Source organism: Pseudomonas sp. FA117, assembly GCF_057370475.1.
Genome location: NZ_CM170675.1, coordinates 5,551,663 through 5,606,844, shown reverse-complemented (window position 1 = coordinate 5,606,844; position 55,182 = coordinate 5,551,663). Strand labels below are relative to the sequence as shown.

Here is a 55,182-nt window from a genome sequence, read left to right as displayed (position 1 = left end):
GCGAGGCGATCTACACCTTCCCGCATGCCCTGATGATCCTGCTGTCGGCGCTGTCGTTGGCCGATGCGCGGTTGTTCGATGCGGCCTCGAGCATGGGGGCCGGACCGTGGCGAGCCTTCTGCAGCATCACCTGGCCGTCCACGCGCCAGGCCGTGTTTGCCGCGTTCTGCCTGGTGTTCACCCTGACCATCACCGATTTCGGCGTACCGGTAGTCGTCGGTGGCGACTATCAGGTACTGGCGCTGGAAGCCTACAAGGCCGTGGTCGGCCAGCAACAGTTCGGACGCGGCGCGCTGATCGGCATGGTCCTGCTGGTGCCGGCGCTGCTCAGTTTCAGTGTCGATGCCTGGCTGCGCCGCCGACAGGGCGAGACGATGAGCGGGCGCGCCCAGGTGTTCGAGCCAAAGCCGTCGCGCCGTCGCGATGCCTGCTTTCTTGCCGTCGTAGTGCTGGTGTGTTCGGCGCTGTTGGCGGTGATCGGCATGGCGGTGTATTCGTCGCTGGTGACCTTCTGGCCCTACAACCTGACGCTGTCGTTCAAGCACTATCTGTTCGACGACACCGCCGGTGGCGGCTGGCTGGCCTACCGCAACAGCGTGACCATGGCCCTGTGCAGCGCGGTGATCGGCAGCGCAGTGATCTTCACCGGCGCCTACCTGATGGAAAAGACTCAAGGCCTGCGGTTGCTCAACCAGGCCCTGCGTCTGCTCAGTTTCGTGCCGATGGCCGTGCCCGGGCTCGTGCTGGGCCTGGGCTACGTGTTCTTCTTCAACCTCAGCGGCAACCCCTTGCATGTGCTCTACGGCAGCATGGCGCTGCTGGTGGTGTGCACCATCGCCCACTACCTGACCACGGCGCAGATGACCGCCAGCACCGCACTGCGCCAACTCGACGCAGAGTTCGAGGCGGCTGCACTGTCGCTCAAGGCGCCGCTGTACCGCCATTACCTGCGCGTCACCGTACCGATCTGCCTGCCGGCGCTGCTGGATATCCTGCGCTACCTGTTCGTCTCCGGGATGACCACGGTGTCGGCGGCGATCTTCCTCTACAGCCCCGACACCATCCTGGCCGCCGTCGCGGTGCTGAACATGGACGATGCCGGCAACGTCGGCGGTGCCGCCGCCATGTCCACCTTGATCCTGCTCACCAGCGCCGCCGCCTCCCTGTTGCTGGCGGGGGCCTCGCGCGGGCTGCTGCGCCGCTCCCAGGCCTGGCGCCAGCGCGCCGGCAAACCCTGACCCGACTGCCCACTCCAAAGGAACCGCATCATGTTCAAGCCACTTGCCCTTGCCGCTGCTGTATCCGCCGTGTTCAGCCTGCAGGCCTCGGCGGCCAGCACCCAGCTTACCGTCTACACAGCCCTTGAGGCCGAGCAGCTCAAGAGCTACAAGCAGGCCTTCGAGAAAGCCAACCCGGATATCGAGATCAAGTGGGTACGCGATTCCACCGGCATCATCACCGCCAAGCTGCTGGCCGAGAAAGACCGCCCACAGGCGGATGCCGTATGGGGCCTGGCCGCTTCGAGCCTGGCCATCCTCGACCAGAACGGCATGCTCGAGGCTTATGCGCCGAAGGACCTGGGCAAGATTTCGCCGAACTACCGTGACGCCGCCAACCCGCCAGCCTGGGTCGGCATGGACGTGTGGGCCGCCACCATCTGCTTCAACACCATCGAGGCCGAAAAGCAGGGGCTGAGCAAGCCGGTGAGCTGGCAGGACCTGACCAAGCCCGAGTACAAAGGCAAGATCGTCATGCCCAACCCGGCTTCGTCCGGCACCGGTTTCCTGGATGTCAGCGCCTGGCTGCAGACCTTCGGCGAACCCCAGGGCTGGGCCTACATGGATGCCCTGCACCAGAACATCGGCCAGTACGTGCATTCCGGCTCCAAGCCATGCAAGTTGGCGGCAGCGGGTGAGTTCCCGATTGGCATCTCCTTCGAGTACCCGGCCGTGCAGCTCAAGCGCCAGGGCGCACCGCTGGACATCGTGCTGCCCAAGGAAGGGCTAGGCTGGGAAATCGAAGCCACTGCAGTGATCAAGGGTACGCCCAAGGCCGATGCGGCACGTCGCCTGGCCGACTTTTCCGCGAGCCCGGCGGCGATGGCGTTGTACAAGGACAACTTCGCCGTGCTCGCCGCTCCGGGCATTGCCAAGCCGCAGACCGAGCTGCCGGCCGACTACGAGCAACGCCTGATCAAGAACGATTTCGCCTGGGCGTCGAAGCACCGCGACGAGATCCTGGCCGAATGGCGCAAGCGCTATGACGGCAAGTCGGAGAAGGTCGCGCAGTAAGTGAAACCGCGTGGCACAGGCCTTTCCTCACCTCACCAGGACGCTACCGTGACGCCCACTCCAGCCCAGATCATCGACAACACCTTCGCCTTGTACGAGCGCCACGGCGCCGACGACTACATTGGCGAAGCCATCACCCAGATCGAGCACATGTCCCAGGCTGCGGAGCTGGCCATGGCCGAAGGCTTCGACGACGAGGTAGTGCTCGCTGCGTTCTTCCACGACATCGGCCACCTGTGTGGCGGCGACGCCAGCATGGGCGGCTATGGCGTGGTCAGCCATGAGCGCATCGGCGCCGAGTACTTGCGCCGTTGCGGTTTCGGCGAGCGCATGGCGCGACTGGTGGAGTTCCACGTGGAAGCCAAGCGCTACCTGACCTTGCGCAAGCCCGGCTATTACGAGCGGCTGAGTGAAGCGAGCCGGCGCACCCTGGGTTACCAGGGCGGTGTGATGAGCGATGCCGAGGCCGACGCCTTCGAGCGCGACCCGCTGTTTGCGGTGAGCCTGCGCATGCGCGAGTGGGACGAGATGGCCAAGGAGGTCGGGGTGCCGGTGCTGGACATGGCGATGCTGAAGGCGAAGGCGCTGGCGCTGATCTGAGGTTTGCGGCATCACATCTGTGATACCAACGTCTCGAGCTGTTCCTGGCGCTGCGCCTGGTTTACCCGCGCACCCGGATTGAGCGTCGACCACTGCGGATGCGCGCGGGCCTTGCCCAGCGCTTCCGGCAGCTTTCCCTCGCGCCAGGCCTTCTCATCCAGCTCACCCAGGCGCACCCGGTCCTGCGCCGCATGGCCGCGGCTGTCCAGCGCCAGTATCAGTTGCTGTTGCCGCAGCGCCAGCAGGCGCAGCACGTTGTCGTCCACGGTCAGCTCGCGCTGGCCCTTGAGCTTGCCGAGCAAGCGGGAGCCGTAGTTGCGCGCAGTCTGCAGCGCACCGCCGGCAATCGCTCCTGCCAGCGCGGCAGCGCCAAGGGTCAGGCCGCCGACCAGCAGGTCCACGCCTGCACCCGCCGCCGCGCCGGCCGCGACCCCGCTGCCCAGGCGCACCCCCAGCAGCTTCAGGGTTTCGGGGTTGAACAGATCATCGCCCCAACGGCCGTCGAGCAATGGCAGGTCACCGGCATTGGCGTCCTCACGGCGGAAGGCATAGAGCTTGAGCAGTGCTTCGACACAGCGTTGTTCACGCTGGCGAATGTCCTGGCGCAGCGCCTCGACGGCCTTGGCTTCGGCGGCAGGCTCGGCCTCGACGCTGCGTCGACAGGCCGCGCAGTCGAGCAGCAGTTCGGCGATCAGGCGCTTGCCGCTGTGCTGACGGGCCAGGCGCTGGGCTTGCTGGTCGTCGATCAAGCGCTGCAGGGCGGGACGCGACTGCTCCAGCAGCAGGGCAAGGCTTTCGTAAAGGCGGCGCTCGCCGTCCTCGGGTGGGGCGACGCTGTCGAAGCGTACCAGCGCGTGCAGGCCCAGGCGGGCCAGGGCGTCGCGCCACTCGGGCTCGCGGTGCTGGCTGCTGGCGACGAAGTTGAGCACCGGCAGCAACGGCCTGCCGCACCCGGCGAGTACTTCCAGCTCGTCGCGGTACTTGGCCAGCACCGGCTCGCGGGCATCGATCACATAGAGTCCGGCATTGCTCGCCTGCAACTGGCGCAGCACCTTGGCCTCCTGCTCGAAACGCTGGCGCGCCTCGCTGCCCTGGAGAAAACGCTCCAGACGGGCCGGGCCGTCGAGGCGTTCGCCGGGGCGCTCCAGGCGCTCCAGATAGTCGAGCAGGGCGATGGCGTCTTCCAGGCCGGGAGTGTCGTACAGCTCCAGCAGCGGTTCGCCGTCCACCGACAGTCGCGCCCCTTCGACATGACGGGTCGTGCTCGGGCGGTGGGACACTTCACCGAAGCCGACATCACGGGTCAGCGTGCGCAGCAGCGAGGTCTTGCCGACGTTGGTGTGGCCGACCACGGCCAGTTTCAGTGGCTCAGTCATGGCCATGCTCCAGCCAGGTCAGGGGCGAGGTGTCGGCATGGGGCAGGCCGAGGCGATCGAGGGCCTCGTGCCAGTCACCCAGGCGATTGGCGTCCAGCGCATGGCCGGGCAGGGCCTGCAGCAGCCAGATGCGGGTGGCGCCGGCGTTACGCGCCAGCTCGGCGAGCAGCGCCAGGCTGCCGCGGTCGGGGGAGCGATGGGGGTCGCAGGCGATCGCCAGGCGTGCCGGCGGGAAGCGGCTGAGCTGTTCGAGCAACCTGTTGCGCGATTCGCGGCTGTCGAGCATGCCGGCGTCGGTTACCGAGCGCGGCAGTGCCGGCGGCCAGGCGCGCTGGTCATCCAGCTCCAGGCCCACCAGCAGGGCGCCGCTGCTGCCGGACTCCAGTTGACCGGCCTCGAATTGTGGCAACTGCTCGGGCGCGGCGTCCTGTACGCCAATACGCTCGCTGCGGGGCATCAGTGCTTCGCGCAAGTGCGCGTAGCCCGGCAGGCTGAGGTCCAGGGCGAGTTGTCCGCGACCCTGGCGCCAGCGCCACAGGCACAGGGCGGCCAGCAGCAGGCGCGGCAGCAGGCCGTACACCAGCACCACGCCGAGCAGCCAACTGGCCCAGGCCTGGCGGGCGATGTCCAGGCTCGGCAGGGTGGCGCCGCTGGCGCGGATCATGTTTTCGTCGGGAACGCTGAAACCGAGCAGCGAGGGCAGGGCGCCGAGGGCGTTGGTCAGGGCGATGAAGGGTTCGGCTGCGAGCAGGGTGGTTTCCCAGACGAAGCCGTAGCGCCGGGTTGCCAGCAGTGCCAGCAGCATGCCCAGTGCCGCGCTCATCGCCAGCAGCCACAGGCCATGCACCAGCAGGCCTAGCAGCCAACGGTTGAGGCGCTGGCGCTGCAGCAGCACCAGCAAGGCCGGCGCCAGGTGCACGGCCTTGGCGTCACGCGCGAAGCGTTCGCTGAGCCACAGCCAGAGCCGGCCCAAGGCCGCGCCCTGCTCGCCCGCGAAGAAGAAGCCCAGGGCCCAGCCGGCCAGCAACACCAGGTTCAGGCCCAGCAGGCTACCCAGCGCCCAGAACACATTCACCGGGCGCTGGCCGTCGCCCAGCGCTGCCAGGCCAAGCCCGGCACCGCTGAGCGCGGCGATGATCATCAGCGCCAGCAGCGCCAGGCGGGCGCCCTGTTTCCAGTGGCGCAGGGCCTGGGCCATGCCGTCACGTTCGGCCAGCCACAACGCGCGGTGCTCGATGCGTGCCGCCAGGTCGCCGCCCTGCTGACGGGCGCGGCGGTTGGCCTCCTGGTCCTCCAGGGGCCCGGCGTGTTCCTCGCGCAGGCGTACCGCTTCGGCGAGCCAGCGTTTGTCCAGTTCGGTCGGTGCAGTCACAAGGTCTTCCATTGCACGGGTCGAGGCCCAAGCATAACCCACGTGCCGGGTGCTATCCTCGCCGGCATGAATACATCACTCCCTCTCAGCCTGATCGCGGCGCTCGCCGAGAACCGTGTGATCGGCATCGACAACTCCATGCCCTGGCACCTGCCGGGGGACTTCAAGTATTTCAAGGCCACCACCCTGGGCAAGCCGATCATCATGGGGCGCAAGACCTGGGACTCGCTCGGGCGGCCGCTGCCCGGGCGCCTGAACATCGTCGTCAGCCGAAAGCCTGGATTGACGCTGGCGGGCGCCGAGGTGTTTGCCTCGCTGGAGGCGGCGCTGGTGCGGGCCGAACAGTGGGCACGGGAGCAGGGTGTCGATGAACTGATGCTGATCGGCGGCGCGCAGCTCTACGGGCAGGCGCTGGAGAAGGGGCTGGTGAGCCGGATGTACCTGACGCGTGTCGAGCTGGCGCCTGAAGGGGATGCCTGGTTTCCGGCGTTCGACGCGGCGCAGTGGACGCTGGCATCGACCGAGCGGCAGGTCGAGGAAGGCAAGCCGGTCTATCACTTCGAGGTGTGGAACAAGCGCTAGGGCTTTTCCTGTGGAAGCGGGTTCGTCCGCTCCCACAGGGCAGGTGTTGCTCAGGAGTGGCTCAGCTCGGCATGTTCATCCCCGGCCAGCACCTGCTGGTCGGTCTGCTTGAGCAGTTGGCTGGTGACCACACCTGCGGTCATCGAACCGTTCACGTTCAACGCGGTACGGCCCATGTCGATCAGCGGCTCGACCGAAATCAGCAGCGCCACCAGCTCGACCGGCAGGCCCATGGCCGGCAGCACGATCAGCGCGGCGAAGGTCGCGCCGCCACCGACCCCGGCAACCCCGGCCGAGCTCAGGGTGACGATGGCCACCAGGGTGGCGATCCACAGCGGGTCGAAAGTATCGATGCCCACGGCCGGGGCTACCATCACTGCCAGCATCGCCGGGTACAGGCCGGCGCAGCCGTTCTGGCCGATGGTCGCGCCGAACGAGGCGCTGAAGCTGGCGATCGACTGCGGCACGCCCAGACGGCGGGTCTGCGCCTCGATGTTCAGCGGGATGCTGGCAGCGCTGGAGCGGCTGGTGAAGGCAAAGGTCAGCACTGGCCAGACCTTGCGGAAGAAGCGCAGCGGGCTGACGCCAGTGATTGCCAGGATCACTCCGTGCACCACGAACATCAGCCCCAGGCCGATGTACGACACCACCACGAAGCTGCCCAGCTTGAGGATGTCGTCGAGGTTCGAGCTGGCCACCACCTTGGTCATCAGCGCGAGCACGCCATAGGGCGTGAGCTTCATCACCAGGCGCACCAGGCGCATCACCCAGGCCTGCAGCACGTCGATGGCCGACAGGGCACGTTCGCCCTTGTCCTTGTCGTCCTTGATCAACTGCAGCGCAGCCAGGCCGACGAACACGGCGAAGATCACCACGCTGATGATCGAGGTCGGCTTGGCACGCGCCAGGTCGCCCACCGGGTTGCTGGGGATGAACGACAGCAGCAGTTGCGGGATGTTGAGGTCGGCGACCTTGCCCGCATAGTCGCTGTGGATGGTCTGCAGGCGCGCGGTTTCCTGCACGCCGGCCACCAGGCCCTCGGCGCTGAGACCGAACAGGTTGGTCAGGGCGACGCCGATGAGCGCGGCGATGGCGGTGGTCAGCAGCAGGGTGCCAATGCTCAGCACGCTGATCCGGCCCAGCGCCGAGGCATTGTGCAGGCGTGCCACCGCGCTGAGGATCGAGGCGAAGATCAGCGGCATGACGATCATCTGCAACAGCCCGACATAGCCGTTGCCGACCAGATCGAGCCAGCCGATGGTGGCCTTGAGCACCGGATGACCGGCGCCGTACAGCGTGTGCAGCACCAGGCCGAACAGCACGCCCAGTACCAGGCCGAGCAGGACCTTCTTGGCCAGGCTCCAGTCGGTACGGCGGGTTTGCGCCAGGCCCAGCAGCAGGGCCAGGAACGCCAGCAGGTTGAGGGAAAGCGGCAGGTTCATTGAAGCTCCGTGAAGCATGAATAGGGATCGCTTCTGTGAGCGATTGCGAACTGAAATGCTAACAGTCTGAAAACAAACGAATTTATACCTAAGAGTAATTTAGATAGTCGTTAATGGAATAACGCCCTGTCGCGATTGGCAATGAACATGCCGTTTCGGACTGTTTCGGCGTCGGTCGCAGACGCTTGTCTGTCATCGATGCGGTCTAGGCTTCAGCGGCCACGTCTCTGGAGAACGCACATGATGTCTGCTCCGAAACTCCTCGCCGGCGGTCTCGCCCTGTTGCTCAGCGCCAGCACCTGGGCCGCCACCGAGCTCAAGCACTGGCCCGCCGAGGCTGCCAGACAGCTCGACACGATGATCGCTGCCAACGCCAACAAAGGTAACTACGCGGTGTTCGACATGGACAACACCAGCTACCGCTACGACCTCGAGGAAGCGCTGCTGCCGTTCATGGAGAACAAGGGGCTGCTGACCCGCGACAAGCTCGATCCTTCGCTGAAGCTGATCCCGTTCAAGGATACCGCCGAGCACAAGGAGAGCCTGTTCAGTTACTACTATCGCTTGTGCGAGATCGACGACATGGTCTGCTACCCCTGGGTGGCGCAGGTGTTTTCCGGTTTCACGCTCAAGGAGCTGAAGGTCCAGGTCGATGAGCTGATGGCCTCGAACAAGCCGGTCCCCAGCACCTACTTCGAAGGCGATCAGGTCAAGACTATCGAGGTGCAGCCGCCGAAGGTCTTCACCGGCCAGGCCGAGCTGTACAACAAGCTGATGGAGAACGGCATCGAGGTGTATGTGATCTCGGCCGCTTCCGAGGAGCTGGTACGCATGGTCGCGTCCGATCCCAGGTATGGCTACAACGTCAAGCCGCAGAACGTGATCGGCGTCAGCCTGCTGCTCAAGGACCGCGCCAGCGGCGCGCTGACCACGGCACGCAAGCAGATCAGCGAAGGCCACTATGATGCCAAGGCCAACGAGGGCCTGGAGTTGACGCCCTATCTGTGGACACCCGCCACCTGGATGGCCGGCAAGCAGGCGGCCATCCTGACCTATATCGATGAGTGGAAGCGGCCGGTGCTGGTCGGTGGCGATACGCCAACCAGCGATGGCTACATGCAGTTTCATGGCGTCGATGTGGGCAAGGGCGGCATCCACCTGTGGATAAACCGCAAGGCCAAGTACATGGATCAGTTGAACGGCATGATCGCCAAGCATGCGGCGGCGCAGGCGAAGGAAGGGCTGCCGGTGACGGCGGACAAGAACTGGGTGATCGTGACGCCGGAGCAGATCCAGTAAGCGTTGTAGCGCCTATGCCGGCCTCTTCGCGGGTAAACCCGCTCCCACAGATACTGCGCAGGCCTTGAAGGCTATGAGACCGCTGTGGGAGCGGGTTCACCCGCGAAAGGGCCGGCACAGGCATAAAAAAACCGGCGCCCAAGGCGCCGGTTCTGCTTGCATCCTCTCAGAGCCTCACAGCCCTTCGAGCATCTCCTTGTTGCGCACGGCACCCTTGTCGGCGCTGGTCGCCAGCAGGGCGTAGGCCTTCAGTGCGGTGGTCACCTTGCGTGGACGCACTTCGGCAGGCTTCCAGCCTTTCTTGTCCTGCTCGATACGGCGTGCGGCCAGCTCTTCGTCGCTCACCAGCAGGTTGATCGAACGGTTCGGAATGTCGATCAGCACTTTGTCACCATCCTTGACCAGGCCGATGGCGCCGCCCGAGGCCGCTTCCGGCGAGGCGTGACCGATCGACAGGCCCGAGGTGCCGCCGGAGAAGCGACCGTCGGTAAGCAGGGCGCAGGCCTTGCCCAGGCCCTTGGACTTCAGGTACGAGGTCGGGTAGAGCATCTCTTGCATGCCCGGGCCGCCTTTCGGGCCTTCGTAGCGGATGATCACGATGTCACCGGCCTTCACTTCGTCGGCGAGGATGCCGCGCACGGCGCTGTCCTGGCTTTCGAAGATCTTCGCGGTGCCTTCGAACACGTGGATCGACTCGTCGACGCCGGCGGTCTTGACCACGCAGCCGTCCAGGGCGATGTTGCCGTACAGCACGGCCAGGCCGCCCTCCTGCGAGTAGGCATGTTCGAAGCTGCGGATGCAGCCGTTTTCGCGGTCGTCGTCGAGGGTTTCCCAGCGGGTCGACTGGCTGAAGGCGGTCTGCGTGGGAATGCCGGCCGGGCCTGCCTTGAAGAAGGTGTGCACGGCTTCGTCATCGGTCTGGGTGATATCCCACTTGGCGATGGCTTCTTCCATGCTGCGGCTGTGCACGGTCGGCAGATCCGTGTGCAGCAGGCCGCCACGGGCCAGCGAGCCGAGGATGCTGAAGATGCCGCCAGCGCGGTGGACGTCTTCCATGTGGTACTTCTGGATGTTCGGCGCCACCTTGCACAGCTGCGGCACCTTGCGCGACAGGCGATCGATGTCGCGCAGGTCGAACGCCACCTCGCCTTCCTGGGCGGCAGCCAGCAGGTGCAGGATGGTGTTGGTCGAGCCGCCCATGGCGATGTCGAGCATCATGGCGTTCTCGAACGCCTTGAAGTTGGCGATGCTGCGCGGCAGCACCGACTCGTCGTTGTCGCCGTAGTAGCGCTTGCACAGCTCGACGATGGTGCGCCCGGCGGTGAGGAACAGCTGCTCACGGTCGGCGTGGGTGGCCAGGGTGGAACCGTTGCCCGGCAGGGCCAGGCCCAGGGCCTCGGTCAGGCAGTTCATCGAGTTGGCGGTGAACATGCCGGAGCACGAACCGCAGGTCGGGCAGGCGCTGCGCTCATATTCGGCGACCTTTTCGTCGGAGGCCGTGGAGTCGGCAGCGATGACCATGGCATCGACCAGGTCCAGGCCGTGGCTGGCCAGCTTGGTCTTGCCGGCTTCCATCGGGCCGCCGGAAACGAAGATCACCGGGATGTTCAGGCGCAGGGCGGCCATCAGCATGCCGGGGGTGATCTTGTCGCAGTTGGAGATGCAGACGATGGCGTCGGCGCAGTGGGCGTTGACCATGTACTCGACGGCGTCGGCGATGATCTCGCGACTCGGCAGCGAATACAGCATGCCGTCGTGGCCCATGGCGATGCCGTCGTCGACGGCGATGGTGTTGAATTCCTTGGCCACGCCACCGGCGCGTTCGATTTCGCGGGCGACCAGTTGGCCCAGGTCCTTCAGGTGCACGTGACCCGGGACGAACTGGGTGAACGAGTTGGCGATGGCGATGATCGGTTTCTTGAAGTCTTCGTCCTTCATCCCGGTGGCGCGCCACAGGGCCCGGGCGCCGGCCATGTTGCGGCCCTGGGTGGAAGTCTTGGAACGATAATCAGGCATGAAGCACTCCTGGCGGCTAAATCAGGTCTCTGGAAAGGGGAGTGAGCTTCTCTTGTCCTTTGCGCCGAAGGCCGGTTGCCGCTGGCACGGATGGGGCCGAAGACAGCGCGGGATCGCCGCGTGCTTGGCCAGAGCTCATAAACCCGCCTGGGGATGTCTGGCGATGAATAGGCCGATTCTACACCGCTGGCGCGGCGAGGGAATGACGATGTGTCTGGACGGTGCTTTTCGTCGTTTTGGCAAGATGGCGTAGGGCATTTCCCAAACACCAGTCCAACGGTGTTTTCCTGCCTTGCCTGCCCCTATCATCCCCGCGCCGCATGTGCGGCTTCACGAGCCAAGCCCTCAATGGACCTTCCCAGTTTCAGTTCATCACGAACCTGCAATCTGGCACTGAGCGCACCGTCGCCAGGGCATCCGGAGGCTTGAGCCCGCGTGGCCGAGGTCTGTGGGCGCCTGCTTCGGCGCCTGGAGAACTTTCATGCAGCACCCGACCGACACCCTCGCCACACCTCTCGATCTGCGCCAGGCGGCCCAGGCCCGGCGTGACCGCTTCCTGCAGCCTGGCCTGTACGATGACGGCAGCGCCGGCGCGCTGATGATCGGCGAATACTCCAGCCTGGACAGCGGCCTGAGCGCGCGCCAGGCCATCGACATGCTGCGGCGCGAAGCCGCCGATGCCGAAACCATCTATCAATCCTACGTACTCGATGGCCAGCGCAACCTGCTGGGCACCCTGTCGCTGCGCGAGCTGATCCTGGCGCCGCCCGACCAGCCGATCGAAGCCATCATGGTGCGCAAGGTGATCTGCGTGACCACCTCGACGCGCCAGGAGGAGGTGGCCCGACTCATTCGCGACCACGACCTGCTCGCCGTACCGGTGCTCGACGAGCTTGGGCGCCTGGTGGGCATCGTCACCTGCGACGAGGCGCTGGACGTGATGGAGGAGGAAGCCACCGAGGACTTTCACAAGGGTGCGTCGATCACCAACCACATCGGCAACCTCAAGGATGCCACCGTTGGCCTGATGTACCGCAAGCGCGTGCTGTGGCTGGTGCTGCTGGTGTTCGGCAACCTGTTTTCCGGCGCAGGCATCGCGGCCTTCGAAGACACCATCGCTGCCCACATCGCCCTGGTGTTCTTCCTCCCGCTGCTGGTCGACAGCGGCGGCAATGCTGGCGCCCAGTCGGCAACCCTGATGGTCCGTGGCCTGGCCACGGGCGAGGTGGTCCTGCGCGATTGGCTGCGCATGCTCACGCGTGAATGCGGGGTGGCGCTGGCACTGGGGGGCACCATGGCGGTGGCGGTGGCATCGCTGGGTGTGCTGCGTGGCGGCCCGGAAATCGCCCTGATCGTGGCCAGCAGCATGCTGGTGATCGTGCTCATCGGCAGCCTGATCGGCATGAGCCTGCCGTTCATGCTCAGTCGGCTCAAGCTCGACCCGGCAACCGCCAGTGGCCCGTTGGTCACCTCGATCGCCGATGTGGTGGGGGTGTTGATCTACTTCGGTATCGCTTCGATGGTGCTGGATATCTGAGACGTCATTGCAGGAGCGCCCGTGCGGGGTGGGCCGTTACCCGGTGCCCATCCATCCGCCTGGTCACTAGTGTGACGGCCTCATACGTTTGCAAAGGAATTGACCCATGCGCCTTTTCCACACCAGGGCGGCTCTCGCCTGGTTGCTGTGCTGCGTTGTCGGCAGCGCTGTTGCCCATGAGGATGGAGCCTACGCTCACGATCACAATGACCCGTTCACCGACAGGAGCCGCTGGATGCAAGCCATCCGCGACGATGTGCGCCTGAGCGAGCTGGCGCTGCCGGGCACCCATGACTCGGCGACCTTCGATGTCAGCGTATTTCCAGTGGTCGATGACATCGTCAGCACCCAGGTACTGAGCTTCGACGAGCAGTTGAAATACGGCATCCGTGTGTTCGACCTGCGTATCCGGCGCACGGGCGGCGCATTTGCGCTGCACCATGGCCCGGTCTACCTGGACAAGATGTTTGGGTCGGCACTGCAGTCGATCCGCGTGTTCCTGCAGGCCAACCCCAGTGAAACCGTGCTGTTCAGAATCAAGGAAGAACACACGCCCGACAGCAATGTCACCCAACGGCTTCCCAAGGTGTTCGACCAGTACATGCAACGGTTCTCTGACGTCTATCTGCGTGAACCGCGAAAAAGCCTGACGCTGGGCGAGGCTCGAGGCAAGTTCGTGGTGTTGTCCAATATCGCCAATCTCAACCCCTATGGGCTGAGCTACAGCAGCTTCGATATCCAGGACGACTCTACCCTGTCGACCAACTGGGACCTGCATGAGAAATACCTCAAGATCAGGCGCCAGATGCACCGGGCTTCGGCTGGCAGCGTGGAGACGTTCTACGTCAACTATCTTTCGGGTAGCGTCGGGTCATTCCCTTACTTCGTCGCCAGTGGCCACTCCAGCCCGGGTACTGCCGCGCCCAGGCTATCCACGGGGCTGCTCGCGCTGGGCGAGTCCGACTGGTATCCGCATTTCCCCCGCACCACGTGCTTGGGGAAGCTGTGCACCATTTCCTTTGAAGGTATGAACACCCTGGCGCGGGACGATATCGAGGATCTCAACGGGCCTCAGCCCACGGTCAGGACCGTGGGCATCATCATGGCCGACTTCCCGGGGGATTCGCTGATCGCCAATATCATCGCCAACAACCATCACAAACCGCACGATCTGGGGCTGTAGGCCAGCCCCGGTCGGCGGGTTCAGCTGTTGGGCAACAACCGGCAGGTGATGCTCTTGATGTAGCGGGTTTCGGCGATCGCCGGGTGCACCGGGTGGTCCGGGCCCTGGCCGCCGCGCTCGAGCAGTTGCAGGTTGCGGTCAAGGTGGCGGGCGCTGGTCAGCAGGATGTTGTGCAGGTCGTCTTCGGGTAGATGCATCGAGCACGAGGCACTGACCAGGATGCCGTCCTTGTTCAGCATGCGCATGGCCTGTTCGTTGAGGCGGCGGTAGGCGGCCTCGCCGTTCTTCAGGTCTTTCTTGCGCTTGATGAAGGCGGGTGGGTCGGCAATGATCACGTCGAAGCGTTCTTCGGCGGCCTTGAGCTCGCGCAGCGCTTCGAACACGTCGCCTTCGATGCAGGTCAGCTTCTCGGCGATGCCGTTGAGCGCGGCATTGCGTTCCACGCCATCGAGGGCAAAGCCCGAGGCATCGACGCAGAACACTTCGCTGGCACCGAAGGCACCGGCCTGTACACCCCAGCCACCGATGTAGCTGAACAGGTCGAGCACGCGCTTGCCCTTGACGTAGGGCGCCAGGCGCGCACGGTTCATGCGGTGGTCGTAGAACCAGCCGGTCTTCTGGCCTTCGCGCACGGGCGCTTCGAATTTCACGCCGTTTTCTTCCAGGGCGACCCAGTCCGGCACTTCGCCGTAGACGGTCTCGACATAACGGTCCAGGCCTTCGGCATCGCGTGCGGCCGAATCATTCTTGAACAGGATGCCACTGGGCTTGAGGACCTGCACCAGCGCCGCGATCACTTCGTCCTTGTGGGCTTCCATGGTGGCCGAGGCCAGTTGCACCACGAGGATGTCGAAGAAACGGTCGACCACCAGGCCTGGCAACAGGTCGGAGTCGCCGTAGACCAGGCGGTAGCAGGGCTTGTCGAACAGGCGTTCGCGCAGCGACAGGGCGACGTTCAGGCGGTGCACCAGCAGCGACTTGTCCAGGGGCAGTTTGGCGTCGCGCGACAGCATTCGGGCGCAGATCAGGTTGTTCGGGCTCACCGCCACCACGCCCAGCGGCTTGCCGTTGGCCGCCTCGAGGATCGCCTGCTGCCCGGCCTTGAGGCCTTGCAGCGGTGTCGCGGCAACATCGACTTCGTTGCTGTAGACCCACAGGTGGCCGGCGCGCAGGCGGCGGTCGGCATTGGCTTTGAGGCGAAGGCTGGGCAGGGACATGACGTCGCTCCGGAAAAAAGAGCGGGAGTATACCGCGTTGGCCTGGGGTTCGCTGGCGAGGTGGATGAAGTGTCGGCCTCATCGCGGCAGGATTGCGCCGTACCTGTGGGAGCGGGCTTGCCCCGCGATATGACCACGCGCCTAAAGTAAAACGTCCAGGGAACGATCCAGTGATTGGTGCCCTGCAGGAGTACAGGGTTAGAATCTCCCGTCATTTCCGAGTGTGTACCCATGTCCCAGGAACTTTCCGCCGAACAGATCCAGCAAGCCTTGCAAGGCATCACCATTCCGCCGCAGCCGCAGATCATGGTGGACCTGCAGTTCGAGCAGTACATGCCCGACCCGGACCTGGAAACCATCGCCAAGCTGATAGCGCAGGACCCGGGCCTGGCCGGTGCGCTGCTCAAGCTGGTGAACTCCCCGCATTTCGGCCTGGCCAACAAGATCGGCTCGATCCAGCGCGCCGTGAACCTGCTGGGCAGCCGCTCGATCATCAACCTGATCAATGCCCAGTCGATCAAGGGCGAGATGAGCGACGAGACCATCGTCACCCTCAACCGCTTCTGGGACACCGCCCAGGACGTGGCGATGACCTGCCTGACCCTGGCCAAGCGCACCGGCATCCAGGCGGCGGACGAGGCGTACACCCTCGGGCTGTTCCATGACTGTGGCGTGCCGCTGATGCTCAAGCGCTTCCCCACCTACATGGAGGTGCTCGAAGACGCCTACGCCAAGGCCGGTGAAGAGGTGCGGGTGGTGGATACCGAGAACCGCGCGTTCAATACCAACCATTCGGTGGTCGGTTACTTCACCGCCAAGTCGTGGCGCCTGCCGGAGCACATCAGTGCGGCCATCGCCAATCACCATAACGCCCTGGCGGTGTTCCGCGACGAGTCTTCGCGCAACACCCAGACCCAGCTGAAGAACCTGCTGGCGGTGCTGAAGATGGCCGAGCACATCTGTGCCTCCTACCGTGTGCTCGGAAACCAGAGTATCGACCACGAGTGGAACGTGGTCGGGCCGCTGGTGCTGGACTACATCGGCTTGTCGGAGTACGACTTCGAGAGCCTCAAGCAGAACATCCGCGAAATGAGTGGCCATTGATCCATGCCTGAGTTGCCCGAAGTCGAGACTACGCGGCGCGGTATTGCGCCTTATCTGGAAGGCCAGCGGGTCAGCCGCGTGGTGGTGCGTGACCGGCGCCTGCGCTGGCCGATCCCCGAGGATCTGGACGTACGCCTGTCGGGGCAGCGCATCGTCAGCGTCGAGCGACGGGCCAAGTACCTGTTGATCAACGCCGAGGTAGGCACCTTGATCAGCCACCTGGGCATGTCCGGCAACTTGCGCCTGGTCGAGCTCGGGCTGCCGGCGGCCAAGCACGAGCATGTGGACATCGAGCTGGAGTCGGGGCTGATGCTGCGCTACACCGATCCACGCCGATTCGGCGCCATGCTCTGGAGCCAGGACCCGCTCGGTCACGAGCTGCTGGTGCGGCTGGGGCCGGAGCCCCTGACCGACCTGTTCGACGGCGAGCGGCTGTTCCAGCTATCCCGCGGCCGGTCCATGGCGGTGAAGCCGTTCATCATGGATAACGCCGTGGTGGTCGGGGTCGGCAACATCTACGCCACCGAGGCCCTGTTCGCTGCAGGTATCGATCCGCGCCGCGAAGCGGGTGGGATCAGCCGGGCGCGCTATCTGAAGCTGGCGATCGAGATCAAGCGGGTGCTGGCCGCGGCCATCGAGCGTGGTGGTACCACGTTGCGCGATTTCATCGGTGGCGATGGGCAGCCGGGGTACTTCCAGCAGGAACTGTTCGTGTATGGGCGTGGCGGTGAAGCCTGCAAGGTGTGCGGGACCGAACTGCGGGACGTGAAACTGGGGCAGCGCGCGAGCGTGTTCTGCCCGCGCTGCCAGCGCTGAGTGTCTGCGGCCAGTCAGTCCTGCACCGACGCCGCGCCCACGCCGCGTGGATCGCTGGCCGCCTCGAGCGTCCCGTTGCGCTTGTCCCAGTACAGCACCTGCTGGTTCCCATAGTTGCGCTGTACATCCTTGAGCTCATAGCCCCGTGCACGCAGTTCGGCCTTCTGCTGCTCGTCGAAGGTATCGGGCTCGTGCTCGATCACATCCGGCAGGTACTGGTGGTGATAGCGGGGGATCGCCGGCCACTCGCTCACCGGCCGCCCTTCGAGAAAGCCCAGCATCGACAGCAGCACCATGCTCGGAATCCGGCTGCCGCCGGGCGTGCCGAAGCTGGCGAACTGTGACGGGCTTTCGATGAAGCTCGGGCTCATGCTCGAAAGCGGGCGCTTGCCTGCGGCCACCGCGTTGGCCTGGCTGCCGGCCAGGCCGTAGCTGTTGCTGCCCGTGGGGTCGGCGGCAAAGTCGTCCATCTCGTTGTTCAGTACTACGCCGCTGCCCGGTACGGTAAAGGCGGCGCCGAACGGCAGGTTGACCGACAAGGTGGCCGACACCGCATTGCCGGCGGCATCGATCACCGTGAAATGGGTGGTGTGATCACCCTCACGCCAGGCGGGAGCGGGTGGCAGGGCGCTGCTGGGGGTGGCGGCGTGGACATCGATGCTGTCGGCAAGGCTCGTCAGGTAGTGGCGCGCCAGCAGGCGATTGATCGGGTTGGCGACGTAGTCGGGGTCGCCCAGCAGGCCGCGGTCGCGGTAGGCGCGACGCAGGACTTCCACCACATAATGGCTGCGCTGCACCGGTTCGGCGCTCTGCCAGGGCAGGCGCTGGAGCATCGCCAGGCTCTGCGCCAGGGCTACGCCGCCGGCGGATGGCGGCGGGCTGCTGATCAGTTCGCGCTGGTCCGCCAGCGCATAGCGCAACGGCTCGCGCCAGGCGGTGCGGTAGCCTGCCAGGTCATCGAGGGTCCAGATACCACCAGAGCGGCGCACGCCCTCGACCAGCCTGCGGCCCACTGCGCCACGGTAGAAGCCGTCCCGTCCCTGGTCTGCCAGCGCTTGCAGCGTGGCGGCCAGTTCTGGCTGACGGATCACGGTGCCGAGCGCGGGCACCTGATCGTTGCGCAGGAACAAGCGCGCGCTTTCGGGGTCGTCACGCAGTGCGCCCAGGCGCATGGTTGCGCGGTCGCGGTAGATGCGGTCGACGGCAAAGCCCTGGTTGGCGAGACGGATGGCTGGCGCGAGGCTGTCTTTGAGCGGCAGCTTGCCGTGGGTCGCTGCCAGTTCGGCCAGGGCCTGGGGCAGGCCGGGGATGGCGGCAGCCAACGGACCATTGACCGACAGGCCTGCACGAACCTTGCCGTGCTCCAGGTACATGTCCGGGCGAGCGGCGCCAGGGGCGCGCTCGCGGGCATCGAGGAAGCGGTAGCGTGCAGGCTCGCCGTGCTCGCGCAACAGGAAGAAACCGCCACCGCCCAGGCCCGAGCCATAGGGCTCGACCACCGCCAGTGCAGCGCTGATGGCGATGGCCGCATCGAACGCATTGCCGCCTTGCTGCAGAACCTGTCGCGCCGCTGCCGTGGCGTCGGCGTGGGGGCTGGCGATGGCAGCGCGCCCAGGGCCATCTGCCAGGGCGGCGCTGGCCAGCAGCGCCAGGGTGGCGCCGACGACTGCGCGGCGAATCGCGGCGACGAACGGCATCAGGCCTTGCCGGTGATCCGGCGGTACTTGGCCATCAGCTCGTCTTCGGTTTCCGGGTGGGCTTCATCCAGGGGGATGCAGTCGACCGGGCAAACCTGCTGGCACTGGGGTTCGTCGTAGTGGCCCACGCACTGGGTGCAGAGGTTGGGGTCGATCACGTAGATCTCTTCGCCTTGCGAGATGGCGGCGTTCGGGCACTCGGGTTCGCAGACGTCGCAGTTGATGCAATCGTCGGTGATGATCAGGGACATTGGGACTCCGGCCGGGGCTCGGCGCCCGGGCATGTATCAAAGCAATGGGCACAATTGTGCCGCATTAACGCCCGCAGTGCACGCGGGCGCGATGGCTTTGTACGACGCAGGCCGGGCGGAGCCTCGTCGTACAAGGCCCGCATCAGGCCGCGATCACTTCTTGAAGCGTTCGGTCAGCGCTGCCGCCACCGCTGGGTGGACGAACTTGGTGATGTCGCCGCCCAGGGCCGCGATTTCCCGGACCAAGGTCGAGGAAATGAACGAGTAGCGCTCCGAGGGGGTGAGGAACAGGCTCTCGACGTCCGGTGCCAGCTGGCGGTTCATGTTCGCCAGCTGGAACTCGTACTCGAAGTCGGACACCGCACGCAGGCCGCGCAGCAGCACGTTGGCGCCCTGATCCTTGGCGAAGTGCGCCAGCAGGGAGGAGAAGCCGATGACTTCGACATTGGGCAGGTGCTTGGTGACCTCGCGGGCCAGCTCGACCCGTTGCTCCAGCGGGAACAGGGGGTTTTTCTTGGGGCTGGCCGCCACGGCGATGATCACGTGATCGAACAGGCGCGAGGCGCGCTCGACCAGATCGCCATGGCCTTTGGTAATGGGGTCGAAAGTGCCCGGGTACAACACTCGGTTCATCGCGTCATCCTGGCTGGAGTGCGTTGGGGAGTCGGATGGTAGCGCAGCGACTGCTGCCCGGCCAAGTCATGCGGCCGGATGAAGGCACTATAGACAGCATGGCTATTGGCTGTCATGCCCCCTCTGCGTTCAGCGGATGAACAGCCGCTGTACCAGGCGCTGCAGGGCTTTGCCGTAGGGTGGATAGATCAGCCGGGCGGTATTGAGCCGCTGCTTGGCCAGTACTGCCTTGGCCTTGCTGAAGGTCAGGAAGCCTTCGCGACCGTGGTAGTGCCCCATGCCCGAGGGGCCGATGCCGCCGAAAGGCAGGTCGTCCTGGGCGACATGCAGCAGGGTATCGTTCAGGCAGACGCCCCCGGAATGGGTGTGCTGCAGCACGTGCGCCTGCTGGCTGCGGTCATAGCCGAAGTAATACAGGGCGAGAGGGCGGGGGCGCCGGTTGATGTAGGCCACGGCCTCGTCCAGGTGGTCGTAGGGCACCAGCGGCAGCAGTGGGCCGAAGATCTCGTCCTGCATCACGAGCATGTCGTCGTTCACCTCCAGCAGCAGGTGCGGCGGCAGCCGGCGGCCCTGGCGCGGCTCGTGGGGGTACAGGTCGAGCACCCGCGCGCCTTTGTCGCGGGCGTCCTGCAGCAGGTGCTCGAGGCGCTGCAGTTGGCGGGAGTTGATGATCGCGCTGTAGTCGCGGTTGCCGGCAATGTGCGGGAAGAAGCGCTGCACGGCCTCTCGATAGGCCTGAGCGAAGGCTTCCAGGCGTTGGCGCGGGACCAGCACGTAGTCGGGAGCTACGCAGGTCTGCCCGGCATTGAGGGTCTTGCCGAAGGCGATGCGCTCGGCGGCGCTGGCCAGCGGCACGTCTGGCGAAACGATGGCTGGCGACTTGCCGCCCAGTTCGAGCGTCACCGGCGTCAGGTTGTGCGCTGCGGCCAGCATGACCTGGCGTCCGATGCTGGTGGCACCGGTGAACAGCAGGTGATCGAAGGGCAGGCGGGCGAAGGCCTGGCCGACCTCGACCTCGCCCAGCACGACGCAGACCAGGTCGGCGGGGAACACCTGTTCGAGCAGTTGCTTCAGGGCCGCACCGGCGCATGGGGTGGCCTCGCTGAGCTTGAGCATGACCCGGTTGCCCGCGGCCAGGGCGCCGGTCAAGGGGCCGATGGCCAGGAACAGCGGGTAGTTCCACGGCACGATGATACCCACGACTCCCAGCGGCTGCGGCACTACCCGCGCACTGGCCGGCTGGAAGGCCAGGCCGACGCGGCGTCGGTCGGCTTTCATCCAGCGCCTTACGTGACGTTCGGCATGGCGCAGCCCCTGCACCGAGGGCAGCAGTTCGGCCAGCAGGGTTTCGTCGGCGCTGCGCCCACCGAAGTCGGCGTCGATGGCCTCGACCAGCTGCTGCTGGTTCGCTACAAGCGCTTCGCGCAGGCTCTTGAGCCATTGGATGCGCTGGGCGGCCGCAGGCATGGGGTTGGCCGCAAAGGCCTGGCGCTGCTCGGCGAACAACCGCCCGAGAACGAGGTCGGATGGCTCGACAGGTGTGGTGATGGACGAAGGCATGACAGCTCCGCGCAGTGGGGCAGGTTGTCGAGCTTATACTCTAATCGGCCTCGATCTGTGAACGCTGCAGGGTGCAACGCCTGCGGAATAAACCGTAAGATGGTTCGTCATCCGAAGCCCGCAGACCTGGATACCAGCATGGCCCCGCGCATGAAAACCCGTGAGCGCATCGTGCAAAACAGCCTCGAGCTGTTCAACCTGCAAGGCGAGCGCAGTGTGAGCACCAATCACATTGCCGCGTTCATGGAAATTTCCCCCGGCAACCTCTACTACCACTTCCCCAACAAGCAGGCGATCATCGCCGTGCTGTTCAGCCAGTACGAAACGCTGGTGGACAGCTTCCTGCGCCCGCCCCAGGGTCGTGCGGCCACCGTCGAGGACAAACGTTTCTACCTCAAGGAACTGCTCGCGGCGATGTGGAACTACCGTTTCCTGCATCGCGACCTCGAACACCTGCTCGAGAGCGATCCGGAACTGGCTGCGCGCTATCGGCGTTTTTCCCAGCGCTGCCTGCAGCAGGGCCAGGCGATCTATCGCGGGTTCGTCGATGCGGGCATCCTCGACATGCTGCCGGCGCAGATCGAATCGCTGACCATCAACGCCTGGATCGTGCTGACGTCCTGGGTGCGGTTTCTCAGCACCACCCGCGAGCACTCGGCGCATCTGGGTGAAGAAGCCTTCAAGCGTGGCGTCTACCAGGTGCTGGTGCTCGAGCTGGGGTTCGTCACCGCCGGTTCCCGTGCCGCAGTGGATGCGCTGTGCGACGAATTCCACGTTCCGTTCAATCAGGCCCTGGAACACTGACCCCGGGCTTTCGTGCCATCGATAGGAGATTGTCATGCCCCTTGCGCAACTGATCACCCCGCAGCAACTGGCCGAGCGTCTGGACTCGCCGGGGCTGGTGATCCTCGACTGTCGCTTTGCCCTGGAGGATGTCGACTACGGCCAACGCAGCTATGCCGAAGGGCATATTGCTGGCGCGCATTTCGCTGATCTCGAGCGCGACCTGAGTGGCCCTGTGGTCAAGGGGCAGACCGGGCGACATCCGCTGCCAGACCCGCAGCGCCTGGTCCAACGCCTGCGCGAATGGGGCCTGGACAACGACAGCCAGGTGGTGCTGTACGACGATGGCCCCGGTGCATTCGCCGCCCGTGCCTGGTGGCTGCTGGCCTGGCTGGGCAAGCGCGATGCGGTGTTCATCCTCGACGGCGGCCTCAAGGCCTGGCATGCCGCACACCTGCCGTTGAGCCTGGATCCGCCGGCGCATCGCGAGGGCACTTTCCAGGGCGAAGCGGATGCCAGGCTGCTGATCGACGCCGAGCATCTGGCCAAGCATCTGGACGATACCGCGCTGACCCTGCTCGACGCCCGTGCTCTGCCGCGATTTCGCGGGGAGGTCGAGCCCATCGATCCTGTGGCCGGGCACATTCCAGGGGCACAATGCGCAGCGTTCACCGACAACCTGGGGGCCGACGGACGTTTCCTGTCGGCCGAACAGCTCAGACAGCGTTTTGCCGAGAAGCTGGCCGGGCGAGCCCCCGAACAGTTGGTCGCCTATTGCGGGTCCGGCGTGACTGCCTGCCACAACCTGTTTGCGCTGGCGCTGGCGGGATATCCGCTGGGGCGCTTGTATGCAGGGTCGTGGAGCGAGTGGATCAACGACCCCCGGCACGGCGTCGCTACCGGGGAGTGACAAGGCGGGCCGCTAGCGGCCCTCCACCAGCCACTGCGGAATCCGGCGCTCGAGGTAGTAGCCCGGATTGCGCAGGCTGCCGTCGACAAAGCCGACGTGGCCGCCACGGCGGTGCAGCTCGAAATGCGTCTGCGGCGCCAGCTCCTGTGGCGTCGGCAGGCTGTGGCCGAACACGAAGGGATCGTCCTGGGCGTGGATGATCAGTGTCGGCGTGCGATTCTCCCCCAGGTAATAACGGCTCGATGCACGGCGGTAGTAGTCGTGGGCGTCGCTGAAGCCGTTGAGCGGTGCCGTGACCCGGCCATCGAAATCCCAGAAGGTGCGCAGATTGCGTAGCGGCCCCAGACGCTCCAGCGCCGCCAGCCCCTCGGTGTGGCCCTGGGCCGTGAAGTGCCGCTGCTTTTGCTGCACGTAGGCGAGCATCTCGCGCATGAAGTGCGCCTGGTACACCCTCGAGAAGCCCATGCCGATGCGATCGGCGCATTGATCCAGGCGAAAAGGCACCGAGACCGCCACGGCCGCTTCGAGCTGGCTCGTCGAGCCGCTTTCACCCAGGTACTTCAGCAGCACGTTGCCGCCCAGCGAGTAGCCCACGGCGTAAAGCGGGGCCAGGGGGCGTCGCGCACGCAGGTGGCGGATGGTCTCGGCCAGGTCTTCGCTGGCCCCGGAATGATAGCTGCGGGCGAGCAGGTTGGGCTCGCCCGAGCAGCCCCGCCAGTTCAGCGCGACGCTCGCCCAGCCACGAGCCTGCAGCGCCTGCTGCAGGCCTTTGACATAGGGTGAATCGGACGAGCCTGTCAGGCCGTGCAGCACCAGCACCAGTGGTGTTTCAGCCTGATGCGGGCCGTGCCAGTCGAGGTCGAGGAAGTCGCCATCGGCCAGCCACAGGCGTTCGCGGTTGCGCTGCAGGGCAGGAAGCTTGCGCCACAGCGGGCCCCACAGGGTCTGCAGGTGTGGATTGGACAGCCCCGTGGCGGGGCGGAAGGTGGCGGTGGGACAGGGCATGCTCGGCTGCTCGTGATGTGCGTGCCTAGAGTGCCATGAAACACCGCCCGGGTGGTCTGGCTATTGGTCGGACGGCGGCGTTGGCAGTGTGACCTGCGGGGTGGTCTTGCCGACACTGACCACCACTTGCAGCCCCATGTCGAGCTGTTCTCGAAGTACCTGACGGATCGAATCGGGGCTCTGCTCGCTCAGCCGGTCCATGCAGGTATCGAGATGATCATCCGGCAGGTTCAACGTGCCCTGGTCTGCGATGAGATCGAGCAGTTTGCCGTTTTGTGCCGCCTTGACCAGCAGGCGTACGCCAAGGCTCTGTCTGGCCCGGCGCAGCTCTTCCTCGGTCGGCCCTGTGTCGAGGAGGCCGGCCAGTACCGCCTGCACACGCTCGAGCGAAGCCTCCAGGTGTTGCGAGGCAATGTTCCACTGGATGGCGATCAGGCCGCAGGCGCTGTGCCGCTTGAGCTGAGCGGAAATGCTGTAGACCAGGTCGAGGCGTGTACGCAGCTCGCGCATCAATCTGGAATCGGCGCTGTTGCCGAGGATTTCGCAGGCCAGTTCGAGGGCGATGTAGTGTGGCGAGTCGGCAGGCAGGCTGATGGGCAGTGCGAGCGTGGCGGCGGTGCTCGGGCTGTCGTCCTCCAGGTGCAGGGTTGCCGGGCGCGGGGAGGGTGGGGGCGAAGCCTTGGTGGCCGTCCATCCCTGTGGAAGAGCCTGGCTGATGCTTTCGGCCAGCAATGTGGCATCGGCCCGTGACAGATCGCCGACGAAGGTCATTTCGAGGTTGGTTGCAGCGTAGGCCCTGCCATGGAAAGCCTTCACCTGTTCGATCGTCAGCGCGTCGAGACCCACCTGTGTGCTGTGCAGTACCGCTGCATAGGGGTGATCCGGATACAGGTGGTGATAGACGGCGGTACCTGCACGCACGAAGGCATAGCTCTGCCGCAGGTGCGTATGGCTGGCCAGTTTTTTCTTGATGTCTGGCAGCGCGGCGCTCGGGAAATCGGGTTTGGCGACACGCTCGTTGAGCAAGGCCACCGCGGGCACCAGCAGATGACGCGCACTGGAACTGCGCAGTTTGACGGTCGAGTGCTCCAGTTGCACTTCGCTGCTGATGATGGCACCCAGTTCCTGGAACTTCGCGGCATGTGCAGCGGCGTTCGACCCATTGCTGCCTGTGCCGAGCATATGCAAGGTCAGTGCGGCCAATCCCGAGTGCTGCCGATCCAGCGAGGTGCCAGCATCGAAGCGCAACGCCAGGTCAACGACGGGGAGTTCGCGGCGCTCGACGAGCTTTACGCGGGTACCGTTTTCGGTTCGCCAGGACTGGACGTTGCTTGTCAGTGGGTCGAGCTTGTCCCGGTCCAGCCCTTCGAGGCTGATCAGGCCCGGAGGGTAGAGGAAGGTTGCCGACAGTCTGTCTCTGGTCAGATAGTCGGTCACCACCTGCGTGATGTGTTCGGCGGTTACCGACTCTATCGCCTGGCGTTCATTGTCGAGCAGGGTCGGATCAAGGCCGCAGGCCGCGCATTGGCCGATGAGCGTGGCTTGATGGCTGATGTCGTCCCGGGCGTAGGTCAGGTCCGCGAGCAACTTGGCCTTGGCCCCTTCGAGGACGCCTGTGTCGAGCGACCGCTGGGCAAGGCTGCGAATTTCGTTCAGGACCTTCTCCTGCGCTTGCTCGGGGGAGCCTGCCGCGGGGTCGGTGAAGGCAAAGATGCCCAGGCTCGATTCACCTCTCTTGAAGGGCTCGTACTCGACCCGCAGGCCCTGCAGTACCGACTGCTCGGTCATCAGGCGCCGACGCAACAGAGAATGCTCCCCGCTTCCCAGCAGTTCCGGGAGCAGGCGCAGGGCATAGGCTTGCTCGGTAGTCGCCGCAGTGGCGTGACTGGGCACATCGAAGCTGAGCAGCACCCCTTTCTTCAATCCCCCCAGGTGCAACGATTGCGAGCGATAGGCCCTGGCTCCGCTCCTGGCCGGCGGTGCAGGCTGGGTAACCGTGCCGCTGGCAAGCCTGCCGAAATGGCGCTCGACCCATATTTTCAGTTTGGCCAGGTCGATGGCGCCCACCACCACGAGCGTGGCGTTGTCAGGGTGGTACCAGCCTTGGTGCCAGGCGCGCGCAGCAGAGATGGTCAGGGCGTCCACATCCTGCGCAAGGCCCAGCACAGGCGTGCTGTAGCTGCTGTTGCCATAGGCGAAAGAGCTGTGCAGTTCGAGGGCTCTTGTCACGGAATGGGCTTCTACCTGGGAGCGGTGTTCTGCCTTGACGATCTTGATGACCTTGCTGAAGTCGTCCGGGTCCAACGTTGGGCGGGCAGTGGTATCTGCCAGCGCTTCAAGGGCGACTTCCAGGCGATTGACCGGCAAGGTCAGGGGGAAATAGGTCGCTTCCTGGCTGGTGCGGGCGTTCGGTGCAGCGCCCAGGTCTCTCATCGCAGTCAGATACTCACGCTGTGGCAGCTTGCTGCTGCCATCGAGCAGCAGGTGCTCGAGTGCGTGCGACAGGCCGGTGCTGCCGACGGGTTCATGGCTTGAGCCTACGTGATACCACAATTGCACGCTTGCCAGCGGCGCACGCCGGTCTTCGCGCAGAAAGACCTGCAAGCCGTTGGCTAGCTTGAATTGCTGGAGTGGAGGCTGGGGTGGGGAGGATTGCAATGGCATGAGCCGGGCTCCTGAGAAGGACGGAGCATGCAATCTCTCCCGTTCCCGAGAGCCTCTGGCGGTAGCGGGTTAGGTACTTTCCCGCGCAGGGGAGGGTTGAACGGAGTGGCGCTGCCAGAGTGCGTAATGGACCTGCCCGGTCTTCTTTTCCCGGTGCAGGCGCCAGTTGCCGGGCATGGGCAGTGTGGACGGCGCCGCTTCGCTTTCGGTGTAGACCCACGCCTGCTCGCGCAGCCACTGGTGTTCTTCCAGCAGGTTGCAGGCCTTGGCCAGCAGGTCTTGATGGAAGGGCGGGTCGAGGAACACGACGTCGAACTGTTGCTTGGCCGGGCCGCCAAGATAGCGCAGGGCGTCGGTCTGCAGGATCTGCCCACGTGGGCAGCGCAGCAGCTCGAGGTTGTGCTTGAGGTTGGCAATGGCCGCAGGGTTGCTGTCGAGCGCCACGGCATCTTCTGCCCCGCGCGACAGGGCTTCGAGCACCAGGGCACCACTGCCGGTGAAGGCGTCCAGCACTCGGGCGCCCTCGATATGCGGGGCGAGCCAGTTGAACAGGGTTTCACGCACGCGATCAGGGGTCGGACGCAGGCCTTCGCCTTCCGGCACCGCCAGGCGACGGCTGCGCCAGTCGCCGGCGATGATGCGCAGGTGGCCAGCCCCCTTGCTGTGGGGCTGGGCGGGGTTTGACGGTCTTGCCATCAGTGCTCCGGTACGCCGAGCGGCTGCTCGGACGGTTTGTCTGTGGGCGGTGGAAGGGGTTTCTGCGGCACGCTCGGGCCAGCAGTGACGATCACCAGCCTGTCCACCGCCAGGTGCTTGTTCATGGCTGCCTTGACCTGCTCGACAGTCAGCGCCTGGGACTGCTGCATGAAGTCTTCGAGCCAGGTCAGCGGCAGGTTGTAGAAACCGATCGCGCCCAGTTGGCCGACGATGCTCGCATTGCTGGCGTTGGATAGCGGGAAGCTGCCGGCCAGCTCGCGCTTGGCATCGTCCAGTTCCTGCTGGGTCGGGCCGTTCTTCAGGTAGTCGGCGAGAATATCCTGGACCAGCTTGAGCGTGCCTTCGCTGAGCTCCGCGCGGGTCTGCAGGTTGATCATGAACGGACCGCGCACCTGCATCGGGCTGAACACCGAGTACACGCCGTAGGTGAGACCGCGCTTCTCGCGTACTTCGCTCATCAGGCGGGTACCAAAGGCACCGCCGCCGAGGATCTGGTTGCCCAGCGACAACGCCGGCCAGTCAGGATCCTGGCGGGTGATGCCCAGCTCGGCGAGCATCAGGTGGGTCTGCTTGGACGGGAAGTCGATATGGGTGACGCCGGGCTTGGGCGCTGCCGGTTCGCCAGGGCTGGCCAGTGCCGGGCCCTTGGGCAGGCTGGCGGAGAGCTGTGCGGCAATCGCTTCGGCGTCGCTGCGGCTGAGGTCGCCGACCAGGGCGATCACTGCATTGCCGGCGGCGTAGGCCTTGGCGTGGAAGTCGCGCAGTTGTGCCTGGGTGATGCCTGGGATGCTCTCGGCGGTGCCGTCGCTGGGGTGTGCGTAAGGGTGGCTGCCGTAGAGGTTGGCGAACAGCGCCTTGCCGGCCAGCTTGCCGGGGTTCTGCTTCTCGTACTCGAAGCCGGCCAGCAGCTGGTTCTTGATGCGCTTGAGGGCATCGTCCGGGAAGGTGGGCTTGCCGACCACCTCGGCGAACAGCTTCAACGCCGGGTCGCGCTTGTCCGGGGCGCTCAGGCTGCGCAGGGTGGTCACGGCCATGTCGCGGTAGGAGCCGTTGCCGAAGTCGGCGCCGAGCCCTTCGAAGCCCTGGGCGATGGCGGTCACGTCCTTGCCGGCCACACCCTCGTTGAGCATGGCGTTGGTCAGGGTGGCGAGGCCTGCGACCTGGCCATCCTGGCTGCTGCCGGCGGCAAAGGTGACGCGCAGGTCGAACATCGGCAGCTCGCGGGCTTCGACGAAGAGCACGCGGGCACCTTCGGCGGTGGTCCAGTTCTGGATGTTCAGTTGGCGCCGACTGGGCGCCTTGCCGTCGAGTTCGGCCAGCGATTGCAGGGTGTTGGCCGGGCGGGCGGCGTTGTCGGCCGGTTTGCCGGCGGCGTTGTCCGATTGCGCCGGGCGTGCCAGCAGCAGGGCCAGGGCCACCACCGCGACGAGGATGCCGAGGCCGAACAGGGTGTAGCGGGGGGCGCTGCGATCACTCATGAGCGGACTCCTCGGGCAGTACGTGGGCAACGCTCAGGCGTTCGCGGGTGAAGTAGGTGCGCGCGGCGTCCTGGATGTCCTGCGGGGTGACGCGCTTGAGGTCGTCCAGCTCGCTGTCGATCAGCTTCCACGAAAGACCCACGGTTTCCAGCTGGCCGATGGTGGTGGCCTGGCTGCTGATCGAGTCACGGTCGAAGACCAGGCCGGCGATGACCTGGGCGCGCACGCGTTCCAGTTCCTCGGCGGTGGGCGGGGTGGTCTTGAGTTCGTCGAGCAGTTGCCAGACGCCCTTCTCGACGTCGGCGAGGGTTTTCTGCTTCTGCACGTTAGGGGTGGCGGAGATCAGGAACAGGCTGTCGCCGCGGGTGAAGGCGTTGTAGCTGCTCGAGGCGCCGGCGACCAGCTCCTGGCCGCGCTCCAGGCGCGCCGGCATGCGTGCACTGTAGCCGCCGTCGAGCAGGGCCGAGATCAGGCGCAGGGCCTGGGCGCTGCGCGGGTCCTTGGCGGTGGCCAGGCCCGGGACGTTGAAGCCGTAGATCAGGCTGGGCAGCTGGGTGCGCACGTGCAGGGTGAGCTGGCGCTGACCGGGCTCGGCGAGTTCCAGCGGCAGCTTGGCCGGCGGCACGGCGCGCTTGGGAATGGCGGCGAAGTACTTGCTGGCCAGGCCCTTGACCTCATCGACGGTGACGTCGCCGACCACCACTAGCGTGGCGTTGTTCGGTGCATACCAGGACTCGTACCAGTGGCGCAGTTCCTCGACTTTCATGCGCTCGAGGTCGGCCATCCAGCCGATGGTCGGGGTGTGGTAGCCGCTGGCGGGGTAGGCCATGGCGCGGAACAGCTCGAACGCCTTGGCGTTGGGCTGGTCGTCGGTGCGCAGGCGGCGCTCCTCCTTGATCACCTCGATCTCGCGGCTGAACTCGTCGGCCGGCAGGCGCAGGCTGGCCAGCCGATCGGCCTCCAGTTCCAGGGCCACGGGCAGGCGGTCGCGGGCCAGCACCTGGTAATAAGCGGTGTAGTCATCGCTGGTGAAGGCGTTTTCCTCGGCGCCCAGGTCGCGCAGGATGCGTGAGGCTTCGCCCGGGCCAACCTTGGCGCTGCCCTTGAACATCATGTGCTCGAGCGCATGCGACAGGCCGGTCTGGCCCGGCGTCTCGTAGCTGGAGCCGACCTTGTACCAGATCTGCGACACCACCACCGGCGCGCGATGGTCTTCACGGACCACGACCTTGAGGCCGTTGTCGAGGATGAATTCGTGGGTGGGTTGCGTATCGGCGGCAACGGCCGCAAGCGGCAGGCAGAGCGTGCCGAGCAACAGGCCAGCGGCGCGGCGGGCTAGAGCATTCATACGATGGTTAACCTGTACGACGGCCCGCGGGGTTTAGCGTCGGCGGGCCAGGAGGTGCTAGGATACTGATCCGGTTGCCTGGCGACCATGCCTGTCGCCGTTCTGGCCTGCAGGACACTACGACAAAACGTTGCGCATGAACCAGCCGGCTTCAAGATAGTCTGTTCTGCGTATAGAGAATTCCCGATGCCCGATAATGGTGCATCGCCACCCTGAGATAGCCGTCTTCCATGTTTGGTTCCAACGACGACAAGAAAGCGCCGGCCGAGGCCGGTGAAAAGAAAGGCCTGTTCGGCTGGTTTCGCAAGAAGCCGCAGCAACCTGTCGCCGAACAGCCGCAAACCCCTGAACAGCCCGTCGCCGAGCCGGTAGCGCCATCCTCGCCCGTCGAGCAGCCTGTGGCTGCTCCGGTCGAGCCGGTAGTCGCCGAAACGCCGGTTGCGCCGAGCGAGGCGCCGGCTCCGCTGCAAGCGCCCCAGGTTGCAGCGCTCCAGCCCGAGCCCGTCGAGCCGCAAGTCGAAATCCCTGCACCGGTCGCGGCGCCGGTCAGCAATCTCGTGCTGCCTGTCGCCGAAGAACCGGTGGCACTGGTTCCCGATCTGCAGCCGAGCGAGCCACCGGCCATTCCCCCCGTCGTCACGCCCGAGCCGGTAGTCGCCGCTGTCGTCGAGCCTGAGCCTGAGCCGGTGGCCGTCGCACCCGTGGCGCCTGCGCCTGTCGTGGTCGAACCCGAGCCTGCCCCGGTCGCGCCCGAGCCGGTCGCCGTGCCGGTTGCCACCAGCGAGCAGTCCAAACCTGGCTTCTTCGCCCGCCTCAAGCAGGGCCTGTCCAAGACCAGCGCCAGCATTGGCGAAGGCATGGCCAGCCTGTTCCTGGGCAAGAAGGTCATCGACGACGACCTGCTCGACGAGATCGAAACCCGCCTGCTGACCGCCGACGTGGGCGTCGAGGCCACTTCGCTGATCGTCCAGAACCTCACGCAGAAAGTCGCCCGCAAGCAACTGGCCGACGCCGATGCGCTGTACAAGTCGTTGCAGGAAGAGCTGGCCGCGCTGCTGCGTCCGGTGGAGCAGCCGCTGAAGATCGAGTCCCAGTCCAAGCCCTACGTGATCCTGGTCGTCGGCGTGAACGGCGCGGGCAAGACCACCACCATCGGCAAGCTGGCCAAGAAGCTGCAGCTCGAAGGCAAGAAGGTCATGCTCGCAGCAGGCGACACTTTCCGCGCCGCAGCGGTGGAGCAACTGCAGGTGTGGGGCGAGCGCAACCAGATCCCGGTGATCGCCCAGCACACCGGTGCCGATTCGGCCTCGGTGATCTTCGACGCCGTGCAGGCCGCCAAGGCCCGCGGTGCCGACGTGTTGATCGCCGATACCGCCGGGCGCCTGCACACCAAGGATAACCTGATGGAAGAGCTGAAGAAGGTCCGTCGGGTCATCGGCAAGCTCGATGCCGACGCGCCGCACGAGGTGCTATTGGTACTGGACGCCGGTACTGGGCAGAACGCCATAAGCCAGGCCAAGTACTTCAACCAGAGCGTCGAGCTGACCGGCCTGGCCCTGACCAAGCTGGACGGCACCGCCAAGGGTGGGGTGATCTTCGCCCTGGCCAAGCAGTTCAGCCTGCCGATCCGCTTCATCGGCGTCGGTGAAAGTATCGACGACCTGCGCACCTTCGAGGCCGAACCTTTCGTCAAAGCCCTGTTTGCCGAGCGTGAGCACCCATGATCCGATTCGAGCAGGTCGCCAAGCGCTACCCCAATGGCCATGTCGGCCTGCATGAGCTGAGCTTCCGGGCACGCCGGGGCGAATTCCTGTTCGTCACCGGTCATTCGGGCGCCGGCAAGAGCACCTTGCTGCGCCTGCTGCTGGCCATGGAGCGTCCGACCAGCGGCAAGCTGCTGCTGGCCGGCCAGGACCTGGGCCAGATCAGCAACGCGCAGATCCCGTTCCTGCGCCGCCAGATCGGCGTGGTGTTCCAGAACCATCAGTTGCTGTTCGACCGCACCGTGTTCAACAACATCGCGCTGCCGCTGCAGATCCTCGGCCTGTCCAAGGCCGAGATCGCCAAGCGTGTGGATTCGGCGCTGGAGCGTGTGTCGCTGTCCGACAAGGGCGAGCTGTTCCCGGCCGACCTGTCCACCGGTCAGCAGCAGCGCGTGGGTATCGCCCGCGCCATCGTTCACCAGCCGGCGTTGCTGCTGGCGGACGAACCTACCGGCAACCTTGACCCGCGGCTGGCCGCAGAGATCATGGGCGTGTTCGAAGACATCAACCGCCTGGGCACCACGGTGCTGATCGCCAGCCACGACCTGGCGCTGATCGCGCGCATGCGTCACCGCATGCTTACGCTTCAGCGCGGACGACTGATCGGCGATGGGGAGGCCGGACAATGAGCACTACGCGTACGCCGAAGGTTTCCGAGCGCGTCGCGCCCAAGGCCGCCGACGCGAAGCCGGAAAAACAGCGCGGCGGTCATGATGACGACGGCCCGGATTTCCGTACCCTGCTGAACGCCTGGCTGGAGAGCCATCGTGCCAGCCTTGCCGACAGCCTGCGCCGCCTGGGCAAGCAGCCGATCGGCAGCTTCTTCACTTGCCTGGTGATGGCTGTGGCGCTGAGCATGCCCATGGGGCTGTCGCTGCTGCTGAAGAACGTCGAGAAACTCGGCGGCTCCTGGCAGCGCGCAGCGCAGATCTCGCTCTACCTCAAGCTCGATGCCGGCAGCAAGGAAGGCGAGGCGCTGCGTGATGAAATCAAGGGCATGCCGGGGGTTGCCGAAGCGACCTACGTCAGCCGCGAGCAGGCGCTGCAGGAGTTCCAGCAGCAATCCGGCCTGGGCGAGGCCCTGCGCGAATTGCCCGACAACCCGCTGCCCGGCGTGGTGGTGGTGACCCCGACCGAAGTCGACAAGCCGGCGCTCGAGGCCCTGCGCCAGCGCCTGTCGGAGCTGCCGCGGGTCGAAGTGGCACAGCTGGACCTGGTCTGGGTCGAGCGCCTGGCGGCGATCCTCAAGTTGGGTGACCGTTTTGTCTTCGGCCTGGCGGTCATGCTGATTTCCGCCCTGCTTTTGGTAATTGGTAACACAATTCGCCTGCACATCGAGAACCGCCGCGTCGAGATCGAAGTGATCAAGCTGGTGGGCGGCACCGACAGCTACGTGCGCCGGCCCTTCCTGTACATGGGCGCCTTGTACGGCCTGGGCGCGGGCGTGCTGGCATGGGGTATCCTGGCGTTCGGCCTGAACTGGCTGAACGACGCGGTGGTCGGGCTTTCCGGGCTGTACGGCAGTGACTTCGCCCTGGGCGGGGTGCCGGGGTCCGATGGTCTGTCGCTCTTGATTGGTGCGGTGCTCTTGGGGTATATCGGTGCTTGGATTGCGGTCGCCCGTCACCTGAACGAGCTTGCACCGCGATAATGCTTTCTTGCCAGCATTGACTTTTTTTCATCCAGGAACTTGTTTTGTGGTTCCGGGTCTATGTTGGCAGTGCCCACAAGGCACGAGTCCAGTGAGTCGGAGGTACTTGAATGACCACTTCGTTGCAGCCTGCCTATGCCCTGGTTCCCGGTGCAAACCTGGAAGCCTACGTGCACACGGTCAACAGCATTCCGCTGCTGACGGTCGAGCAGGAGCGTGAACTGGCCGAGCGTCTCTATTATGAGCAGGATCTTGAGGCCGCTCGGCAAATGGTGATGGCCCACCTGCGTTTCGTCGTACATATCGCCCGCAGCTACGCCGGCTACGGGCTGGCCCAGGCCGACCTGATCCAGGAAGGCAACGTCGGCCTGATGAAGGCGGTCAAGCGCTTCAACCCGGAAATGGGTGTGCGCCTGGTATCCTTCGCCGTGCACTGGATCAAGGCCGAGATCCACGAATTCATCCTGCGCAACTGGCGCATCGTCAAGGTGGCCACCACCAAGGCCCAGCGCAAGCTGTTCTTCAACCTGCGCAGCCAGAAAAAGCGCCTGGCCTGGCTGAACAACGACGAAGTGCACCGCGTCGCCGAAAGCCTCGGTGTCGAGCCGCGTGAAGTGCGCGAGATGGAAAGCCGTCTGAGCGGCCACGACATGGCCTTCGATCCGGCAGCCGATGCCGACGACGACAGCGCCTTCCAGTCGCCGGCGCACTACCTCGAAGACCACCGCTACGACCCGGCCATGCAGCTGGAGGATGCCGACTGGAGCGACAACTCCAACAGCAACCTGCATGAAGCGCTGAGCGGCCTGGACGAACGCAGTCGTGACATTCTCTACCAGCGCTGGCTGGCCGAAGAAAAGGCCACGCTGCATGAGCTGGCAGAGAAGTACAGTGTTTCGGCCGAGCGGATTCGTCAGCTCGAGAAGAACGCGATGAACAAGGTCAAGGCGCTGATCACGATCTGACCGCTGCCCTGATCAGGAAAACCGCCTGTCCCCCACGGGGCAGGCGGTTTTTTCTTGTCCGGCGCAGGTACTCAACTGCGTCACGGCCTGCGCGCACTTTCCAGTTGCATCAGGTAACTGGTGCCGCCCAGCTGGCTCATCTGCCGCCGAATCCAGCCCGCCCGGCTGGCTACATAGGTGCTCGGGCGGCTGGCGCTCCACTTGATCGGGCTGGGCAGCACAGCGGCCAGCTGGCTTGCCTGCTGGCGGCTGAGACGGCTGGCGTCGACGCCGAAATGATAGCGTGCCGCTGCCTGGGCACCAAACACGCCCGGGCCCCACTCGGCGCTGTTGAGATAGACCTCCAGGATGCGCTCCTTGGACCAGAACAGCTCCATCAAGGCGGTGAACCAGGCTTCCAGGCCCTTGCGCAACCAGCTGCGCCCGGACCACAGGAACAGGTTCTTCGCCACTTGCTGGGACAGCGTGCTGGCGCCGCGGATGCTGCCGCCGCGCTCGTTGTGCGCCAGTGCCGCCTGGATCGCTGGAAGGTCGAAGCCCCAGTGGCTGGCGAAGCGCTGGTCCTCGCCAGCGATGACGGCCACCTTGAGCTCGTCGGAGATCTCGTCCCAGGGCGTCCAGTCGCGCTGCAGGTCGATCGGCTCGCCACTGGTCCAGGACTGCACCTTGCGCTCGACCATCAGTGCAGTGCCCGGTGGCGGCACCCAGCGCAGCACCAGCACCAGCACGATGCTGCCGGCGGCAAACCAGAGCAGGGCGCGGGCGAGACGGCGGATAAGGGATGACAGCATGTCGATAGCTTGGCCGGGCCGATGGAACGGGCCATTATACAGACCCCTTCCGAGGAGTTGTCCCATGCTTCGCAGCTTCCTGATGCTCGCCGCCTTCTTTGGCTTCACAGGTGTGGCTCTTGGTGCGTTTGCCGCACATGGTCTGAAGAATCGTCTGACCGCCGATTACCTGGCGATCTTCCACACCGGTGTCACCTACCAACTGGTCCATGCCCTCGCCATCCTGGCTGTCGCGATCCTCTCGGTACACCTGCCGGGCCGTCTGGTCGGCTGGGCGGGCGGGCTGTTCGCCGTCGGCATCCTGCTGTTCTCCGGCAGCCTCTATGCGCTCACGCTCAGCGGTCTGGGCAAGCTCGGTATCATCACTCCCATCGGCGGCCTGTGCTTTCTCGCCGGCTGGCTGTGCCTGGGGCTGGCGGCCTGGCGCCTGGGCTGACCCGAGGGTCGGGAATCGCGACTAATGGCGTGTGCTGCCCTTGGGTTGCAAGGCTGATCGGGGCTAGAATGCGGGCCCCAATGAACGATGGTGGCCGTGCGCATGCGCATTCAACTGAACGGTGAACCCTACGAACTGCCTGCGGGCGAGAGCGTCGCGGCCCTGCTGGGCCGGCTGGAGCTGGTCGGGCGTCGTGTGGCCGTGGAGCTGAACCTGGATATCGTGCCGCGCAGCCAGCACGAAAGCACCCAGCTGAACGAGGGTGACCAGGTCGAAGTGGTCCACGCCATCGGTGGCGGCTGACGGCCTGTCCGCGCCCCGCCCGCAAGTCCCGCAACCTTTCCAGAGGAACAACGATGAGCAACGTTCGTAGCGACAAGCCCTTTACCCTGGCCGGGCGCACTTTCCAGTCGCGCCTGCTGGTCGGCACCGGCAAGTACCGTGACATGGAAGAAACCCGCCTGGCCATCGAAGCCTCGGGTGCCGAGATCGTCACCGTCGCCGTGCGCCGCACCAACCTCGGCCAGAACCCGGGCGAGCCGAACCTGCTCGACGTGCTGCCGCCGGACCGCTACACCATCCTGCCGAACACCGCCGGGTGCTACGACGCCGTCGAAGCCGTGCGCACATGCCGCCTGGCCCGCGAGCTGCTCGATGGCCACAACCTGGTGAAGCTGGAAGTGCTGGCCGACCAGAAAACCCTGTTCCCCAATGTGATCGAGACCCTCAAGGCCGCCGACGTGCTGGTCAAGGACGGTTTCGACGTGATGGTCTACACCAGCGACGACCCGATCATCGCCCGTCAGCTGGCCGAAGCCGGCTGCATCGCAGTGATGCCGCTCGCCGGCCTGATCGGTACCGGTCTCGGAATCTGCAATCCCTACAACCTGCAGATCATTCTCGAGGAATCCAAGGTGCCGGTGCTGGTCGATGCCGGTGTCGGTACCGCCTCCGACGCCACCATTGCCATGGAAATGGGCTGCGAGGCCGTGCTGATGAACTCCGCCATCGCCCACGCCCAGCAACCGGTGCTGATGGCCGAAGCCATGAAGCACGCCATCGTCGCCGGCCGCATGGCCTACCTGGCCGGGCGCATGCCCAAGAAACTCTATGCCAGCGCCTCGTCGCCGCTGGATGGTCTGATCAAGTAAGAGCCCCTGATGACTGAATCGCAAGAAACGCCGATCACCGCTGAAGGCGAAGAGCGCCCGCACCGCCGCATCAAGAGTTTCGTGATGCGCGCCGGTCGCATGACCGAAGGCCAGCAGCGCGGCCTGGACCAGGGTGGCCCCCTGTTCATCCTGCCCCTGGCCGACAGCCCGGTGGACTACGACCAGGTGTTCGGCCGCTCGGCGCCGCGCACCCTGGAGATCGGCTTTGGCATGGGCCATTCCCTGCTGGAGATGGCTGCCGCATCGCCTGAGCTGGACTTCATCGGTGTCGAAGTGCACCGCCCAGGTGTCGGCGCGCTGCTCAACGGCGTGCTGACCCAGGGCCTGAAGAACCTGCGGGTGTACGACTGCGATGCCATCGAGGTGCTCAACCGCTGTGTGGCCGACAACAGCCTCGATCGCCTGATGCTGTTCTTCCCCGATCCGTGGCACAAGGCGCGTCACCACAAGCGCCGCATCGTCCAGCCCGAGTTCGCCGAGTTGGTGCGGCGCAAGCTCAAGGTTGGTGGTGTGTTCCACATGGCCACCGACTGGGAGCCCTATGCCGAGCACATGCTGGAGGTGATGAAGGTCGCGCCGGGTTATCGCAACCAGGCGGCGGATGGTGCCTATGTGCCGCGCCCCGAGGAGCGTCCGATCACCAAGTTCGAACGCCGCGGCGAGCGGCTCGGGCATGGGGTCTGGGACCTCAAGTTCGAGAAGCTGGACTGAACGAAAAAACGCCCTGCAAAGGGCGTTTTTTCATTTGGCGGACCGCCGGTGAAGGCCGGTTACCCGCGACGGTCGGCGACCACACCGATGAGCACAAGCACCACCAGCAGCACCGGCGCCAGGGCGTAGTTGTTGAACTGCGCCAGCGCCTTGACCACCCAGGGTGTGGCATAGATCAGTGCCGCGCCGCTGCCGATCATCACCAGCAATGCCATGAAAGGCACGCGCAACGCCCCGGCGAGGCCACCCAGGCGCTGGTCGACCCAGCCCTTGAGGTCGGTGCCGAACAGCACCAGCAGGCAGCCTACCAGTGCCAGGGAAATCTCCGACAGGTTGCTGCGGCTCCAGCGGGAAACGGTCGAGAGCAGGTCAAGTACCAGGTCCATGGGTCATCCTTAATTCAAGAAGTACTGCAGCAGGTCGTTGAGGAACAGCTGGCCGCGCGCCGTGGCCGCCAGTCGATCGGGTTCGACCTGCAAAAGGCCCTTTTGTTCGGCGCCACGCCGGGCCTCGGCCAGTTGCGTCAGCGGCAGGCCGGTGCGGCGGCTGAACAGTTCGGCCTCCACGCCATCGGTGAGGCGCAGGGCATTCATCAGGAATTCGAAGGGTAGCTCATCGGCAGGCAGCAGTTTCTCGCCGGCCTTGAAGGGCTTGTCCGGGTTGAGGTAATCCTTGGGCAGGCGGGTCTTCCAGGTGCGCAGGATGCGCCCGTCCGGGAACGACAGCTTGCCGTGCGCACCTGCGCCGATACCGATGAAGTCGCCAAAGCGCCAGTAATTGAGGTTGTGCCGTGCGGCACGCCCCTGCTGGGCATAGGCCGACACTTCGTACTGGCGATAGCCATGCTCGGCCATCAGCGCCTGGCCGGCTTCCTGGATGTCCCAGAGGATGTCGTCTTCAGGCAGCTCGGGCGGCTGGTTCCAGAACACCGTGTTCGGCTCCAGGGTGAGCTGGTACCAGGACAGGTGGGTCGGTCCAAGCTCGATGGCCTGGCGCAGGTCGCCCAGTGCTTCGTCCAACGACTGATCCGGCAAACCGTGCATCAGGTCGAGGTTGAAGTTGTCGAAGCCCGCCGCGCGCGCCATGCCGGCAGCGCGTACCGCTTCATCGCCGTTGTGGATGCGTCCGAGCTTTTCCAGCTTGGCCGGCTGGAAGCTCTGTACGCCGATGGACAGGCGGTTGATGCCGGTCTGGCGGTAGGCCTTGAACTTGTCCTGCTCGAAGGTACCCGGGTTGGCTTCGAGGGTGATCTCGATGTCGGCGGCGAACGGGATGCGCTGCTCGATACCCCGCAGCAGGCGACCGAGCGCGGCAGCACTGAACAGGCTGGGCGTACCGCCGCCGAAGAAGATCGTGCTGATCGTACGGCCCTGGACGGCAGGCAGCTCCTGTTCCAGGTCGGCCAGCAGGGCGTCGATGTACGCGTCTTCGGGCAGCGTCGGGCCGGCCTGGTGCGAGTTGAAGTCGCAATAGGGGCATTTGCGCACGCACCAGGGGATGTGGATATACAGCGACAGCGGCGGGAGCTCTGGAAGGATCAGGCCCGCCGGCTGCAAGGACGGCTTTTCGGTCATGCCAGGCCCAGACGCTGACGCAGCAGGGCCATCGCGCGGGCGCGGTGGCTGAGCTGGTTCTTCTCGAGTGGTGCCAGGTCGGCACTGGAACAGCTGCGCTCCGGCACCCAGAACAGCGGGTCGTAGCCGAAGCCGTGATCGCCGCTGGCCTCGAACAGGATGCTGCCGTGCCACAGGCCTTCGCACAGGATCGGCAGCGGATCGTCGGCATGCCTTACCAGGGCCAGAACGCAGACGAACTGCGCACCACGCTGCTCCTCGGGCACGTCCTTCAAGGCGTCGAGCAGCTTGGCGTTGTTCGCCGCATCGCCCTTGCCGTCGGCGTAGCGGGCCGAATAGATGCCCGGTGCGCCGCCCAGGAAGTCCACCGCCAGGCCCGAGTCGTCGGCCAGGGCCGGCAGGCCGGAAATACGCGCGGCGTTACGCGCCTTGAGGATGGCGTTCTCGACGAACGACAGGCCGGTTTCCTCCGGCTCGACCTGGCTGAACTCGCCGATCGAGCGCAGCTGCACCGAGCCGCCGAGCATGGCCTGGAGTTCCTTGAGCTTGCCGGCGTTGTGGCTGGCCAATACGAGTTGCTGGAAGTTCATCATTCGCCTGGGAATACTTCTTGGTTGAATTTAAGGTCGTGGCTGACGCCGCCGGCCTCGATCTGCAGTTCGAAGACCAGGGTCTGTGCCTGCTCGGTCTTGAATTGCGCAATGTAGGATACCGCGCCCGCGCTGCTGACCTGCCTGAACGACAGCGGGCTGGCGCGCCCGGTGAGGTCCTTGACCTTGCCGCTGACCACTGCCGTGCCGGGTTTGTCGCCCTTGAGCACGGTGATGTTCAGCACGCCCAGGTTCCTGCTGCGCTCTATGCCGCTGGCCTGGGCCACTTCGGGCGTCAGCGTGCCCGAGGCGAAGGCGTTGTAGTACACCGTAACGTCGCCGAAGGCCTGCTTGCGGTCGGGGCGGGCCGCATCGGCGGCCGCCACCGGCAGGGCCAGGCACAGGCTGATCAGCAAAAGGGCGAGACGACGCATGCTGCCATTCCTCCAAGGGTAGGATCAGACCGCGACCTGGTGCTCCTGCAAGCCAGGGCTGCTGACCCGATAGATACCGATTTCTCCGAGAAGATTAGGCCAAAGCCGACCACCCCACCCGTTGCGGTGGCGATTGTCGACGGCCAGCCGGTCGAGCACCTTGGCGTCGCGCTCGCGGCACAGGTTCTCGAAGTCTTCGAAGGTGCAGAAGTGGATGTTCGGCGTGTTGTACCAGGTATAGGGCATGAAGTCCGAGACCGGCATGCGCCCTTTGGTCGCCAGGTACCAGCGGCAGCGCCAGTGACCGAAGTTGGGGAAGGTGATGATGCACTGGCGGCCCACGCGCAGCATCTCGTCGAGAATGCGGTCGGGGTACTCCACGGCCTGCAGGGCCTGGGTCATGACCACCACGTCGAAGCTGTCGCTGGCGAAGTTGCCCAGGCCCTTGTCCAGGTCCTGCTCGATGACGTTGACGCCTTTGGCCACGCACTCGGCGATGTTGTCGGCGTCGATCTCCAGGCCATAGCCGGTGACGTTCTTGCGATCACGCAGCGAGGCCAGCAGTTCGCCGTTGCCGCAGCCCAGGTCGAGTACCCGGCTGCCGGCGGGGATCCAGTCGTGGATGATTTCCAGGTCGGCTCTCATGCGGTCCTCAGAGGGCGATGCGGTTCATGTAGTTGGCGAAACCCTGTATGTAGCGCGGGGTCGGGATGAGGAAGGCGTCGTGACCGTAGGGCGAGTCGATGTCCAGGTAGCAGACGTTCTTGCGCGCGGCCATCAGCGCATCGACGATCTCCCGCGAGCGGGCGGGCGAGAAGCGCCAGTCGGTGGTGAACGACATGATGCAGTAGTCGGCCGTGACGTGCGCGAGCGTGGCGGCCAGGTCGCCGCCGTGGGCGGCTGCCGGGTCGAAGTAGTCCAGCGCCTTGGTCATCAGCAGGTAGGTGTTGGCGTCGAAGCGCCCCGAAAACTCCTCGCCCTGATAGCGCAGGTAGCTCTCGACCTGGAACTCCACGCTGTGGAAGTCGTAGTTGAGCTTGTCGCTCTTGAGCTCGCGGCCGAATTTCTCACCCATCGAGTCGTCGGACAGGTAGGTGATGTGGCCGACCATGCGCGCCAGCATCAGCCCGCGCTTGGGGATCACGCCCTGGTCCTGGAACGAGCCGCCGTGGAACTCGGGGTCGGTGAGGATGGCCTGGCGCGCGACCTCGTTGAAGGCGATGTTCTGCGCCGACAGCTTGGGGGCCGAGGCGATGTCGACGCAGTGCCGGACGCGATCGGGGTAGGTCATGGTCCATTGCAGCGCCTGCATGCCGCCGAGGCTGCCACCCACCACCGCCGCCCACTGCGTCACGCCCAGGCGGTCGGCCAGGCGTGCCTGGCTGTGCACCCAGTCTTCCACGGTCAGGACCGGGAAGTCGGCGCCATAGGGCTTGCCGGTGGCCGGGTTGATGCTGCTGGGGCCGGTGCTGCCATTGCAGCCGCCGAGGTTGTTCAGGCTGACCACGAAGAAGCGGTTGGTGTCGATCGGTTTGCCCGGGCCGATACAGCTGTCCCACCAGCCCGGCTTGCGGTCGTCGTGGCTGTGGTAGCCAGCGGCGTGGTGGTGCCCCGAGAGCGCATGGCAGATCAGCACCGCATTGCTGGCGCTGGCGTTCAGCGTGCCATAAGTTTCATACACCAGCTCGTAGCTGGCCAGGGAGCGGCCACAGGCCAGGGCCAACGGTTCTTCGAACCGGGCGATCTGGGGGGTTACCAGACCGACGGAATCTTCGGGAAAGACAGTGGACATCGACCCTGCTCACGCTTGACGGAGGCGTAAGTCTAAAGAGCGCTACCCCCAGCGGCAAGCAAAGGCTGCCGCTGGATGGCGCGGTGGGTCAGATCATCCGCCACAGCTCTCGTGGCATGCCGGCATAGGCAGCCAGTTGCGGCATCAGGAACGACTGGATCACCTGGATGGCGATGAAGGCGAAGATCGGCGAAATGTCCATGCCGCCGAGGTTGGGCACCAGGCGGCGGAACGGCGCCAGCACCGGCTCGCTGATCTGGTAGGCCAGTTCGGCGGCGGGGTTGTGGCTGTTCGGCGCAACCCAGGAGACGATCACCATGACGATCATCGCGACCCAGAAAATCTTCAGGAACAGCGAGGTGATGCCGAGAATGGCCCACATCAGCAGGTGCAGGATGTCGCCGAAGGTGCCATAGGTGACCATCAGCACGAAGGCCATCAGCAGCGCCTGGATCACGATCGACAGCAGCAGCGAAGAGGTGTCCAGGCCGGCGATGCTGGGAATGACCCGGCGGATCGGCTTGAGCAGCGGCTGGGTGGCGCGCACGGCGAACTGGCTCAGCGGGTTGTAGAAGTCGGCCTTGACCAGTTGCAGCACGAAGCGCAGCAGGACGATCACCAGGTACAGGCTGACCAGGGTTTGCACCACGAAGATCGCGGCGCCGGACAGTGCATTCATCGACAGCTCCTTATTTGCCCAATTGTTCGGCCAGCTCGGCGGAGCGCGTGGCCGCAGCCTGCAGCGCCTGCTCGACGACGGCTTCGAAACCGCTGGCCTGGAACGACTTGATCGCCGCCTCGGTGGTGCCGGCGGGCGAGGTGACGCGACGGCGCAGCTCGGCGGCATCGACGTCGCTGGCAACCGCCATGTGCGCGGCGCCCAGCGCGGTCTGCAGGGTCAGTTGCGAGGCAGTCTCACGGGGCAGGCCGAGCTTTTCGCCCGCAGCGGTCATGGCTTCGATCAGCAGGAAGAAGTAGGCCGGGCCGCTGCCGGACACCGCGGTCACGGCGTCCAGTTGCTGCTCTTGCTCCAGCCACAGGGCGGTGCCTACGGCGCTCAGCAGTTGCTCTGCCTGCTGGCGTTGTTCGGCCGACACCTGCGCGGTGGCGTACAGGCCGCTGGCACCTTGGCGCAGCAACGATGGCGTGTTGGGCATGCAACGTACCACGGCAATCTCGCCCAGCCAGCTCTGCAGGCTCTGGCAGGTGATGCCGGCGGCGATGGAAACCACCAGCTGGCCAGCTGCCAGGTTCGGCTTCAGGGCTTCGCACACGGCTTTCATGACCTGCGGCTTGACCGCCAGCACGATCACGTCGGCGCCAGCGATGGCCTGGGCGTTGTTCTCGAAGGTTTCGATGCCGTGTTCGGCTGCGATCCGCGCGCGGGTCTCGGCACCCGGGTCGCTGGCGCGGATCTGCGCGGCGTCCAGGCCCTGGGCACGCAGGCCGCCGATCAGGCTGGCAGCCATGTTGCCGGCGCCGATGAAGGCAATACGAGTCTTGCTCATGTCAGGTCCTTGAGGGAAAGAGTGAGTAAAGCATGGAATCAGGGCTGCCCGTAGTCGCGGGCGCCGAACAGGGCGGTGCCGATACGGACCCAGGTCGCACCCTGGGCGATGGCCGCTTCCAGGTCATGGCTCATGCCCATGGACAGTGTGTCCAGGCCAAGGCCGAGGTTCTCCTGCAACTGGCGCAGGCGGGCGAAGGCGGCCTCCTGGGCGGCGCGGTCGTCGGTGGGTTCGGGAATCGCCATCAGCCCGCGCAGGCGCAGGTTGGGCAGCGCCGCCACGGCCTGGGCCAGGCTCGGCAGGTCGGCCGGGGCACAGCCGGACTTGCTGTCTTCGCCGCTGACGTTGACCTGCAGGCAGATGTCAAGCGGCGGCAGCCCGCTGGGGCGCTGCTCGCTCAGGCGTTGGGCGATTTTCAGGCGATCCACGCTATGTACCCAGTCGAAGTGTTCGGCAATGGCCTTGGTCTTGTTCGACTGGATGGGGCCGATGAAGTGCCAGATCAAGGGCAGGTCGCGCAATTCATCCTGCTTGGCCAGGGCTTCCTGCAGGTAGTTCTCGCCGAAATCGCCAACACCGGCGCCGTGCAGTTCGCGAATGGCCGCGGCGGGTTTGGTCTTGCTCACGGCCAGCAGGTGCACGCCGGCGGTGTCGCGTCCGGCGGCCTCGGCCGCGCTGTCGATGCGCACGCAGATGGCGCGCAGGTTGTCTGCTAGGGTGGACATGGATCGATGCCGGCAGCTCAGTGGTGTGCGGCATTCTACCTGCTTGATGGCCTTTGGGGAGTCTCATGGATGTGACCGACCTGCTGGCCCGGGCCGTGGCGGCGGGGGCTTCGGACCTGCACCTGGCTGCGGGCGAGGTGCCGCTGTGGCGCCTGGATGGTGAATTGCAGCGCCTGGATGCGCCCGCGTTGCAAGGCGATGCGCTCGAACAGGGCATGGCGCCCTGGCTCGATGACGCTCGGCAACGGCAGTGGCTGGCTGGCGATGAAATCGACCTGTCCCTTGATCTGCCTGGGCTGGGGCGCTTTCGCCTGAACCTGTTCAGACAGTATCGGGGGCTGGCGGCGAGCCTTCGGCTGATCCCGGCACGGGTGCCGACGGTCGACGAACTCGAGCTGGCAGAAGTGTTTCGAGTCATTGCCCAGTGCCGTGATGGCCTGGTGCTGGTGGGCGGTCCGACCGGCAGTGGCAAGTCCAGCACCCTGGCAGCGCTGATCGCCCAGTTCGATCGTGAGCGCTCAAAGCACATCCTTACCCTTGAAGATCCGGTGGAATTCGTGCACCGCGCCGAGCGTTGCCTGATCAACCAGCGCGAGATCGGCCGTCACAGCCGCGATTTCGCCCAGGGGCTGCGCAGTGCGCTGCGCCAGGACCCGGATGTGATCATGATCGGCGAGTTGCGCGACCTGGAGAGCATCCGCCTGGCGTTGCGGGCAGCGCAGACCGGCCACCTGGTGCTGGCCACCGTGCATACCCGCACCACGGCGAGCTGCATCGATCGGTTGGTGGATGTGTTTGCCGCTGAAGAAAAGCCCCTGGTGCGGGCCATATTGGCCGAGTCGCTGCGCCTGGTGGTGGCGCAGGTGCTGGTGCGACGGATCGGCGGTGGCCGGGTGGCGGCACGGGAGGTGCTGGTGGCGACGCCTGCTGTGCGCAACCTGATTCGCGAGGGGCGGGTGGCGCAGTTGCAGTCGGTGATGCAGGCCGGTGCAGCGCAGGGAATGGTGACGATGGACGGAGCGATGCAGGCGTTGCTGGCGCGGGGCGTGATTGAGGGGACAGGGTGAGGCTCGTGGCCTCTTCGCGGGCAAACCCGCGAAGAGGTCGGCGAGATCCTGAAAAATCCGGATCAGCGTTTGGCCAGGCGCAGTGCCTGCTGTTCCTTGGGCAGCACGCGCTTGGCCACTACATAATGCTTCTGCCAGTAGGGCTTCTCGAGACTGTCGATGCTCACCCGCTTGCCGGTGCGCGGCGCGTGGATGAAGCGGTCGTTGCCCAGGTAGATGGCAACGTGGTTGACCCGCCGGCTCTTGATGTTGAAGAAGATCAGGTCGCCAGGCTTGAGGTCATCGCGCGCCACCTTGACCCCATGCCCCTGGGCCATGGCGTTGGAGGTGCGTGGCAGGTCGACATCGGCGACATCGTTGAAGGCGTACTTGACCAGCCCGCTGCAATCGAAGCCCTTGCCAGGCGTGCTGCCGCCCCAGCGGTAGGGCGTACCGAGCACGTTGACGGCGCGACTGAGCACTTCGCTGCTCTGCTTGGGCGACATCGCCGCGACTTTCAGTTCGTGGTTTCTCGCGGCATTGGCCGGGCGCGCGCGCAGGCTGACCTGCTTGGCGGGTGCGCGTTTCACGGAAACATCGGCGTTGGTGGTATAGCCGGTGAAGCCGTTGGGAAGTCGTTGCTCACGGTTGGTGGCGTGGGCGGCCAGGGGTAACAATAGGCAGAGGGTCAGCCATGTCTTGAAGAAAGGCGGCATAGTTGAAGCTCTTTATGGACGTTTATAGGTGTTGGCGCGCAACTTTATAACAGCTTTTTGATCAAAATCTGATCCGTTGGTCGTGTGGCTGGGTACCATACGTCGGGGGAAAACGAAAAAGTCACATTTTTCGTTAGAAAATTTTCGGCTATCCCACGAGGGTTTTGAATGAATACGTATCAACAGGGTGCGCCGCTGCATGACACCCACAGCAAGGTCATCGGGTACCTGTTGTGGATCTTCGGCTTCACCGGCTCGCACCGTTTCTACTATGGCAAGCCGATCACCGGCACCCTCTGGTTCTTCACCCTGGGCCTGCTGGGCATTGGCTGGCTGATCGACCTGTTCCTGATTCCGTCGATGGACCGCGAGGCCGACCTGCGATTCCAGCCCGGGCCTGTGAACTACAGCCTGGCGTGGTTGCTGCTGACTTTCCTGGGGATCTTCGGCGTCCACCGGCTGTACCAGGGCAAGTGGATCAGTGCACTGATCTACCTGTTCACCGGCGGTCTGTTCCTGATCGGTGTGCTGTATGACTTCTGGACCCTCAACAGCCAGGTGTCGGAGGTCAACAGCGGGCGTCGCTGACCGTTGCAGAAAAAAGGCCTTGTCGCAGTGCGGCAAGGCCTATTCGTTACTGACGGGTCTGTCGCTGCTGCAGCAGCAGGTTGCTGAAGCCTGCGCCTGCCAGCTGCTTCTGCGCCACGGTCAACTGTTCACGGTTGCTGAACGGGCCGACCAGTACGCGGTACCAGGTTTCATCCTTCACCGTCCCCGACTCCACCTTCACCACCTGGCCGAGCAGAATGATCTGCGCGCGCACCTTGTCGGCATCGGCTTCCTTGCGGAACGAGCCGGCCTGGAGGAAGAACTGGGTCGTGGCTGCGGGCTTGATCACCGGTGGCGCAGGCGGTGGGGTCTGCCCCGACAGGGCTGCCTGGGCACGTGCGGTGTCGATCTTCGCGGCCTCGGCCGGTGTCACCGGGGTGACGGGCTGGGCAGGCACCGGTGGCGTCTTCTCCGGCACGGCCTCGGGCGGCACGATCACTTCCGACTCCGGCAGCAGGGTATAGAAGTCGTATTTGGGCTTGATCGGCTGCGGCGTGGTCGGCGTAGTGCCCTTGCCCGCTTCGGCGACCTTGGCCGGCTTCTGCTGTTCAGGCTTGGCGCGCTTGATGTCGTCGCCGCCGGGCTCGAGTTTCATCAGGAAAACGATGAATGCGCCTACAGTCAGGCCGACCGCTAGCCACACCCAGCCTGGAATCGGCTGCTTGGCGGGGGGCTGGTGGCGGCTGGCACCGCGCTTTGGCGCGGGTTTTTTCTTGGCAGCCAACTTACATGCGCTCCAGGGTTTCCAGGCCGAGCAGCTCCAGGCCCTGCTTGAGGGTGCGGCCGGTCAGCGCTGCCAGGCGCAGGCGGCTCTGCTGCTGCTCGGGGGTGTCGGCGGAGAGGATCGGGCAGTTCTCGTAGAAGCTGGAGAACAGGCCGGCGAGGTCGTAGAGGTAGCTGCACAGCACGTGCGGCGTGCCTTTGTCGGCGACGTTGTTGAGGGTTTCGCCAAACTGCGCCAGGCGTGCGGCCAGGTCCTGCTCCTGCGGCGCCTGGAGAACGATGCTGCCATCGAGCTGATCGATGCCTTTGCCCAGCTTGCGGAATACGCCAGCAGCACGGGTGTAGGCGTAGAGCAGGTAGGGTGCGGTGTTGCCGTCCAGGGCCAGCATCAGTTCGAAGTTGAAGCTGTAGTCGCTGGTGCGGTGCTTGGACAGGTCGGCGTACTTCACTGCATCGATCCCGACCACGGCGCCGATGTGACGCAGTTCGTCCTCGGCGAGGTCCGGGTTCTTCTGCTTGACCACGGCATAGCCGCGCTCCTTGGCTTCGTCGAGCAGGTCGATCAGCTTCACGGTGCCGCCATCGCGGGTCTTGAACGGACGGCCATCGGCGCCGTTCATGGTGCCGAAGCCCATGTGCTCCATCTTCATCGGGTGCCCGACGAAGCCGGCACGACGCGCCACTTCGAATACCTGGTTGAAGTGCAGCGCCTGGCGCTGGTCGACGAAATACAGGGCGCGGTCGGCCTTGAGCACGTTGCTGCGGTAGCGCACGGCGGCCAGGTCGGTGGTGGCGTACAGGTAGCCGCCATCGGCCTTCTGCACGATCACCGGCAGGGGCTCGCCTTCGGTGTTCTTGAACTCTTCGAGGAACACGCACTGGGCACCCTGGCTTTCGACCAGCAGGCCCTGGGCCTTGAGGTCGGCGACCACGTTGGCCAGGTCGGCGTTGTAGGCACTCTCGCCCTTCACGTCGTCCATGGTCAGCTTGACGTTCAACTGCTCGTAGGTCTTCTGGCAGTGCGACAGCGAGATATCCTTGAAGCGCGTCCACAGCGCCATGCACTCCGGATCGCCGGCCTGCAGCTTGACCACCAGGCCGCGGGCGCGGGTGGCGAAGTCTTCGGATTCGTCGAAGCGTTTCTTCGCGGCGCGGTAGAAGTTTTCCAGGTCCGACAATTCGTCGCTGGTGATCGGGTTCTCTTCCAGGTACGCCAGCAGCATGCCGAACTGGGTGCCCCAGTCGCCCACGTGGTTCTGGCGGATCACCTCGTCGCCGAGGAATTCCAGTACCCGGGCAACGCTGTCGCCGATGATGGTCGAGCGCAGGTGACCAACGTGCATCTCCTTGGCCAGGTTCGGCGCCGACATGTCGATCACCACCTTTTCCTTCGCACCGGCCTTGCGCACGCCCAGGTGGGCGTCGGCCAGGGCTGCGTCCAGGCGCTGGGCCAGGGCATCGGTGTTCTGGAAGAAGTTGAGGAAGCCGGGCCCGGCGATCTCGACCTTGCTGATCTCGGTGCTGGCCGGCAGTGCGGCGATCAGCTTCTCGGCCAGGTCGCGCGGTTTCATGCCCGCAGGCTTGGCCAGCATCATGGCGATGTTGCTGGCGAAATCGCCGTGGGTCTTGTCGCGGGCGTTTTCCACCTGGATCGCCGGCGTCAGGCCTTCAGGCAACACACCTTCGGTGACGAGTTGGGTGAGGGCTTGCTGGATCAGCTGGCGAATGGTGTCTTTCATCGGGTTCTCTTTTCGACCGCAAGCGCGGTACAGCGCCTCTAAGCGCAGGTGGAAAAACGGGACATTATCCGTGGCCGTGGCTTGATTGCCAACCTTTACGACCTGAGCACCGCTCGGGCAGGGGCGAATCGGGTTCGGATCAACGGCCTCAATAAAGGTCGACCGGATCCACATCCAGCGACCAGCGCACCTGGCGACCAGAGGGCATCTGTTCCAACACTAGCAACCAGGCACTGACCAGTCGATGCAAAGGCGCCCGTGCATTGGCCTGGATCAGCAACTGGGCGCGGAATCGCCCGGCGCGGCGCTCCATCGGCGCCGGAACCGGGCCGAGCAGCTCGATGCCCTGCAGGCCCTGCTCGGCCAGCACGCGCTCGGCCGCCGCGCAGGCTTCGTCGAGAAAACCTTCGGCCTGGCCAGGCTTGTGCGCATCGGCACGCAGCAACGCCAGGTGCGAGAAGGGGGGCAGGCCGGCGGCGCGGCGCTCGCTCAAGGCCTGCTCGGCGAAGGCGAAATAGCCCTGTTCGGTCAATTGCACCAGCAAGGGGTGCTCGGCCAGGTGGGTCTGCACGATCACCTTGCCCGGTTCCTCGGCCCGCCCGGCCCGCCCGGCGACCTGGACGATCAGTTGCGCCATGCGTTCGCTGGCGCGGAAGTCGCCGGAGAACAGCCCGCCGTCGGCATCGAGGATGGCCACCAGCGTCACCCGCGGGAAGTGATGGCCCTTGGCGAGCATCTGCGTGCCCACCAGGATGCTCGGCTGGCCGCGCTGGATGGTGGTGAACAGGTTGTGCATGGCGTCCTTGCGCGAGGTGCTGTCGCGGTCCACGCGCAGGACAGGGTAGTCGGGGAACAGCGTCTTCAGGCGCTCCTCGGCGCGCTCGGTGCCGGCCCCGACCGGGCGCAGATCGACGTGGGCGCATTGCGGGCACTGCAGCGGCAGGCGCTCGTCGTAGCCGCAATGGTGGCAGCGCAGCACACCGGAGCGCTGGTGCACGGTCATGCGCGCGTCGCAGCGCGGGCACTCGGACAGCCAGCCACAGTCGTGGCACAGCAGGGTCGGCGCAAAGCCTCGGCGGTTGAGGAAGACCAGCACCTGCTGGCCGGCGGCCAGGGTCTGACCAATGGCCTGCTGCAACGGGCCGCTGATGCCGCTGTCCAGGGGCAGGCTGCGCACGTCCAGACGCAGGAAACGTGGCGCTCGGGCGCCGCCTGCGCGCTGGTTCATGCGCAACAGCCCGTAGCGTCCGCTGTGGGCGTTGTGCAGGCTCTCCAGCGACGGCGTGGCCGAGCCCAGCAGGATGGGGATGTTTTCCTGGTGCGCGCGCACCACGGCCAGGTCGCGGGCGTGATAGCGCAGGCCCTCCTGCTGCTTGTAGGAGCCGTCGTGCTCCTCGTCGATGATGATCAGCCCTGGATTCTTCATCGGCGTGAACAGCGCCGAGCGTGTGCCGATGATGATGTCCGCCTCGCCGTCGCGAGCTGCCAGCCAGGCGTCCAGGCGCTCGCGATCGTTGACCGCCGAATGCAGCAGGGTGATACGTGCATTGAATCGCTGCTCGAAGCGCGCCAGGGTCTGCGGGCCGAGGTTGATCTCGGGGATCAGGATCAGCGCCTGCTTGCCGGCTTCCAGGGTCTCGCGAATCAGCTGCAGGTAGACCTCGGTCTTGCCGCTGCCGGTGACCCCGGCCAGAAGAAAGGCATGGAAGTTGCCGAAGCCCGAACGCACGGCCTCGAAGGCGGCGCGCTGTTCGTCGTTGAGCGGCAGTTCCGGTTGTGCAAGCCAGCGTTCGTGGCGCGCGGCAGGCAGGTGGCGGCGCACCTCGACCTGCACCAGCTCCTTGGCCAGCAGCAGGTCGAGGCTGTCCTTGTTCAGGCCAAGCTTTGCCAGCACGCTGTGGGCTACGCCATGAGGGTGCTGCGCGAGGGTCTGCAGGGCCTCTTTCTGGCGCGGGGCGCGGGCGATGCGCGGGTCGTCCAGGCGTGCGCCGGCGGCGACATGCCAGAAGCGCTCCTGGCGCACCTCGGCTGCTTCGCCCTGACGCAGCAGTACCGGCAGCGCCCAGCTGAAGGTGTCACCCAGGCTGTGCTGATAATAGTGGGCGGTCCACAGGCACAGCTTGAACAGCGCCGGCGGCAGCGGCGATACCGGGTCGAGCAGCTTGCTCGCCGGCTTGAGCTTGTCGGCGGGCACTTCGCTCTGAGCACAGACCTCGACCAGCACGCCGATCATTTCACGCCGCCCGAAAGGCACGCGGATACGCATGCCCGGTGTCAGTTGCTGGCGTGCCATGGCGTCCGGGGCCCGGTAGTCGAACAGGCGACGCAGGGGCGAGGGCAGGGCAATGCGCAGGATGACGTCGGACACGCGGCTGGTCTTCGTAGCTGGGAGGGAAGGACACGAGCCTAGCAGACGACGGTCGGTGCAAGCGACAACTTGCGCTGGCCTCAGGCTCTGGTATTATTCGCCGCCTAATTACGTGCGGTATTCAACAATTGGTGTTGGGTGGCGGCACGCAGCTCGAGGAAGTGACCATGAAAGCCGATATTCATCCGAACTACGAAGTAGTTGCAGTCACCTGCAGCTGCGGCAACAAATTCGAAACCCGTTCGACCCTGGCCAAGCCGCTGGCGATCGACGTGTGCTCCCAGTGCCACCCGTTCTACACTGGCAAGCAGAAAGTCCTGGACACCGGTGGTCGCGTACAGAAGTTCGCCGATCGCTTCGGTATGTTCGGTACCAAGAAGTAATCATGCATACGGCGAAACCTTCGGGCTTCGCGCTGTTGCAAAAGAAGGCGCCCCTTGTGGGCGCCTTTTTTGTGGCCGCGATCTGGCATTTCCCGGCGCAGGCCTTCTGTCCGAAACCTGAGGCCGTGCAGCAGGTGGCGGTGCGCCAGGTCGTCGATGGCGACACCCTGCGCCTGGGTGATGGCCGCAGCGTGCGGCTGATCGGCATCAATGCCCCGGAGATCGGGCGCAAGGGCCGCAGCAGCGAGCCCTACGCCGAAGCGTCCAGGCGTCGGCTGCAGGCACTGGTACAGGCCAGTGACGGGCGGGTGGGGCTGGTCCTGGGTGTTGAGCCCAAGGACAAATACGGGCGCACCTTGGCGCATATCTATGACCGCAATGGCGACAATCTCGAAGCACAGCTGCTCGGTGAGGGCTTGGGCTACCGCGTGGCGGTGGCGCCGAACGTACAGCTGGCGGGCTGCCAGCAACAGGCCGAGCAGTCTGCGCGGCGGGCCGGGCTCGGGCTCTGGCAGCGCTCCCCGGTGATAGCCGCCGGGCAGGTGAGGCAATCAGGATTTGCGTTGATCGCCGGTAAAGTCAGCACGATCGAGCATAATAAAGCAGGCGTCTGGCTTGAGCTCGACGAAGCCGTGGTATTGCAGGTTCCCGCTCGTCTGCGGCGCGCCTTCCCCGACAGCTTCTTCGCTAATCTCAAGGGGCTGCAGGTGGAAGCGCGGGGCTGGGTGCTGGACCGGTCCCGCAAGGGCGGACTCAAACCCGGGCAGCGTCGCTGGCTTTTACCACTGACCGACCCGAGCATGCTTGAGGCGGTGCCGCTGCAAAAATAGTTGTAGACATTATGATTATGGATTGTACACACTCAAGGCTCCAAGCCCCGTGGGTTGTAGCGTAAAGTCGTAGGCCAAGGGCCTTGACACATGTGACCGGGCAGTCTTGTCGCCCCCCGGCTCTTTGCGTATCCTCGGCGGTCCGTCAGAACAGTAAACAAGCGGAATGCCCACCATGTCAGACCTGAAAACCGCCGCTCTCGAATATCACGCTCAACCTCGCCCGGGGAAACTGAGCGTCGAACTCTCCAAGCCGACCGCCACCGCCCGTGACCTCGCCCTGGCCTACAGCCCAGGCGTCGCCGAGCCGGTACGCGAAATCGGCCGTGATCCGGAGCTGGCCTACAAATACACCGGCAAGGGCAACCTGGTCGCTGTGATCTCCGACGGTACCGCCATTCTCGGCCTGGGTGACCTCGGCCCGCTGGCCTCCAAGCCGGTCATGGAAGGCAAGGGTGTTCTGTTCAAGCGTTTCGCCGGTATCGACGTGTTCGACATCGAAGTCGAGTCGGAAAGCCCGCAGGCCTTCATCGACACCGTTCGCCGCATCTCCATCACCTTCGGTGGCATCAACCTCGAAGACATCAAGGCACCTGAGTGCTTCGAGATCGAGCGCACCCTGATCGAGCAGTGCGACATCCCGGTCTTCCACGATGACCAGCACGGCACCGCCATCGTGACCGCCGCCGGCATGATCAACGCCCTGGAAATCGCAGGCAAAACCCTGGAAGACGCGAAGATCGTCTGCCTGGGTGCCGGCGCTGCGGCCATCTCGTGCATGAAGCTGCTGGTCAGCATGGGTGCCAAGGTCGAGAACATCTTCATGATCGACCGCAGCGGCGTGATCCACGCCGGCCGCGACGACCTGAACCAGTACAAGGCCCAGTTCGCCCACGCCACCGACAAGCGCACCCTGGCTGATGCCCTGGATGGTGCTGACGTGTTCGTCGGCCTGTCCGGTCCGAACCTGCTGAGCCCTGAAGGCCTGAAGTCGATGGCGGCCAACCCGATCGTGTTCGCCTGCTCGAACCCGGATCCGGAAATCGCCCCTGAGCTGGCCCACGCCACCCGCAGCGACGTGATCATGGCCACCGGTCGTTCGGACTACCCGAACCAGGTCAACAACGTCCTGGGCTTCCCGTTCATCTTCCGTGGTGCCCTGGACGTTCGCGCCAAGCGCATCAACGAAGAGATGAAGATCGCTGCTGCCATCGCCCTGAAAGACCTGGCCAAGCTGCCGGTACCGAAGGAAGTGTGCGAAGCCTACGGCGTCGACGGTCTGGAGTTCGGTCGTGAGTACATCATTCCGAAGCCGCTGGACGCGCGTCTGATCACCGTGGTTTCCGATGCCGTGGCCAAGGCCGCCATCGAATCCGGTGTGGCGACCCTGCCGTATCCGAAGCACTACCCGCTCAAGAGCGTGGATGACGTGTTCAACGGCTGATGCCGTTGTAGTGTCATGAAAAAGCCCCGGCTCGTGAGAGCCGGGGCTTTTTGTTTGCCTGCAGGTGGCGGCGAAGCGGGTTCGGATTGTTCTTCAGAACAGGTCCATCGGCGCCGCTTCATCGGCTGGCAGCGGGCTGCCTGGGGCTGCGCCGTTGCCCAGTTCGTCTACCGAGGGTGGCGAATCCTCGGCCTTGAACAGCTCGAAGTAGGCATTCGGCGTGCTCGGCGTTGCCGCGCGACCGCTGACCGGATCGACCCGCAGGCTGAGAATGCCCTCGGGTTCTGCCGGCGCATGCTCGGGCTTGCCCTTGAGCGCCGGCCCCATGAAGTCCATCCAGATCGGCAGAGCCACGGTGCCGCCGTATTCGCGCCGGCCGAGGGTTTCCGGCTGGTCGAAACCGACCCACACGGTGGTCACGTAGTCGGCGTTGTAGCCGGAGAACCAGGCATCCTTGGATTCGTTGGTGGTGCCGGTCTTGCCTGCGATGTCGCCACGGCCCAGGGCCAGGGCGCGACGGCCGGTGCCGCGCTTGATCACATCCTGCAGCATGCTGGTAAGGATGTAGGTGGTACGGCCGTCGATGATGCGCTCGGCGATCGCCGGGGTCTGCGGCGGCGGGGCGACCTGGCCCAGTGCCGACGGTGCGGTGCCCGGCTGCGGCAGCGTAATGATCGGCTCTTCCGGGGCGGCGATGCCGGCCTGGTCCTCGCTACCCTGCGGTACGTGCGCCGGGTTGGCGGTGAACAGCGTTTCGCCGTTACGGCTCTCGACGCGCTCGATCAGGTACGGGTTGATCTTGTAGCCGCCGTTGGCAAAGGTGCTCCAGCCGGTGGCGATCTCCATCGGCGTGAGCGTCGCGGTTCCCAGTGCCAGCGAGAGGTTGCGCGGCAGGTCCTGCTTGTTGAAGCCGAACTTGGCGATGTAGTCGATGGTGCGGTCGACACCCATTGCCTGCAGCAGGCGGATCGACACCAGGTTGCGCGACTTGTACAGCGCCTCGCGCATGCGGATCGGACCGAGGAAGGTGTTGGTGTCGTTTTTCGGGCGCCAGACCTTGTCGAGGTATTCGTCGACGAACACGATCGGCGCGTCGTTGACCAGGCTGGCGGCAGTGTAGCCATTGTCCAGGGCGGCGCTGTAGACGAAGGGTTTGAAGCTCGAGCCTGGCTGGCGCTTGGCCTGCATGGCACGGTTGTAGTTGCTCTGCTCGAACGAGAAGCCGCCGACCAGCGCGCGAATCGCGCCGTTGTTCGGGTCGAGGGTCACCAGCGCGCTCTGGGCGCCCGGCACCTGGCTGAACTTGAGCTTGCCGTCGTCCAGGCGCTGCA

53 protein-coding genes (2 of these 53 cut by a window edge) are annotated in these 55,182 nt (G+C 65.2%); 24 read left to right on the top strand and 29 right to left on the bottom strand.

What is annotated here, in order from left to right:
• The 3 genes in view from AC1TXO_RS25655 to AC1TXO_RS25645 are tightly spaced (at most 48 nt apart) and all read left to right on the top strand, a layout consistent with a single transcriptional unit that may run on beyond the window.
• Positions 1–1,238: the 3' portion of a putative 2-aminoethylphosphonate ABC transporter permease subunit gene (locus AC1TXO_RS25655; protein ID WP_486404309.1), read on the top strand. Its footprint begins 487 nt before the window's first position; the window shows 1,238 of its 1,725 coding nt (coding positions 488–1,725); its start codon lies off the left edge, out of view; its stop codon occupies positions 1,236–1,238.
• Between the two features lie 30 nt (positions 1,239–1,268).
• Positions 1,269–2,291 carry a putative 2-aminoethylphosphonate ABC transporter substrate-binding protein gene (locus AC1TXO_RS25650; RefSeq protein WP_486404308.1) on the top strand — a complete coding sequence of 341 codons (1,023 nt, stop codon included), beginning with the start codon at positions 1,269–1,271 and terminating at the stop codon, positions 2,289–2,291.
• Positions 2,292–2,339: 48 nt separating this feature from the next.
• On the top strand, positions 2,340–2,891 hold the full coding sequence (locus tag AC1TXO_RS25645; RefSeq protein ID WP_486404307.1) for a phosphonate degradation HD-domain oxygenase: 552 nt from the start codon (positions 2,340–2,342) through the stop codon (positions 2,889–2,891).
• 11 nt (positions 2,892–2,902) lie between these two features.
• Here AC1TXO_RS25645 and AC1TXO_RS25640 read toward each other — a convergent pair whose 3' ends face one another.
• Positions 2,903–4,267 (bottom strand): GTPase/DUF3482 domain-containing protein, encoded by a 1,365-nt coding sequence (locus AC1TXO_RS25640; RefSeq protein ID WP_486404306.1) that lies wholly within the window; start codon positions 4,265–4,267, stop codon positions 2,903–2,905.
• Positions 4,260–5,651, bottom strand: coding sequence for a DUF2868 domain-containing protein (locus AC1TXO_RS25635; RefSeq protein WP_486404305.1), 1,392 nt, complete (start codon positions 5,649–5,651; stop codon positions 4,260–4,262). Before AC1TXO_RS25635 ends, AC1TXO_RS25640 begins: the two co-directional genes overlap by 8 nt.
• Before the next feature lie 54 nt (positions 5,652–5,705).
• Between AC1TXO_RS25635 and AC1TXO_RS25630 the strand changes: the two genes are divergently transcribed.
• Positions 5,706–6,221, top strand: a complete 516-nt coding sequence (locus AC1TXO_RS25630; protein WP_486404304.1) for a dihydrofolate reductase — start codon at positions 5,706–5,708, stop codon at positions 6,219–6,221.
• Positions 6,222–6,271: 50 nt separating this feature from the next.
• On the opposite strand, the gene AC1TXO_RS25625 is transcribed toward AC1TXO_RS25630, so the two are convergent.
• The gene (locus AC1TXO_RS25625) at positions 6,272–7,663 is read right to left on the bottom strand and encodes an L-cystine transporter (protein ID WP_486404303.1); all 1,392 of its coding nucleotides are present in this window, start codon (positions 7,661–7,663) and stop codon (positions 6,272–6,274) included.
• Positions 7,664–7,906: 243 nt separating this feature from the next.
• On the opposite strand from AC1TXO_RS25625, the gene AC1TXO_RS25620 reads away from it, so the two are divergent.
• The gene (locus tag AC1TXO_RS25620; RefSeq protein ID WP_486406916.1) at positions 7,907–8,962 is read left to right on the top strand and encodes an HAD family hydrolase; all 1,056 of its coding nucleotides are present in this window, start codon (positions 7,907–7,909) and stop codon (positions 8,960–8,962) included.
• A 174-nt stretch (positions 8,963–9,136) separates the two neighbouring features.
• On the opposite strand, the gene ilvD is transcribed toward AC1TXO_RS25620, so the two are convergent.
• A complete protein-coding gene (ilvD, locus tag AC1TXO_RS25615) occupies positions 9,137–10,978 on the bottom strand; it encodes a dihydroxy-acid dehydratase (protein ID WP_486404302.1) in 1,842 nt (613 codons plus the stop codon).
• Between the two features lie 481 nt (positions 10,979–11,459).
• Here ilvD and mgtE point away from each other — a divergent pair, with 481 nt between their 5' ends.
• Together mgtE and AC1TXO_RS25605 are read left to right on the top strand one after the other, a co-directional pair.
• Positions 11,460–12,515 carry a magnesium transporter gene (gene mgtE / locus AC1TXO_RS25610; protein WP_486404301.1) on the top strand — a complete coding sequence of 352 codons (1,056 nt, stop codon included), beginning with the start codon at positions 11,460–11,462 and terminating at the stop codon, positions 12,513–12,515.
• A 235-nt stretch (positions 12,516–12,750) separates the two neighbouring features.
• Positions 12,751–13,698: a phosphatidylinositol-specific phospholipase C gene (locus AC1TXO_RS25605; protein ID WP_486404300.1), complete on the top strand. Its 948-nt coding sequence runs from the start codon at positions 12,751–12,753 to the stop codon at positions 13,696–13,698.
• Between the two features lie 20 nt (positions 13,699–13,718).
• Here AC1TXO_RS25605 and AC1TXO_RS25600 read toward each other — a convergent pair whose 3' ends face one another.
• Complete coding sequence (locus tag AC1TXO_RS25600) at positions 13,719–14,915, bottom strand: class I SAM-dependent rRNA methyltransferase (protein ID WP_486404299.1); 1,197 nt, start codon at positions 14,913–14,915, stop codon at positions 13,719–13,721.
• Between the two features lie 285 nt (positions 14,916–15,200).
• Here AC1TXO_RS25600 and AC1TXO_RS25595 point away from each other — a divergent pair, with 285 nt between their 5' ends.
• Both AC1TXO_RS25595 and mutM read left to right on the top strand, forming a co-directional pair.
• The gene (locus AC1TXO_RS25595) at positions 15,201–16,019 is read left to right on the top strand and encodes an HDOD domain-containing protein (protein WP_486406915.1); all 819 of its coding nucleotides are present in this window, start codon (positions 15,201–15,203) and stop codon (positions 16,017–16,019) included.
• A gap of 3 nt (positions 16,020–16,022) precedes the next feature.
• Positions 16,023–16,835, top strand: coding sequence for a bifunctional DNA-formamidopyrimidine glycosylase/DNA-(apurinic or apyrimidinic site) lyase (gene mutM, locus AC1TXO_RS25590; protein WP_063541651.1), 813 nt, complete (start codon positions 16,023–16,025; stop codon positions 16,833–16,835).
• A 14-nt stretch (positions 16,836–16,849) separates the two neighbouring features.
• On the opposite strand, the gene ggt is transcribed toward mutM, so the two are convergent.
• The 4 genes from ggt to AC1TXO_RS25570 all read right to left on the bottom strand — a co-directional run bounded on the left by ggt (position 16,850) and on the right by AC1TXO_RS25570 (position 20,976).
• Positions 16,850–18,532: a gamma-glutamyltransferase gene (ggt, locus tag AC1TXO_RS25585; protein ID WP_486404298.1), complete on the bottom strand. Its 1,683-nt coding sequence runs from the start codon at positions 18,530–18,532 to the stop codon at positions 16,850–16,852.
• The gene (locus AC1TXO_RS25580) at positions 18,532–18,783 is read right to left on the bottom strand and encodes a YfhL family 4Fe-4S dicluster ferredoxin (RefSeq protein WP_011531711.1); all 252 of its coding nucleotides are present in this window, start codon (positions 18,781–18,783) and stop codon (positions 18,532–18,534) included. Before AC1TXO_RS25580 ends, ggt begins: the two co-directional genes overlap by 1 nt.
• Positions 18,784–18,936: 153 nt before the next feature.
• Positions 18,937–19,416, bottom strand: a complete 480-nt coding sequence (gene coaD, locus AC1TXO_RS25575; RefSeq protein ID WP_486404297.1) for a pantetheine-phosphate adenylyltransferase — start codon at positions 19,414–19,416, stop codon at positions 18,937–18,939.
• Between the two features lie 129 nt (positions 19,417–19,545).
• Positions 19,546–20,976 carry a coniferyl aldehyde dehydrogenase gene (locus AC1TXO_RS25570; RefSeq protein WP_486404296.1) on the bottom strand — a complete coding sequence of 477 codons (1,431 nt, stop codon included), beginning with the start codon at positions 20,974–20,976 and terminating at the stop codon, positions 19,546–19,548.
• Positions 20,977–21,114: 138 nt separating this feature from the next.
• Between AC1TXO_RS25570 and AC1TXO_RS25565 the strand changes: the two genes are divergently transcribed.
• Positions 21,115–21,780 carry a TetR/AcrR family transcriptional regulator gene (locus AC1TXO_RS25565; RefSeq protein WP_486406914.1) on the top strand — a complete coding sequence of 222 codons (666 nt, stop codon included), beginning with the start codon at positions 21,115–21,117 and terminating at the stop codon, positions 21,778–21,780.
• Positions 21,781–21,814: 34 nt separating this feature from the next.
• Positions 21,815–22,669 (top strand): sulfurtransferase, encoded by an 855-nt coding sequence (locus AC1TXO_RS25560; RefSeq protein ID WP_486404295.1) that lies wholly within the window; start codon positions 21,815–21,817, stop codon positions 22,667–22,669.
• A gap of 12 nt (positions 22,670–22,681) precedes the next feature.
• On the opposite strand, the gene AC1TXO_RS25555 is transcribed toward AC1TXO_RS25560, so the two are convergent.
• The 5 genes from AC1TXO_RS25555 to AC1TXO_RS25535 all read right to left on the bottom strand — a co-directional run bounded on the left by AC1TXO_RS25555 (position 22,682) and on the right by AC1TXO_RS25535 (position 29,881).
• Positions 22,682–23,674, bottom strand: a complete 993-nt coding sequence (locus AC1TXO_RS25555) for a hydrolase (protein ID WP_486404294.1) — start codon at positions 23,672–23,674, stop codon at positions 22,682–22,684.
• A 60-nt stretch (positions 23,675–23,734) separates the two neighbouring features.
• Positions 23,735–26,338 carry a M16 family metallopeptidase gene (locus tag AC1TXO_RS25550; protein WP_486404293.1) on the bottom strand — a complete coding sequence of 868 codons (2,604 nt, stop codon included), beginning with the start codon at positions 26,336–26,338 and terminating at the stop codon, positions 23,735–23,737.
• 69 nt (positions 26,339–26,407) lie between these two features.
• The gene (rsmD, locus tag AC1TXO_RS25545; RefSeq protein ID WP_486404292.1) at positions 26,408–27,034 is read right to left on the bottom strand and encodes a 16S rRNA (guanine(966)-N(2))-methyltransferase RsmD; all 627 of its coding nucleotides are present in this window, start codon (positions 27,032–27,034) and stop codon (positions 26,408–26,410) included.
• The gene (locus tag AC1TXO_RS25540) at positions 27,034–28,533 is read right to left on the bottom strand and encodes a M16 family metallopeptidase (protein ID WP_486404291.1); all 1,500 of its coding nucleotides are present in this window, start codon (positions 28,531–28,533) and stop codon (positions 27,034–27,036) included. The genes rsmD and AC1TXO_RS25540 overlap by 1 nt, the downstream gene beginning before the upstream one ends.
• On the bottom strand, positions 28,526–29,881 hold the full coding sequence (locus AC1TXO_RS25535) for a M16 family metallopeptidase (protein WP_486404290.1): 1,356 nt from the start codon (positions 29,879–29,881) through the stop codon (positions 28,526–28,528). Before AC1TXO_RS25535 ends, AC1TXO_RS25540 begins: the two co-directional genes overlap by 8 nt.
• Positions 29,882–30,111: 230 nt before the next feature.
• On the opposite strand from AC1TXO_RS25535, the gene ftsY reads away from it, so the two are divergent.
• The 4 genes from ftsY to rpoH all read left to right on the top strand — a co-directional run bounded on the left by ftsY (position 30,112) and on the right by rpoH (position 34,260).
• Positions 30,112–31,605: a signal recognition particle-docking protein FtsY gene (gene ftsY, locus AC1TXO_RS25530; protein WP_486404289.1), complete on the top strand. Its 1,494-nt coding sequence runs from the start codon at positions 30,112–30,114 to the stop codon at positions 31,603–31,605.
• A complete protein-coding gene (gene ftsE / locus AC1TXO_RS25525) occupies positions 31,602–32,273 on the top strand; it encodes a cell division ATP-binding protein FtsE (protein WP_011531723.1) in 672 nt (223 codons plus the stop codon). The genes ftsY and ftsE overlap by 4 nt, the downstream gene beginning before the upstream one ends.
• Positions 32,270–33,295, top strand: a complete 1,026-nt coding sequence (ftsX, locus tag AC1TXO_RS25520; protein ID WP_486404288.1) for a permease-like cell division protein FtsX — start codon at positions 32,270–32,272, stop codon at positions 33,293–33,295. The genes ftsE and ftsX overlap by 4 nt, the downstream gene beginning before the upstream one ends.
• Positions 33,296–33,405: 110 nt before the next feature.
• Positions 33,406–34,260: an RNA polymerase sigma factor RpoH gene (gene rpoH, locus AC1TXO_RS25515; RefSeq protein ID WP_486404287.1), complete on the top strand. Its 855-nt coding sequence runs from the start codon at positions 33,406–33,408 to the stop codon at positions 34,258–34,260.
• Positions 34,261–34,340: 80 nt separating this feature from the next.
• Here the strand turns inward: rpoH and mtgA are convergent, their stop codons facing one another.
• Complete coding sequence (mtgA, locus tag AC1TXO_RS25510; RefSeq protein ID WP_486404286.1) at positions 34,341–35,051, bottom strand: monofunctional biosynthetic peptidoglycan transglycosylase; 711 nt, start codon at positions 35,049–35,051, stop codon at positions 34,341–34,343.
• Between the two features lie 64 nt (positions 35,052–35,115).
• On the opposite strand from mtgA, the gene AC1TXO_RS25505 reads away from it, so the two are divergent.
• From AC1TXO_RS25505 to trmB, 4 genes are all read left to right on the top strand, one after another.
• On the top strand, positions 35,116–35,487 hold the full coding sequence (locus tag AC1TXO_RS25505; RefSeq protein ID WP_486404285.1) for a DUF423 domain-containing protein: 372 nt from the start codon (positions 35,116–35,118) through the stop codon (positions 35,485–35,487).
• A 102-nt stretch (positions 35,488–35,589) separates the two neighbouring features.
• The gene (thiS, locus tag AC1TXO_RS25500; RefSeq protein ID WP_486404284.1) at positions 35,590–35,790 is read left to right on the top strand and encodes a sulfur carrier protein ThiS; all 201 of its coding nucleotides are present in this window, start codon (positions 35,590–35,592) and stop codon (positions 35,788–35,790) included.
• Between the two features lie 53 nt (positions 35,791–35,843).
• On the top strand, positions 35,844–36,638 hold the full coding sequence (locus AC1TXO_RS25495; RefSeq protein WP_153773278.1) for a thiazole synthase: 795 nt from the start codon (positions 35,844–35,846) through the stop codon (positions 36,636–36,638).
• Positions 36,639–36,647: 9 nt separating this feature from the next.
• The gene (gene trmB / locus AC1TXO_RS25490; RefSeq protein ID WP_486404283.1) at positions 36,648–37,370 is read left to right on the top strand and encodes a tRNA (guanosine(46)-N7)-methyltransferase TrmB; all 723 of its coding nucleotides are present in this window, start codon (positions 36,648–36,650) and stop codon (positions 37,368–37,370) included.
• Positions 37,371–37,429: 59 nt separating this feature from the next.
• Here the strand turns inward: trmB and AC1TXO_RS25485 are convergent, their stop codons facing one another.
• The 9 genes from AC1TXO_RS25485 to AC1TXO_RS25445 form a co-directional block, all read right to left on the bottom strand.
• On the bottom strand, positions 37,430–37,756 hold the full coding sequence (locus tag AC1TXO_RS25485) for a DUF3392 family protein (protein WP_054891168.1): 327 nt from the start codon (positions 37,754–37,756) through the stop codon (positions 37,430–37,432).
• Positions 37,757–37,765: 9 nt separating this feature from the next.
• Entirely contained in the window at positions 37,766–38,944 is a 1,179-nt protein-coding gene (gene hemW / locus AC1TXO_RS25480; protein WP_486404282.1) for a radical SAM family heme chaperone HemW, read from the bottom strand.
• Complete coding sequence (gene rdgB / locus AC1TXO_RS25475) at positions 38,941–39,537, bottom strand: RdgB/HAM1 family non-canonical purine NTP pyrophosphatase (RefSeq protein ID WP_486404281.1); 597 nt, start codon at positions 39,535–39,537, stop codon at positions 38,941–38,943. The genes hemW and rdgB overlap by 4 nt, the downstream gene beginning before the upstream one ends.
• Positions 39,534–39,968, bottom strand: coding sequence for a DUF4426 domain-containing protein (locus tag AC1TXO_RS25470; protein ID WP_486404280.1), 435 nt, complete (start codon positions 39,966–39,968; stop codon positions 39,534–39,536). Before AC1TXO_RS25470 ends, rdgB begins: the two co-directional genes overlap by 4 nt.
• Positions 39,969–39,992: 24 nt before the next feature.
• Complete coding sequence (gene metW, locus AC1TXO_RS25465; protein ID WP_486404279.1) at positions 39,993–40,613, bottom strand: methionine biosynthesis protein MetW; 621 nt, start codon at positions 40,611–40,613, stop codon at positions 39,993–39,995.
• 7 nt (positions 40,614–40,620) lie between these two features.
• Entirely contained in the window at positions 40,621–41,760 is a 1,140-nt protein-coding gene (metX, locus tag AC1TXO_RS25460) for a homoserine O-succinyltransferase MetX (protein ID WP_486404278.1), read from the bottom strand.
• A gap of 88 nt (positions 41,761–41,848) precedes the next feature.
• Positions 41,849–42,439, bottom strand: coding sequence for a YggT family protein (locus AC1TXO_RS25455; protein ID WP_486404277.1), 591 nt, complete (start codon positions 42,437–42,439; stop codon positions 41,849–41,851).
• Positions 42,440–42,449: 10 nt separating this feature from the next.
• Complete coding sequence (proC, locus tag AC1TXO_RS25450) at positions 42,450–43,268, bottom strand: pyrroline-5-carboxylate reductase (RefSeq protein WP_486404276.1); 819 nt, start codon at positions 43,266–43,268, stop codon at positions 42,450–42,452.
• Positions 43,269–43,306: 38 nt separating this feature from the next.
• Positions 43,307–43,993: a YggS family pyridoxal phosphate-dependent enzyme gene (locus tag AC1TXO_RS25445; protein WP_486404275.1), complete on the bottom strand. Its 687-nt coding sequence runs from the start codon at positions 43,991–43,993 to the stop codon at positions 43,307–43,309.
• Between the two features lie 65 nt (positions 43,994–44,058).
• Between AC1TXO_RS25445 and AC1TXO_RS25440 the strand changes: the two genes are divergently transcribed.
• The gene (locus tag AC1TXO_RS25440) at positions 44,059–45,060 is read left to right on the top strand and encodes a type IV pilus twitching motility protein PilT (RefSeq protein ID WP_486404274.1); all 1,002 of its coding nucleotides are present in this window, start codon (positions 44,059–44,061) and stop codon (positions 45,058–45,060) included.
• A 62-nt stretch (positions 45,061–45,122) separates the two neighbouring features.
• On the opposite strand, the gene AC1TXO_RS25435 is transcribed toward AC1TXO_RS25440, so the two are convergent.
• Entirely contained in the window at positions 45,123–45,755 is a 633-nt protein-coding gene (locus AC1TXO_RS25435) for a C40 family peptidase (RefSeq protein ID WP_486404273.1), read from the bottom strand.
• A 168-nt stretch (positions 45,756–45,923) separates the two neighbouring features.
• On the opposite strand from AC1TXO_RS25435, the gene AC1TXO_RS25430 reads away from it, so the two are divergent.
• Entirely contained in the window at positions 45,924–46,343 is a 420-nt protein-coding gene (locus AC1TXO_RS25430) for an NINE protein (RefSeq protein ID WP_486404272.1), read from the top strand.
• A gap of 46 nt (positions 46,344–46,389) precedes the next feature.
• Here the strand turns inward: AC1TXO_RS25430 and AC1TXO_RS25425 are convergent, their stop codons facing one another.
• From AC1TXO_RS25425 to AC1TXO_RS25415, 3 genes are all read right to left on the bottom strand, one after another.
• A complete protein-coding gene (locus tag AC1TXO_RS25425; RefSeq protein ID WP_486404271.1) occupies positions 46,390–47,088 on the bottom strand; it encodes an SPOR domain-containing protein in 699 nt (232 codons plus the stop codon).
• Between the two features lies 1 nt (position 47,089).
• Positions 47,090–48,826 carry an arginine--tRNA ligase gene (gene argS / locus AC1TXO_RS25420; protein WP_486404270.1) on the bottom strand — a complete coding sequence of 579 codons (1,737 nt, stop codon included), beginning with the start codon at positions 48,824–48,826 and terminating at the stop codon, positions 47,090–47,092.
• A 148-nt stretch (positions 48,827–48,974) separates the two neighbouring features.
• Positions 48,975–51,194, bottom strand: coding sequence for a primosomal protein N' (locus AC1TXO_RS25415; protein WP_486404269.1), 2,220 nt, complete (start codon positions 51,192–51,194; stop codon positions 48,975–48,977).
• A gap of 167 nt (positions 51,195–51,361) precedes the next feature.
• On the opposite strand from AC1TXO_RS25415, the gene rpmE reads away from it, so the two are divergent.
• From rpmE to AC1TXO_RS25400, 3 genes are all read left to right on the top strand, one after another.
• Entirely contained in the window at positions 51,362–51,577 is a 216-nt protein-coding gene (gene rpmE, locus AC1TXO_RS25410) for a 50S ribosomal protein L31 (protein WP_023378219.1), read from the top strand.
• A gap of 2 nt (positions 51,578–51,579) precedes the next feature.
• The gene (locus AC1TXO_RS25405) at positions 51,580–52,407 is read left to right on the top strand and encodes a thermonuclease family protein (protein ID WP_486404268.1); all 828 of its coding nucleotides are present in this window, start codon (positions 51,580–51,582) and stop codon (positions 52,405–52,407) included.
• Positions 52,408–52,582: 175 nt separating this feature from the next.
• A complete protein-coding gene (locus tag AC1TXO_RS25400; RefSeq protein WP_486404267.1) occupies positions 52,583–53,851 on the top strand; it encodes a malic enzyme-like NAD(P)-binding protein in 1,269 nt (422 codons plus the stop codon).
• Between the two features lie 93 nt (positions 53,852–53,944).
• Here AC1TXO_RS25400 and AC1TXO_RS25395 read toward each other — a convergent pair whose 3' ends face one another.
• A protein-coding gene (locus AC1TXO_RS25395) for a penicillin-binding protein 1A (RefSeq protein ID WP_486406913.1) crosses the window boundary here: on the bottom strand, positions 53,945–55,182 show its 3' portion. 1,213 nt of this gene lie beyond the right edge of the window; 1,238 of the gene's 2,451 nt are visible here — the last part of the coding sequence; its start codon lies off the right edge, out of view — the gene reads right to left on this strand; the stop codon is at positions 53,945–53,947.

Bases quoted from the DNA above. Each gene is read 5' to 3' on its own strand.
- AC1TXO_RS25650 (WP_486404308.1), top strand. From the start codon at position 1,269: ATGTTCAAGCCACTTGCCCTTGCCGCTGCTGTATCCGCCGTGTTCAGC.
- AC1TXO_RS25640 (WP_486404306.1), bottom strand. From the start codon at position 4,267: ATGACTGAGCCACTGAAACTGGCCGTGGTCGGCCACACCAACGTCGGC.
- AC1TXO_RS25635 (WP_486404305.1), bottom strand. From the start codon at position 5,651: ATGGAAGACCTTGTGACTGCACCGACCGAACTGGACAAACGCTGGCTC.
- AC1TXO_RS25630 (WP_486404304.1), top strand. From the start codon at position 5,706: ATGAATACATCACTCCCTCTCAGCCTGATCGCGGCGCTCGCCGAGAAC.
- AC1TXO_RS25625 (WP_486404303.1), bottom strand. From the start codon at position 7,663: ATGAACCTGCCGCTTTCCCTCAACCTGCTGGCGTTCCTGGCCCTGCTG.
- AC1TXO_RS25620 (WP_486406916.1), top strand. From the start codon at position 7,907: ATGTCTGCTCCGAAACTCCTCGCCGGCGGTCTCGCCCTGTTGCTCAGC.
- ilvD (WP_486404302.1), bottom strand. From the start codon at position 10,978: ATGCCTGATTATCGTTCCAAGACTTCCACCCAGGGCCGCAACATGGCC.
- mgtE (WP_486404301.1), top strand. From the start codon at position 11,460: ATGCAGCACCCGACCGACACCCTCGCCACACCTCTCGATCTGCGCCAG.
- AC1TXO_RS25605 (WP_486404300.1), top strand. From the start codon at position 12,751: ATGCAAGCCATCCGCGACGATGTGCGCCTGAGCGAGCTGGCGCTGCCG.
- AC1TXO_RS25600 (WP_486404299.1), bottom strand. From the start codon at position 14,915: ATGTCCCTGCCCAGCCTTCGCCTCAAAGCCAATGCCGACCGCCGCCTG.
- mutM (WP_063541651.1), top strand. From the start codon at position 16,023: ATGCCTGAGTTGCCCGAAGTCGAGACTACGCGGCGCGGTATTGCGCCT.
- ggt (WP_486404298.1), bottom strand. From the start codon at position 18,532: ATGCCGTTCGTCGCCGCGATTCGCCGCGCAGTCGTCGGCGCCACCCTG.
- AC1TXO_RS25580 (WP_011531711.1), bottom strand. From the start codon at position 18,783: ATGTCCCTGATCATCACCGACGATTGCATCAACTGCGACGTCTGCGAA.
- coaD (WP_486404297.1), bottom strand. From the start codon at position 19,416: ATGAACCGAGTGTTGTACCCGGGCACTTTCGACCCCATTACCAAAGGC.
- AC1TXO_RS25570 (WP_486404296.1), bottom strand. From the start codon at position 20,976: ATGCCTTCGTCCATCACCACACCTGTCGAGCCATCCGACCTCGTTCTC.
- AC1TXO_RS25565 (WP_486406914.1), top strand. From the start codon at position 21,115: ATGGCCCCGCGCATGAAAACCCGTGAGCGCATCGTGCAAAACAGCCTC.
- AC1TXO_RS25560 (WP_486404295.1), top strand. From the start codon at position 21,815: ATGCCCCTTGCGCAACTGATCACCCCGCAGCAACTGGCCGAGCGTCTG.
- AC1TXO_RS25555 (WP_486404294.1), bottom strand. From the start codon at position 23,674: ATGCCCTGTCCCACCGCCACCTTCCGCCCCGCCACGGGGCTGTCCAAT.
- AC1TXO_RS25550 (WP_486404293.1), bottom strand. From the start codon at position 26,338: ATGCCATTGCAATCCTCCCCACCCCAGCCTCCACTCCAGCAATTCAAG.
- rsmD (WP_486404292.1), bottom strand. From the start codon at position 27,034: ATGGCAAGACCGTCAAACCCCGCCCAGCCCCACAGCAAGGGGGCTGGC.
- AC1TXO_RS25540 (WP_486404291.1), bottom strand. From the start codon at position 28,533: ATGAGTGATCGCAGCGCCCCCCGCTACACCCTGTTCGGCCTCGGCATC.
- AC1TXO_RS25535 (WP_486404290.1), bottom strand. From the start codon at position 29,881: ATGAATGCTCTAGCCCGCCGCGCCGCTGGCCTGTTGCTCGGCACGCTC.
- ftsY (WP_486404289.1), top strand. From the start codon at position 30,112: ATGTTTGGTTCCAACGACGACAAGAAAGCGCCGGCCGAGGCCGGTGAA.
- ftsE (WP_011531723.1), top strand. From the start codon at position 31,602: ATGATCCGATTCGAGCAGGTCGCCAAGCGCTACCCCAATGGCCATGTC.
- ftsX (WP_486404288.1), top strand. From the start codon at position 32,270: ATGAGCACTACGCGTACGCCGAAGGTTTCCGAGCGCGTCGCGCCCAAG.
- rpoH (WP_486404287.1), top strand. From the start codon at position 33,406: ATGACCACTTCGTTGCAGCCTGCCTATGCCCTGGTTCCCGGTGCAAAC.
- mtgA (WP_486404286.1), bottom strand. From the start codon at position 35,051: ATGCTGTCATCCCTTATCCGCCGTCTCGCCCGCGCCCTGCTCTGGTTT.
- AC1TXO_RS25505 (WP_486404285.1), top strand. From the start codon at position 35,116: ATGCTTCGCAGCTTCCTGATGCTCGCCGCCTTCTTTGGCTTCACAGGT.
- thiS (WP_486404284.1), top strand. From the start codon at position 35,590: ATGCGCATTCAACTGAACGGTGAACCCTACGAACTGCCTGCGGGCGAG.
- AC1TXO_RS25495 (WP_153773278.1), top strand. From the start codon at position 35,844: ATGAGCAACGTTCGTAGCGACAAGCCCTTTACCCTGGCCGGGCGCACT.
- trmB (WP_486404283.1), top strand. From the start codon at position 36,648: ATGACTGAATCGCAAGAAACGCCGATCACCGCTGAAGGCGAAGAGCGC.
- AC1TXO_RS25485 (WP_054891168.1), bottom strand. From the start codon at position 37,756: ATGGACCTGGTACTTGACCTGCTCTCGACCGTTTCCCGCTGGAGCCGC.
- hemW (WP_486404282.1), bottom strand. From the start codon at position 38,944: ATGACCGAAAAGCCGTCCTTGCAGCCGGCGGGCCTGATCCTTCCAGAG.
- rdgB (WP_486404281.1), bottom strand. From the start codon at position 39,537: ATGATGAACTTCCAGCAACTCGTATTGGCCAGCCACAACGCCGGCAAG.
- AC1TXO_RS25470 (WP_486404280.1), bottom strand. From the start codon at position 39,968: ATGCGTCGTCTCGCCCTTTTGCTGATCAGCCTGTGCCTGGCCCTGCCG.
- metW (WP_486404279.1), bottom strand. From the start codon at position 40,613: ATGAGAGCCGACCTGGAAATCATCCACGACTGGATCCCCGCCGGCAGC.
- metX (WP_486404278.1), bottom strand. From the start codon at position 41,760: ATGTCCACTGTCTTTCCCGAAGATTCCGTCGGTCTGGTAACCCCCCAG.
- AC1TXO_RS25455 (WP_486404277.1), bottom strand. From the start codon at position 42,439: ATGAATGCACTGTCCGGCGCCGCGATCTTCGTGGTGCAAACCCTGGTC.
- proC (WP_486404276.1), bottom strand. From the start codon at position 43,268: ATGAGCAAGACTCGTATTGCCTTCATCGGCGCCGGCAACATGGCTGCC.
- AC1TXO_RS25445 (WP_486404275.1), bottom strand. From the start codon at position 43,993: ATGTCCACCCTAGCAGACAACCTGCGCGCCATCTGCGTGCGCATCGAC.
- AC1TXO_RS25440 (WP_486404274.1), top strand. From the start codon at position 44,059: ATGGATGTGACCGACCTGCTGGCCCGGGCCGTGGCGGCGGGGGCTTCG.
- AC1TXO_RS25435 (WP_486404273.1), bottom strand. From the start codon at position 45,755: ATGCCGCCTTTCTTCAAGACATGGCTGACCCTCTGCCTATTGTTACCC.
- AC1TXO_RS25430 (WP_486404272.1), top strand. From the start codon at position 45,924: ATGAATACGTATCAACAGGGTGCGCCGCTGCATGACACCCACAGCAAG.
- argS (WP_486404270.1), bottom strand. From the start codon at position 48,826: ATGAAAGACACCATTCGCCAGCTGATCCAGCAAGCCCTCACCCAACTC.
- rpmE (WP_023378219.1), top strand. From the start codon at position 51,362: ATGAAAGCCGATATTCATCCGAACTACGAAGTAGTTGCAGTCACCTGC.
- AC1TXO_RS25405 (WP_486404268.1), top strand. From the start codon at position 51,580: ATGCATACGGCGAAACCTTCGGGCTTCGCGCTGTTGCAAAAGAAGGCG.
- AC1TXO_RS25400 (WP_486404267.1), top strand. From the start codon at position 52,583: ATGTCAGACCTGAAAACCGCCGCTCTCGAATATCACGCTCAACCTCGC.